This is a genomic window from Pseudomonas sp. (assembly GCF_030150285.1).
Lineage (GTDB): Bacteria > Pseudomonadota > Gammaproteobacteria > Pseudomonadales > Pseudomonadaceae > Aquipseudomonas.
In genome coordinates this window covers 1-56,525 of record NZ_JASLGE010000078.1, presented here as the reverse complement: position 1 = coordinate 56,525, position 56,525 = coordinate 1, and the positions used below count along the sequence as shown (strand labels likewise).

Below are 56,525 nucleotides of genomic sequence, written 5' to 3'. Positions count from 1 at the left end.
GGCTGAGTGTTGCGCTGGGGGTGATTGGCATCTTCCTGCCCGTACTGCCCACCACCCCGTTCCTGCTGTTGGCTGCCACCTGCTTTGCACGCAGTTCGCCGCGCTTCTACCAATGGCTGGTGGGGCACCCTCGGCTAGGCCCCTGGATCCGCGACTATCTGGCGGGTAGCGGCATACCGCTCAAGGCCAAAGTGTATGCCATTGGCTTGATGTGGCTGAGCATCGGGCTGTCCTGCTACCTGGTGCCTTTACCATGGGCACGGGGTTTTATGCTGACCAGCGCGGTCCTGGTCACGGTTTACATCCTGCGCCAGAAAACCCTGAAAAAACCCTGATTGCCCTGAGGCACGCGGGCGTTTTTATGCCATCACCAGTTCTGGATTGACGATTGCCAGGCTACGGCCGATCGACATGATTACGCTGGTAAGTCTCGACTCCCATCGCGTCGATCTGCCCATTAATCAACGCTTCAAACGGGCGCAGAAGTGGCGCATAGCTGCGCGGCGCTTCAAGGATTTCCAGTGCCTGAACAATCGCCTCCAGGGTCGACAATGCACCTGGCCCCGGCGCTTTGCGCAATCGGTACCGCGAGACCGCCCCCTCTGGCAGCGTGATGCGAGACAACTGTGCCAGTAACGGATTAAGGTGCAGCAGCTTGCGCGCCTTGCGCCAAGTACCGTCGGGCACCACCAGCAAAAGGGGGTGAGACTCGCTGTTTGACTCGTTTCGGCTGACAGGTTGCGCATCGTCCCCTGGAAACAGCAGCCGCGCCTGATACCCCGGTTGTTCAAGCCACTCGGCCAGATCTTCAAACACTTCCCCCACACGCAACTCAGCATTGCTCAGCCCCAAAGCGGCCAGCCTAGCGGTGTTCAACGCATGATTGACTTCACTGGGGTGTTGCAACAGAAGCACGCGTGTACGACTGTCCAAGGCGGGGATCAAAGAGCACAAACAGTGCGTTTGCGGGCGCAAGCACCGAGGGCATTGGGCTCGAGGCATAACAGTAGACACTCACGCTCTGGAAAAGAGCGCGCAGGATAAAGCGTGAGCCAACAAAAACCTACCGTGCTCGGCCAAGTGCTTCAGGTCACCTTGGTCGGCGTCCTACGCGCCAGTGACACGACGCCTACTGACACCGACACAGCGCAGTAAGACCCGACGGGCACCTGCACGCCTAGCGGCGACGTTGCGGACGACGACGCGGATCTTCGACAGGGATCGGCACCGGTTGCAGTGGCGGCTCGATCAGGCCAAGGGCCACACCGAGGTCATGAAGCCAGGATTTCAGTTTGTCTTTCATATTTCCCCCTTGGGGTCACTCGGGCGACGGGAGTTCTGTAGTCGCTTCGTACAGATAATAGACCTAAGTCCTACAAGATGCTTGCTTAAGGTCAATGAACTTTAGTCTGCCCGGCAACCTGAAAATGTCTGACAACACATCGCATTACTCGCGCGCACACCCCCAACTGCCGGGCTATCTATACGTTCAGGGCTGATGTGCGCCCTGCCCATGCCGCGCATTGGCCACGTGGTGGCAGCGACAAAAAGGTTGTTGCAAGGGATGTACGCTGACCGTTTCGCACGCTGGCAAGTGGGGGCATTGCAGCCCCCCCTTGCGACGCGGCCTTGTCGACTGCCTGACTACTACCAGCCAACGCATGGCCAGGCCGCTGCCCGGTTCATCAACCCCCCAGCAACGTGCGCAACTTGCGGCGCATCCACTGTTCGGCACTGACAAACGTGATACCCAGCAACACCAGCACCGCGCCCACGACAAAGTTGAAACTCAGCGGTTCTTTGAGTACAAGCACCCCAAACGTCACACCGAACAACGGGGTCATGAACGAGAACACCGCGAGGTTGGAGGCCAGGTAACGCTTGAGCAGCCAGAACCACACCAGATAACTGAAAAACGACACCACCAACGCCTGAAACAGCACGCTGGTCACCGCTGCCGTGGTCAAGTGCACCTGAGTGATCTGGCCACTGATTGCAGCGATAATCAGCAGGCCGACAAAACCGACGAGCAATTGGTAAAACAACGTCAAGGCCGCAGGGGCCTCGGACAACCTCGAGCCACGCACCACCACCGTTGTTGCACCCCAGGCCATGCCGGCCATGACGGCGTAGGCATCCCCCAGCAACATGTCGCGATCCATATCGGCGAAGGAAATGCCGCCGGCAAACGCGCAGGCAATTCCCACAAAAGCCAGCGCGATGCCTACCCATTGCAGCGGCCGCAAACGCTCGCTGGGCAGCAACCAGTTCACCCCCAGGGCCGTAAAGATAGGGGCGGTGTAGAGAAACACCGACATATGCGCCGCACTGGTCAGCTCCAGGCCTTTGGCAATCAACAGGAACTCCAGGCCAAACAGGCTGCCCGCCAGCAGCCCGGCGCGCCAGGTCGTCGGCACCTGGTCCCAGCCGCCCTTCCAGCACACCAGCAGCCCCACCAACAGGGCTGATATGCCAGAGCGCATCGCTGCCTGCATGACGGGTGCAATGTCAGCGGCCACCCATTTGATTGCCACCTGCTGCACGCCCCATATCAGGCAAAGCAGCAGCATGACTTGCAGTGCAAACGCATCCGTTGGTCGCCGCAACACACTCATCTCGTCACCCGAAACAACTCAAGACCCATAAAACCGCACATGCACTGCTCCTTTTCACAACACGTACTTTATAGCCCTTGAGTGCCGGATCAGATCAGTTCGATACGGTCCGCGTGGATGGCAATCTTGCCTTCCTTGTACAGCGCGCCAATGGCTTTTTTAAAGTTACCCTTGCTCACGCCAAACAGGTTGCTGATGGCTTCCGGCGAGCTTTTGTCACTGATCGCCAACACACCGTCATTACCGCGCAGCGCACTGAGAATCTTCGAATTCAAACTGCTGGCCGCTTCCTGACCGACCGGCTGCAGGCTCAGGCTGATCTTGCCATCAGCACGGACTTCCTTGATGAAGCCCTTCTCCTGCTTGCCAGCGCGCATGAACTTGAAGATTTCGTTCTTGTGAATCAAGCCCCAGTGCTTGTTGTTGATCACGGCCTTGAAGCCCATGTCAGTGGCCTCAGCCACCAGCAAGTCAACTTCCTGGCCCACCTGGTAATTGGCCGGGGTTTTGTCCAGGTAGCGGTCCAGACGAGCTGTAGCGGTGATACGACGCGTGTGCTTGTCGAGATAGACGTGCACCACCACGTATTCGCCGGCGGTCATCTGGCGCTTTTCTTCGGAGTAAGGCAGCAGTAAATCTTTGGGCAGCCCCCAGTCGAGGAAGACGCCAATACTATTAACTTCAACCACTTTCAGGCTGGCGAATTCGCCGACCTGAACTTTTGGTTTTTCCGTGGTTGCAATTAACTTGTCATCGCTGTCCAAATAAACAAAGACATTGAGCCAGTCTTCATCTTCGCTCGGAATATCTTTGGGGATATAACGATTGGGCAACAGTATTTCACCGTCAGCCCCGCCATCCAGATACAAACCAAAGTGAGTATGTTTAACCACTTGCAAACTGTTGTAGCGACCAATTAAAGCCATGTTCTATACCCTCATTACGTGGGCGGCATTCTACCCGAGTTTAGGGGGTTGAATTGTGGCCGCGCCAACCGCCAAACAAAAATTCTGCGAAAGGCATGATTTTTCAGGGCTTTGCTCATCGCCCCGCGCACCATTCGTCAGTCAGACACTGCATCGCGACAGGCCCCAAGCGGCCTTAATATCATTGCCGCAGACACAAGGTTTCGAATTAAAACAGCGAGTTAGAAAATAATAACGGTGTTATGGGTATTCACTGTCAATACGCCCTTTAATTTTCCGAAGGATATTTAACAAGCAATTGTCAAGTATTTCAGGTATTATCGCTGGCTCAGTTATTTTCTACAGGTCAATAGCCGCCATGCGTGTAAAAGCATCCGCCAGTAAAGCCAAGCCAGCTCCCGCTGTTGAAACCAGTGACTCAATCAATGCGCAAATCGCCGCGTTCTTGAAGTCTGGTGGCGAGATCCAGCAAATTGATAAAGGCGTCAGCGGCCAGACATTCGGCCCGTCCAAGCAAATCACGCTGGGCAAAAAGTAATTCCCTTCGCAGTACCCGGTCCTGAAGCGCTTTGCATGCCTTACAAAGCGCTAGGGCTCTCGTAAAGCGCCTCGCGCGTTCCTCGCACAAATACGCCCTCCTGCTACACCTTCAAACCCCAGATCAAGCCTTTGCGCCGAGCGGCGCTGACAGGGTGTGCCTGCGTGTCGGCGGGTTGCTGGCAGCGCAACAAGACTAACGGGCCAGACAGCAAAAACCCGGCCTAAGCCGGGTTTCTTTGCCTCACACTCTCGCTTTATTCAGCGTCGGGTGCTTGCGGCTTGCGGCGTTTGAGCGGTGCCATACCGTCTTTGCTGACCAGCGACAGTGCGTCGGTCTTTGGGCGGTTGGCGATTTTGCGCTTTGTCGGGGCCTTGGCACCGGTCTTCTTCTTGGCGCCTTTGGCGTCGGTCTTTTTCTTCTTCACACCCACCGCTTTGCCCGACGCCTTGACGTTTTTAGGGCCGCCGTAGGTGCCTTTGACTTCCTTGATCACGCGGCGCTCAAAGCTCTGCTTCAAGTAACGCTCAATGCTGGACATAAGGTTCCAGTCACCGTGACAGATCAACGAAATCGCCAGGCCTTCATTACCGGCACGGCCAGTACGCCCGATACGGTGAACGTATTCGTCGCCGCTGCGGGGCATGTCGAAGTTGATGACCAGGTCCAGGCCTTCAACATCCAGGCCACGGGCTGCCACGTCAGTGGCGACCAGAATCTTCACTCCGCCCTGCTTCAGGCGGTCGATGGCCAGCTTGCGGTCTTTCTGGTCCTTCTCACCGTGCAAGACAAACGCCTTGTACTCCTGCGCCACCAGACGGCCGTAGATACGGTCGGCCATGGCACGGGTGTTGGTGAAGACAATGGCTTTTTGATACGTCTCGTTGGCCAGCAACCAGTTAACAATCTGCTCTTTGTGCTGATTGTGGTCAGCCGTGATGATCTGCTGGCGCGTGGTGGCGTTCAGTTGGCTGACCTGGTTGAGCTGCAAGTGCTCGGGGTTGGTCAATACCTTGCCGATCATGTCACGCAGGCCGGAACCGCCTGTGGTGGCCGAGAACAGCATGGTTTGTTGGCGGTTCGGGCACTCGTCGACCAACCGCTGGACGTCTTCGGAGAAGCCCATGTCGAGCATGCGGTCGGCTTCGTCGAGCACCAGCACTTCAACTTCTTTCAAGTCGAGGTTGCCGGCATTGAGTTGCTCCAGCAGGCGGCCCGGCGTACCGATGAGGATGTCCGGCACCTTGCGCAGCATGGCAGCCTGCACCTTGAAGTCTTCGCCGCCGGTGATCAGGCCGGACTTGATGAACGTAAACTGCGAGAAGCGCTCGACTTCCTTGAGCGTCTGCTGGGCCAGTTCGCGGGTCGGCAACAGGATCAACGCCTTGATGCTGACGCGGATTTTGGCCGGGCCAATCAGCCGATTGAGGATCGGCAGAACGAAAGCGGCCGTTTTGCCACTCCCGGTTTGAGCAGTAACCCGCAGGTCACGCCCTTCGAGCGCGAGCGGGATGGCCGCTGCTTGCACAGGCGTAGGCTCGACAAATTTAAGCTCGGCCACAGCTTTAAGCAGGCGTTCGTGCAGGGCGAAATCGGAAAACACGGGTGCTACCTCGAAGAAATGCAAAAAATCAGCGGCATAGAGTAACGGTTTCGAGCGCGCAGGCCGAGTGACTTTGCACGAACGGCATGAAACAAATGTTTTTTTAAGGGCTTTAGTCCTACAGCGGCCCATTAAACGCTGGTAAATGCTCTAATCCCTGCACCATTTATTTTTGGGATAACGCTTTCTCTTATGGATATTCAAGAACTCTGGGTGCAACTCCAGACCCTGTGGGCCAACCTTGACGATCATCCTTGGCTGTCTGCCCTGCTCGGCCTGATCGTACTGGTGAGCATCGCGCTGATCGCCGGCCACGTGGCCCGCCTGGTCATTTTGCGCGTGACCAAAATGCTCGGGCGCCAGCCCGCCTTGCACTGGTTCAACGATTTACATGAGCACAAGGTGTTCCACCGTCTGGCGCAGATGGTGCCTTCGCTGACCGTGCAGTTCGGCCGCAACCTGGTGCCAGACCTGAGCGACAACGGTCGTCACTTCCTGGGTAACCTCGCGCTGGCCATCACCATTTTTGTCCTGACTCGCGTCGTCAGCGCGCTGCTGGATGCCTCGCTCGATATCTACTCGCGCACCAATTACGCGAAAACCCGGCCTATCAAGGGCTACATACAGCTCACCAAAATGTTGCTGTATGTGTTTTCGGCCATCATCATCGTGGCCACGCTGATCGACCGCTCGCCCATGCTGCTGCTGTCGGGTCTGGGCGCAATGTCGGCGGTCATTTTGCTGGTTTACAAAGACACGCTGTTGTCTTTTGTGGCCAGCGTGCAGTTGACCAGCAACGACCTGCTGCGCGTCGGCGACTGGATCGAAATGCCTCAGGTGGGGGCCGATGGCGACGTGATTGACATTACCCTGCACACGGTCAAGGTACAAAACTTCGACAAAACCATCGTGTCGATTCCGACCTGGCGGCTGATGTCCGAATCGTTCAAGAACTGGCGCGGCATGCAGCAGTCCGGCGGACGGCGGATCAAGCGCAGCCTGTACATTGATGCAGCCGCCATCGGCTTCCTGACCGACGAGCAGGAACAACGCCTGGAACAGGTGCGCTTGCTGACCGATTACCTGCTACGCAAAAAAGCCGAGCTCAAGAGCTGGAATGAGGCTCAGGGCAACGTTGCGGCACTGTCCGCCAATCGCCGGCGCATGACCAACATTGGCACGTTCCGCGCTTACGCGCTGGCCTACCTCAAGAGCCACCCGGACATTCAACCCAACATGACGTGCATGGTGCGCCAAATGCAAACCACGCCTCAGGGTGTGCCCCTTGAGGTGTATTGCTTTACGCGCACGACGGTGTGGGCCGAATACGAGCAGATTCAGGGCGATATTTTCGATTACCTGCTCTCGGTACTGCCCGAATTCGGGCTCAGCGTTTATCAGCAGCCGAGCGGCAATGACTTGCGCCACGGCCTGCTGAATAACAGCCAATCGCCGCTGATCGTGCATCAGGAATAACCCCGCCCACCAAAACACGAAAGGCCCCCGGTGTCGCACCGGGGGCCTTTTTTATTCACGCAGTGGTGCGCCGTTCAAGCAGATTTGAACTGGGGGTCTCCGGTCAGCTCAAACAGCAGCTCAATCCCTTTGGGCCAAGCGGCCATACCGCTGGAGCCATTGATGTGCCCTGCGTTATCCAGCCAAACCAGTTCACTGCCCCACGCCTGGCTGAACTGGGTGGCACGCGCGACACTGACATAAGGGTCGTTGGTGCTGGCCACGGTGATGGAGTCAAACGGCAACGGCTCGAGCGGCATGGGCGTGAACCCTGACGTTCCCGTGGGGTAGCTGTCAGCTTCGGTATCACTGGGGGCGACCAGTAAAGCGCCCCGAACCTGCCGGGCCTCTTGCGGATACTGCTGGGCCCAACGGGCAATCAGGGTGCAGGCCAGGCTGTGGCCAACCAACACCGTGGGGCGATTGCTTTTGCTGAATGCCTTTTGCAGGTTCTGCACCCAGTCTGCACAGGCGGGGGTTACCCAATCGTCCTGCTTGACCCGTTTGAGCCCGCTATAGCGCTGCTCCCAGTGAGATTGCCAATGCTCAGCCCCTGAATCGGACAAGCCCGGCAAGATCAACACCCTGACTGTCATTCCCGCTCTCCCTTTAGGCGATTGATTGCTGAGGATGACCTTAGACCGTCACAGCCCTGCGGTCTAGCCGGCTGATCCAGACGGCCAGCAGAATCACCAGCCCGCCAAAGAACAAACGCCCCAAGGGTTCATGCTGATTCCAGATCAGCAGGTTGACCAGCAAGCCGAGCGGCACATGCAAATTGTTCATCACTGCCAACGTTCCGCCGTTCACCAGGCATGCGCCCTTGTTCCACCAATACATGCCCAACGCCGTCGAGACCAGGCCCAGAAACAGCAACACCGCCCACTGCACCGGCGCATCCGGCAGAAAGTGAGCTTTGCCAAACAGCAGAAAAGCCGGCAACACCACGACCAGCGCGCCGAGGTAGAAGAACCCGAAACGCCGATAATGCGGCAATGGGCTGGGGTAGCGCGCCACCAGATGCTTGTACAGCACCTGACCGGCGGCATAGGTGAAGTTGGCCAGTTGCAGCAGCAGGAAGCCCTTGAAAAAATCCGGGCTGATGCTGTCGAAACGAATCACCGCCGCACCCGACACCGCCACCAGCGCGGCCACCAGCGCCCAAGGGTTAAAACGCCGGTTAAGCGCATCCTCGATCAACGTCACGTGCAACGGCGTCAGAATGGTAAACAGCAGCACTTCCGGCACGGTGAGCACGCGAAAGCTCAAGTACAGGCACACATAGGTAATGCCGAACTGTAAGGCACCGATCAGCAGCATGCCGCGCATAAACCCGGGTTCGACCTGGCGCCAGCGCGTCAGCGGGATAAACACCAACCCGGCCAGCACCACACGGACCAACACGGCAAAGTAACTGTCGACATGACCGGCCAGGTATTCACCAATCAGGCTGAAAGAAAACGCCTGAATCAGTGTCACAAATAACAAGTAGCCCATAACTGTCTCGCCCGAAAACCGTGACCGCTGACCGGCACAAGGCCCGCCAACACAAGAATGGACGCGACCTTAGCGGTTTTGCATCGGGCTGCGCCATCAACCTGTGCACCCCGGCCAAAAAAAAACCCGATCCAGCGCAAGGGCTGATCGGGCGAGAGCACTCAGAAGGGAGTGCAAAGGGAGGTTCGATGCGCGAACCGCTTGCTTGAAGGAGCAGTGGAACGATTAAGCCATGGGCCGATTATCTGTCGATTAACGTCTCAGGCCACTTCAGTGAGCCGGGCGCTGGCTTGATTAAGGCCCTTTTCCTGGAATTCATCCCCCAGGTTCAGGCCTTCGGCATGAATGAAGGTCACGTCGTGAATGCCGATAAATGCCAAGACCTGGCGCAAATAGGGCTCTTGATGGTCAAGGGTGCTACCCGCGTAGAGCCCCCCTCGTGCCGTCAGCACGTAAGCTTTCTTCTCGGCCAACAGCCCTTGGGGCCCGGTGTCGGTATATTTGAACGTCACCCCGGCCCGTAAAACATGGTCCAGCCACGCTTTGAGGGTGCTGGGAATCGCGAAGTTGTACATCGGCGCGGCCAGCACCAACACATCGGCAGCCAGCAGTTCGTCGGTCAGTTCGTTGGAGCGCTTGAGCGACGCCTGCTCAGCCACGCTGCGTTGCGCTTGCGGTTTCATCCAGCCGCCCAACAAATCAGCGTCAAGGTGCGGTACCGGGTTGACAGCAAGATCTCGAATACTCACTGGGTCGTCAGGGTGAAGGGTCTTCCACTGAGCCATGAATTGGCGGGTCAACTGCCGCGAGAACGAGCCCTGTTGCCGGGCACTGCTTTCAATGATCAGAACGTTGGACATGGAAGGTAATCTCCATCGGTGAAGGCTGTAGGGCAATGCCGACAAGGTTATAGGCCAAGGATTCGATAAAAAAGCGCAAAATATTGCTACAACCTATCGATATAATTGCTATTAATGGTGCCATCATCGCGATGATTGCTGGCCATACGTTGAAACCCCGGAGGAACCCACCGTGAAAGCGCCCCGCGTAACCCTTGATCAATGGCGAACCCTGCAGGCGGTGGTCGACCACGGCGGCTTCGCCCAAGCCGCAGAAATACTGCATCGCTCGCAATCCTCTGTCAGTTACACCGTGGCGCGCATGCAGGACCAATTGGGCGTGCCCTTGCTGCGTATAGATGGGCGTAAAGCCGTGCTGACGGAAGCGGGCGGCGTACTGCTGCGCCGCTCCCGGCAACTGGTCAAACAGGCCAGCCAGCTCGAAGACCTCGCCCATCATATGGAACAGGGCTGGGAAGCCGAAGTGCGCCTGGTGGTGGATGCCGCGTACCCCAATGCGCGGCTGGTGCGCGCCCTGGCGGCCTTTATGCCGCAGAGCCGAGGCTGCCGCGTGCGCCTGCGTGAAGAGGTGTTGTCCGGCGTTGAAGAGGTGTTACTCGAAGGCGTCGCTGACCTGGCCATCAGCAGTTTCAATATCCCCGGGTATTTGGGCACCGAACTGAGCCAGGTGGAATTTGTCGCAGTGGCGCACCCTGACCATGCACTGCACCGTTTACAGCGCGAATTGCACTTTCAGGACCTGGAAAGTCAATTGCAAGTCGTGATTCGCGATTCAGGCCGCCAGCAACCCCGCGACATGGGCTGGCTGGGAGCCGAGCAACGCTGGACCGTCGGCAGCCTGGCCACGGCGGCCGCTTTTGTGGGCAGTGGCCTGGGCTTTGCGTGGCTGCCTCGGCACATGATTGAGCGCGAACTCAAAGAAGGCGTACTTAAAGCCCTGCCACTGGATCAGGGCGGCACCCGTCACCCCCAGTTTTACCTGTACGCCAACAAGGACAAAGCCCTGGGGCCTGCCACGCAAATCCTGACCGAGTTGCTGCGCACCTTTGATACCGCGCCTCTGGATGCGCCTTTTGCGGCCCCTCTGCAAGCGTGAACACAGGGTGGAATAATTACAACAGTGGGCAGGAACACCGATCACTAATATCCTGTCCAAGGTTCACCGTTGGCAAACCTTCGCCAGCCCTACCCCTCATACATCGTGCGCGGGTTCGTCCGCGCAGCGGCCCTCACTTTCCAGGACCCATGACCCATGCTGAAAAAAATCGCTCTCGCTGCCGGTGCCCTGTTCTTCGCTGCCAACCTGATGGCGGCCACGCCTGCCGCCAGCAAGGCTCCACATGTCTTGCTGGACACCAGTTTCGGCAAAATTGAAATTGAACTGGACCCGGTCAAGGCACCGATCAGCAGTAAAAACTTTTTGGATTACGTCGACAGCGGCTTCTACACCAACACCATTTTCCACCGTGTGATCCCGGGCTTTATGGTGCAAGGCGGCGGGTTCACCCCTCAGATGGCGCAAAAGCCTACCCGCGACCCGATCAAGAACGAGGCCAGCAATGGCCTGCACAATGTGCGTGGCACCTTGTCGATGGCCCGCACCTCCAACCCGAACTCAGCCACCAGCCAGTTCTTTATCAACGTGGCTGACAATGCATTCCTGGATCCGGGCCGTGATGCCGGTTATGCCGTGTTCGCCAAAGTGGTCAACGGCATGGACGTGGTCGATCAAATCGTTAACTCGCAAACCACCACCAAACAGGGCATGCAGAATGTGCCGGTGGATCCTGTGATGATCAAGTCTGCCAAACGCCTGGACTGAAGGCCGCGTCATGCAACACACGTTGACCGGCGCAAGCCGGTCACACCCTTAAAGGAGAGCCCGCGCTGCGGGTACCCGTGCCCATGCTTTATCGCCGCTTCGAACAACTGATCGATATTTTTCGCGACCCTCCCAGCGCTTCCCCACCGACTACCGTCTGGGCGTTTTACGCTTACTACCTGCGTCAGGTATGGCCTATTTTTAGCGCGTTGCTGGTGGTCGGCCTAATTGCGGCCCTGATCGAAGTCTCGCTGTTCAGCTACCTGAGCACGCTGATTGACCTGACCCAAGGCACACCCAACAGCGACTTTTTCAAGCTCCACAGCAACGAGCTAATCTGGATGGCGGTGGTCGCACTGATCATCCGGCCCGTGTTCTTTGGCCTGCATGACCTGCTGGTGCACCAGACGCTGAGCCCCGGCATGACCAGCCTGATTCGCTGGCAAAACCACAGCTACGTGCTCAAGCAAAGCCTCAATTTTTTTCAGAACGATTTCGCCGGGCGTATCGCCCAACGCATCATGCAAACCGGCAATTCGTTGCGCGACTCCGCGGTGCAGGCGGTCGATGCCCTGTGGCATGTGATCATCTACGCCATCACCTCGCTGGTGCTGTTTGCCGAGGCGGACTGGCGGCTGATGATCCCGCTGCTGACCTGGATCGTCTTCTACATCGGCGCGCTGTACTACTTCGTTCCCCGAATCAAGGAACGGTCGGTGGTTTCGTCCGACGCGCGCTCCAAACTGATGGGCCGAATCGTCGACGGGTACACCAACATCACCACCCTCAAGCTGTTTGCCCACACGCAGTTTGAGCAGCAGTACGCGCGTGAAGCCATCATCGAACAAACCGAAAAAACCCGGCTGGCCAGCCGCCTCGTCACCAGCATGGATGTGACCATCACCACCCTCAACGGCCTGCTGATTGTGACCACCAGCGGCCTGGCCTTGTGGTTGTGGAGCCAGTCACTGATCACCGTGGGTGCCATTGCCCTGGCCACAGGCCTGGTGATCCGTATCGTCAATATGTCCGGCTGGATCATGTGGGTGGTCAACGGTATTTTCGAGAATATCGGCATGGTTCAGGACGGTTTGCAAACCATCGCCCAACCCTTGTCGGTCACCGACCGCGAGCACGCCAAACGCCTGGACGTGCACCGCGGTGAAGTTCGTTTCGAACACGTTGAGTTTCATTACGGCAAACACAGCGGGATCATCAGCGACCTCAATCTGGTAATCAAACCGGGTGAGAAAATCGGCCTGATCGGGCCTTCCGGCGCGGGCAAATCCACCCTGGTTAACCTGCTGTTACGTCTTTATGACCTGCAAAACGGGAAAATTCTGATAGACGGTCAAAATATTGCCGAGGTGACGCAAGAAAGCCTGCGTGAAAAGATCGGAATGATCACCCAGGACACCTCGCTGCTGCACCGTTCAATCCGCGATAACCTGTTGTACGGCAAACCCGACGCCACCGACGAAGAACTGTGGGAAGCCGTGCGCAAAGCACGTGCCGATGAGTTTATTCCTCGCTTGTCCGACGCCCAAGGGCGCACCGGGTTCGATGCTCACGTGGGCGAGCGCGGCGTCAAGCTGTCTGGCGGGCAGCGCCAGCGCATAGCCATCGCGCGGGTGCTGCTCAAGAACGCGCCCATTTTGATCATGGACGAGGCCACCTCCGCGCTGGACTCGGAAGTGGAGTCAGCCATTCAGGAAAGTCTCGAAACCCTGATGCAAGGCAAAACCGTGATTGCCATCGCTCACCGACTGTCGACCATCGCCCGGATGGACCGTTTGGTCGTCCTCGAAAACGGCCAGGTGGCCGAGACCGGCACCCATGCCGAACTGCTCGCAAAAGGTGGGTTGTATGCGCGGCTCTGGCAGCATCAAACGGGGGGATTTGTCGGGCTGGACTGACTCAAAAAAAGCACCCTTGTAACCCCCCTGAAACACATCGCCAGACCCCGTATTTAAAGGGCTCTGGCGTTTTTTTTGGGCTCTGGAAAAAGCACATTCGCCTGCTGTACTGAAAAAGAATTCGGAGGAATTCCGTCGTCAACTGCAGGATGCATTCGTGTGTTTACTGATCGATAGAGTTATCTATCCAGGACCTTAAATGAACTTGCTCAAACGTTCAGCTACTGAGTTGTTAGGCACTTTTTGGTTGGTACTTGGCGGTTGCGGCAGCGCTGTACTGGCCGCCGCTTTTCCTGACGTTGGCATTGGGCTGCTGGGCGTCGCGCTGGCATTCGGCCTGACCGTTCTTACCATGGCATTCGCCATCGGGCATATCAGCGGTTGCCACCTCAACCCCGCCGTGTCCTTCGGGCTCTGGATGGGCGGGCGATTTCCCGCGAAGGAACTGCCCGCCTACATCGTGGCGCAAGTACTGGGCGGCATCATTGCCGCCACGTTGCTGTACTTCATTGCCAGCGGCAAACCAGGGTTTGACCTGGCCGCGAGCGGTCTTGCTGCCAACGGTTATGGCGAACACTCACCCGGCGGTTACACGATGATCTCGGGGCTGGTGTGTGAAGTGGTGATGACGGCGATGTTTATCCTGATCATCCTGGGGGCTACCGACAAGCGGGCACCCGCCGGGCTGGCCCCCATCGCCATCGGGCTGGCGCTGACGCTGATCCACCTGATCTCAATCCCGGTCACCAACACCTCAGTCAACCCGGCCCGCAGCACCGGGCCGGCGCTGATTGTCGGCGGCTGGGCGATTGAGCAACTGTGGATGTTCTGGTTAGCGCCCTTGGTGGGGGCCGCGATCGGTGGCCTGGCCTATCGATGGCTGGGCAAGGAAGACCACTGACCGACGATTGGGCGAGGCTCAGGCCTGACGGTACGGCAACGCCGACCTCGCCTCTTCGGCATACGCCAACACACCCACGCGCTCGCGTTCGAGAAAATCACTCACCGCCGCCTTCAAGCCCGGATGGCGCAAGTAATGCCAGGAGCGCGTGATCACGGGTTCAAAGCCGCGTATCAACTTATGCTCCCCTTGTGCCCCGGCGTCGAAACGTTGCAAGCCCTGAGCGATAGCCACGTCCATGCCCTGGTAGAAACAGGTTTCGAAATGCAGTTGGTTAAATTCGCCCAAACAGCCCCAATAGCGCCCGTACAGCGTGTCACCGCCCACCAAGCTAAAGGCCATAGCCACGGGGGTTGTGCCTTGCTTGGCCAGGACCACGCGAATGGCCTCAGGCATGCGTTCGGCCAGCAGGCTGAAAAATGCCCGCGTCAGGTAAGGCCGTTGCCGACGTACTGCGTACGTGTTGGCATAGCAGGCGTAAACGAAATCCCATTGCGCCTCGCTGACGGATTGCCCTTCGAGCCATTCAAACTCAAACCCCTGCCCTGCCACCTGCTCACGCTCTTTGCGCATTTGCTTGCGTTTGCGTGAACTCAATGTGTCGAGAAAATCCTGGAAGTCGCGGTAGCCGCGGTTCTGCCAATGAAACTGGCAACCCAGGCGCTGCAACCAGTCGGGCTGCTGCGCCAAGGCCGTATCCGCCAGCGCGTCGGTGAAATTGATGTGCGCGCTGGACAGCCCTTCGACCTCCAGGTAACCGGGCAAGGCCGCCAACAGTTGCAAGCCATCGTCAGCACGGGCGGCCAATAACCGTGGGCCTGCCACGGGGCTGAAAGGCACACCGGTCAGGAGTTTGGGGTAATACTCGATCCCCGCGCGGGCGCAAGCGTTCGCCCATTCGTGATCAAACACGTACTCACCCTGTGAATGCCATTTGCGGTAACTGGGCAAGGCCGCCAGCAGTTGCCCGTTGGCGTAATGCAACAGATGCTCAGGCTGCCACCCGGTGTTGCGCCCCAGGCTGGCACTGTCCTCCAGCGCACTGAGAAAAGCATGCCGCACAAAAGGCTGGGCCACGGGCACCAGCGCATCCCATTGCGGGGCACTGATCGCGGACACACTGTCCAGACGCTGTAATGGCATTGAAAGACCCCGGGCGCAGTATTGAGCCCGCGATGGTAGCAGAGACATCGCCCAAGGCTTGCTGCGGGTCGGCACAGATTTCATGAAACCGCTCTACCCAGCCTTTTTGCGCCCGCTCAGACGACAGCCACACGCCATTTGTTAACTGTCACCATTTTGCTATCACCCTGCCACTTTTCTGTCATATCCAGCCGCGATACTGGCGCCGCTTCTTAGAAGACAGGGTTATGAGTGGTTTGTCTGCCAACACGCGAACGACACACTCAAACCTCCTTATTTGCGAGCCCATTCAAGGGCCGATTGTTCCTGGGGTGGCTAGGGCCATCTCACATTGGGAGATCCATATGCGTCTTGTTTCTACACGGGTTGCGGCGGGACTGTGTGGCGGCCTTGTCTTGGCCATGAGCGTTCCAGCCAGCGCTGCGGTCGATGCCAAACTGCTTGAAATGCTCAAAGCCAACGGCTCCATTTCTCCAGCGCAATACTCCGAGCTGCAAGTCGAGCTCGCCAGCGAGACGCAAGCCAAGCAAGAAGCGGCCGCTGATCAGGTGAAGAAATCTGACTTGAGCGCCTTTGAACAGAAAGTCGCCTGGGCCACCAAAACCGAACTGAAAGGTGACGTGCGGGTTCGTCAGGAAACCGTGAAAATCTCTGGCGAATCCGATGGCAAAAACCGCGATCGCCAGCGTATTCGTGCTCGCCTGGGTGCCTTCACCGAAGTGAACCCGCAAGTCAGCACGGGCATCCGTATCGCCACCGGCGGCAGCGACGACGCGCGCTCCACCAACCAGGACCTGGACAACTACTTCGACAAGAAGCAGCTGTGGCTGGACATGGCCTACCTCGACTACCACCCGACCGCTATCAAGAACCTGCGCCTGGTTGGCGGCAAGATGCCCCAACAGTGGGTCAACATGGGCGACGTGATCTGGGATAGCGATATCAACCCGGAAGGTCTGTCAGCAGGCTACAAAACCAACCTGGGCAACAGCGGCGTCGAAGTGTTCGGTAGCACTGGCTACTACACCCTTAAAGACAACGTGAACGGCGATGGCGTGCAGTTCAAAAATGACCTGAGCATGTTTGCAGGCCAGTTGGGCACGCGCTTTGCGCCGACCGACAGCCTGAAAGTGACCTTGGGCGGTAGCGTTTACAGCTTCCACAACGACGAAGACAGCAAGTGCCCGACAACCGGCACCAAAACCACGCCGTGCGCCCTGGCCGTCAACGGCAACAGCACCAGCGAGTTCCGTCTGTACGAAGGCTTCGGTCAAGTCGACATCGCCAACCTGCCGCTGCCCCTGTCGTTGTACGGTCAATACGTGCACAACGCCGCCACCGACAGCGATCAGGACGACGCCTGGCTGGTGGGTTTCAAGAGCAAGCTCAACGCCTTCAGCCTGGACTACAACTACCGCGACCTTCAGCGTAACGCCGTGGTGGGTGCCTTCACTGACTCTGACTTCGCTAACGGCACTACCGGCTCACGCGGTCACAAGATCAAAGTGGGTTACGAAATCGACAAGAACTTCGGTGTCGGCGTGACGTACTTCCTGACCAAGGCCGACTACTCCACCTCCACGCAGAAAGATGCCAAGACCAACACCCTGCAACTGGACGTAGAAGCCAAGTTCTAATCGCTTCATGCAACACGCAAAACGCTGAAGCCCTTCAGCGTTTTGCCCATCACCCGCAGCGCGTGGGTGTCGGCGGCCCCCCTTCACATCCTCCGACGACAGCCATCGCGTCTGCATCTACTTAAGGCGCGACACCTCGCCCAACATCAACGCCACCGTCGTGTCCAGCTCAACCGGCAGCGGCTCGGCCAACGTATTCAACGCAGCCCCCACTAAACGCAATTGCCGGGTAAAACGCCGGCAGGCGGGACAAACCAGCCAATGATGGCGGGCTTGCAAGCGCTCATTGAACGTGAGCTGTGCATCCACATAATCGCTGGCGCAGGCCACATACTGTTTACAGGTCAGCATTCGCCTGTTTCCTCGAAATGTTCCACCGTCGCAAAAACTTTAAGCCGGGCGCGATGCACCAGCACCCTGGCATTAGAGAGCGATATCTGCAGAACATTACAGATCTCTTCCAGCGCCAGCCCATGACGCTCGCGCAGTAACAGCACACTGCTTTGCAAGGCCGGCAGGCTCACGAGCGTGCGCTCCAGGCAGTCACGCAGTTCTTCTTCAGTGAGCAAGGCTTCGGGCGTGTCGTGGTGCCAGGCAGTGGGGGCCAGCAGCCAGTGGCCATCGGCGGCAAAACGCTGATCGTCAATCGTGCCGTGAGGGGAAGGTAAATCGTCGAGCAACACCTCACGACGGTTGTGTGTGTAACGGCTTTTCGCCGCATTGGCGGTGATCGTCAGCAGCCAGGTCTTGAGGCTTGAGCGGCTTTCAAAACGGTCGAGATTGCGCACCACCGACAGCCAGGCATCCTGCACAGCTTCGTCGGCATGCCGACTGCCGACAATCGCAAAGGCTACCGCGCGCATGGCCCCTTGATAGGTGCTGACCAGTTCCCGAAAAGCCTGCTCATCCCCGGCCAGCAAACGCTTTAACATCTGCTCATCAGCAGCGTTTGCCATAAATCCCCCTCTGCCTGGCTCGGTAAAAGGATCAAAAGATCGCGAGCGAGCTCGCTCCTGCTGGTGGGTAGGAGCCAGCTTGCTGGCGATCTTTTAAAAGGAGGCAAAGAGGGTGAGCCATCGAGCACCGCACGCGCCAACCCTTAGCGTTTACGCAGGATCACGCTACCAATCGAGTAGCCCGCGCCGAACGAGCTGAGTACGGCCAGTGCGCCGCTCGGCAGGTCATCCTGGTAGGTATGGAAGGCAATCACCGAACCCGCCGAGCTGGTGTTGGCGTAGGTGTCCAGAATCACCGGTGCCTCTTCTACCGAGGCTTCGCGGCCCAGCAATTTACGCACGATCAGATGGTTCATGCTGAGGTTGGCCTGGTGCAGCCAGAAGCGTTTCACATCGGCCACGTCAATGCTGTTTTCTTGCAGGTGCTGGCCAATCAACTCCGCCACCATCGGGCACACTTCGCGGAACACTTTGCGGCCTTCCTGTACGAAGAGCTTGTCGGCGCTGTCCGGGTTTTCGTCTGATGCACGATTCAAAAAGCCGAAGTTGTTGCGGATATTGTTCGAGAACGTCGTCAGCAACTTGGTGCTCACCACGTCGAACTGGTGTTCGGACGTCGCCAGGTCAGCCCGCTCAACCACCACCGCCGTGGCGGCATCGCCAAAAATAAAGTGGCTATCACGGTCACGGAAGTTCAGGTGGCCGGTGCACACTTCAGGGCTGATCAACAGCACCGCACGGGCCTGGCCCAACTGCACGCTGTTACTGGCGGTCTGAATGCCAAAGGTGGCCGACGAACAAGCCACGTTCATGTCAAAGCCAAACCCTTGAATGCCCAGCGCCTGTTGCACTTCGATGGCAATGGCCGGGTACGGGCGTTGCAGGTTGGAACACGCCACGATCACGCCATCAATGTCGGCGGCCGTCTTGCCGGCACGCTCCAGCGCCTGCCTGGCCGCGCCCACGGCCATTTCGCAGAGCACCGACGGTTCGTCATTGCTGCGTTCAGGCAAATGCGGGCGCATGCGCTGCGGGTCAAGGATGCCGTCCTTGTCCATCACGAAACGGCTTTTAATGCCCGACGCCTTTTCAATAAAAGCCGCGCTGGATTCAGCCAGTGGCTGCACTTCACCGGCTTCGATCGCCTGGGCGTTGTCCGCGTTGAACTGCTGCACCCAAGTATTGAAAGACTGCACCAGCTCTTCGTTGGAGATGCTGTTGGCCGGGGTATACAGGCCGGTGCCGCTGATGACGACGTTATGCACGGTCGTTCCTCTTGTTCTGTTCAGCAGAAAATAGTCATGTCAGGTCGTTATAGCCGCCAAGTTTGCCATAAACGGCAACATTTGGCGTAATTCAGGTCACACCGTCCGCGGTAGGCGCGCGCTGGCTCGCGATCTTTTGCTCTTTAACCAAGATCAACAGATCGCCAGCCACCGAGCCTCGACGGGCGGCCTCTACAGAACAGCTAAGCGTCTACCGCAGTCCATTGCTTGCTCAGGCGCTTGTCGGAAATCGGTACTTTGGTGCCCAACTGCTGACCGAACAACGACACGCGGTATTCCTCCAGCCACCACCGGTAAAGCTCCAGTTGCGGGTCGCGCTTGCCTTCCTGGGCATGTTTGGCGGCACGGGCCTGGTACTGCGCCCACAGCCCGCTCAGTTCACCACTCCAGACGCGGTCCTTCTGCACCTGACTCGGCAGTTTTTCCAGTCGCAACTCAATCGCCTTCAGGTACCGCGGCACCTCCTTGAGCCACTGGGCCGGGGTTTCGCGAACAAAGCCGGGGTACACCAGGTGGCTGAGTTGCTGCTTGATGTCATTCAGCGCCACGGCCTGGGCCAGATCGATCTTGCCCTTGAAGCGCTTTTGCAAACCGTGCCACAGCTTGAGAATGTCCAGCGTCAGCCTGGCCAGTTTTTCGGCGTGTTCGGTCCAGGCCCCGCGCTTGCGCTGCGCCAACGAGGCCAGCCCGGCCCCGTCACGGGGCAAACTGGCTTCGCCTTCGAGGATGCAACTGTCGAGGCTGGCCAACAAAATATCTTCCACCAGGCTCTCTACCCGACCCAGCTCGCGGTACAACAAGCCCAGTTCAGTCATGCCCGGCAACTTGCCGCGAAGAAACTTGGCCGGCTCGGCCAGTTGTTGCATCAACAAACGCTGCAGCGCCCGGCGATGCTGATACTCCGCTTCGGCAGGCGTCGAGAAGCGCCCTTCCTTGACCGTGTTGCCCTCTTCCACCAGCGCCGGGTACACCGTCATCGACAGCCCGGCGATTTTTTGTTGAGTTTTCTCGGCCACCGGGGCAAACACTTTGGCCTCCACCGGCTGCTGGCTCTTGGCCGTTTGCGGCACGGCCAACGCCGCCTGGCTGGCTTGCGCAAAGCGGGCCGTCAACTCGGCCAGGTCGCGGCCCTCACCCAGGAACTTGCCCTCGGCGTCCACCACCTCCAGGTTCATTTTCAGGTGATTTTCGACCTGCTGTGCGGCGTCCGCCCACGCCTCATCGCTCACCCGCGCTCCGGTCATGCGCAGCAACTCGCGGCCCAACGCCAAGGGCAAGGAGCCCTCAGCGAAGGTCATGCGCTCGAGCGAGGCTTTGACAAAATCCGGTACTGGCACGAAGTTCTTGCGCAACGCTTTGGGCAAACTGCGCACCAGGGCGATGCATTTGGCCTCGATCATGCCGGGCACCAGCCACTCCAGCCGCTCCGGCGGTAAAACCGGCAGCAACGGCGCGGGCACCTTGACCGTCACGCCGTCGCGCGGGTGGTTGGGCTCGAAGTGGTAGCTGAGTTCAAGGGTCAAATCCCCCAGTTGCAAGGTGTCCGGGAAATGCTTGGCGGTGATTTCGGTGGCTTCGCGGGCCAGCACGTCCTCTTCACGCATGATCAACAGTTGCGGGTCTTTCTGGCTGTGGACGCGGTACCAGCTGTCAAACGTCGCGGTCTGATGGATCTCGGCGGGCAAGCGCGCATCGTAGAACGCGTACAGGGTTTCTTCGTCCGCCAGGATGTCACGGCGGCGCGCCTTGGCTTCCAGTTCGTCAAGTTGCTCCAGCAGTTGCGCATTGGCCGTCAGGCACTTGGCCCGCGACTGAATCTCGCCACGCACCAGCCCTTCGCGGATAAACAATTCTCGCGACAGCACCGGGTCAATCGGCCCGTAATGCACGGCCCGACGCCCCACCACAATCAGCCCGAACAGGGTGATTTGCTCGTAAGCCACCACCTGACCGCGCTTTTTCTCCCAGTGCGGCTCGAAGTAATTCTTTTTGACCAGATGCCCCGCCAGCGGCTCGATCCAGTCCGGCTCAATCTTGGCCACCATCCGCGCATACAGTTTGGTGGTTTCCACCAGCTCAGCGGTCATCAGCCATTGCGGGCGTTTCTTGCCCAGGCCAGAGGAAGGGTGAATCCAGAACCGGCGCTGACGTGCGCCCAGGTAATCGCCATCCTCGGTTTTCTGGCCAATCTGGCTGAGCAAACCGGACAACACCGCCTTGTGCAGCTTGGGGTAGTCGGCCGGGTCTTTATTGACGGTCAACTGCAGGTCGCGGCAGATCAGGCTCAACTGCCGATGGGAGTCGCGCCACTCGCGCAGTCGCAGGTAGTTAAGGAAATTCTTGCGGCACCAGTTGCGCAACGGGCTGGCGGTCAACGCCTGGCGCTGCTCTTCAAAGCCGCGCCATACGTTGATTAACCCGGCGAAATCCGAGTCCACATCTTTCCATTGCGCGTGGGCCTGATCCGCCGCTTGCTGACGCTCTGGCGGCCTTTCGCGCGGGTCTTGCACCGACATCGCACTGGCCACGATCAACACTTCCTGCAAGCTGCCCAGTTTGGCCGCCTCCAGCAGCATGCGGCCCATGCGCGGGTCCACCGGCAGGCGCGCCAATTGGCGGCCCAATGGGGTCAACTGGTTTTCGCGGTTAACCGCCGACAGCTCTTGCAGCAGGTTGAAACCGTCTGTAATGGCCTTGCCGTCTGGCGGCTCGATAAACGGAAATGCGGTAATTTCGCCCAGACGCAGGTGCAGCATCTGCAAGATAACCGCAGCCAGGTTGGTGCGAAGAATCTCAGGGTCGGTAAATTCCGGTCGCCCATTGAAATCTTCTTCGCTGTACAAGCGTACGCAAATACCGGGTTCGACCCGCCCGCAACGGCCTTTACGCTGATTGGCGCTGGCTTGGGAAATGGCCTCGATCGGCAGGCGCTGGACCTTGGCCCGGTAGCTGTAGCGGCTGATACGCGCGGTGCCGCTGTCGATCACGTAGCGAATGCCCGGCACGGTGAGCGACGTTTCGGCCACGTTGGTGGCCAGTACCACCCGACGCCCCGGGTGCGACTGAAAAATCCGCTGTTGTTCGGCCGGTGACAGCCGTGCATACAACGGCAAAATTTCAGTGTGCTTGAGTTGGGCTTTGCGCAGCATATCGGCGGCGTCGCGAATTTCCCGCTCGCCGGGCAAAAACACCAGCACATCGCCGGGACTTTTACGCTCACTGCGCTCAAACGCGGCGATCTCATCCAGCGTGGCAATAATTGCCTGATCGACGCTCACGTCTTCTTCGACGCTGTTGCCCTCTTCGTCCTGCTCGGACGTCAGCGGGCGGTACCAGGTTTCCACCGGGAACGTACGCCCCGAGACTTCCACAATCGGCGCATCGTTGAAGTGCTTGGAGAAGCGCTCCAGGTCGATGGTGGCCGAGGTAATAATGACTTTCAGGTCCGGGCGACGCGGCAGCAGGATTTTCAAATAACCCAGCAAAAAGTCGATGTTCAGGCTACGTTCGTGGGCCTCGTCGACGATGATCGTGTCGTAACGTTCGAGGTAGCGATCATGCTGGGTTTCGGCCAGCAGAATGCCGTCTGTCATCAGTTTGATCAGCGTGCTGTCATCGCTTTGATCTTCAAAACGCACCTGATACCCGACCAGCGCGCCCAAGGGCGTGCCCAGCTCTTCGGCCACCCGGCTGGCCACGCTGCGCGCAGCGATCCGGCGCGGCTGGGTATGACCGATCAGTCCGTGTTGGCCGCGGCCGATTTCCAGGCAGATTTTCGGTAACTGCGTGGTTTTACCCGAACCGGTTTCGCCCGCCAGAATCAGCACTTGGTGCTTAAGCAGCGCCGCCTTGATTTCATCGCGCTTGGCAGCAATAGGCAGGTGCTCGTCATAACGAATCAACGGCACACTGGCCGCTCGTGCCGTGACTTGCGCGCATGAGGCCTGCACCCGCTCGGCCCAGGCCGCCAGCTTGGCGTCATCCGGCTTCTTGCGCAGCTCGTGCAACTGCCGACGCAACTTATGGCGGTCAGCAATCAGGGCGTGATCGAGATTTTTCAGCAATTGGTCGATAGCAGGCGATTTTTCAGTCATCAGGTGCGCAAAAGTCTTCAAAAGTGCAGGGGGCGGATTGTCGCAGATTTGGCGGCGGGTGCACGAATCACTTTGTGGGAGGGCCAGCCATTGCCTTGCGTGGCGCATCCCCTACACTGCCTCGCTCAAACCTTGTAAGGACACCTTCGTGAGACTTGTCGATATTGTGCGCATGCTGTCGCTGGCCGGCATTTGGGGCGCCAGTTTTCTGTTTATGCGGATTATCGCGCCAGTACTCGGTTCTATTCCTACTGCCTTTTTCCGCGTGTCCATAGCCGCCGTCGGCTTGCTGGTGCTGCTGGCGCTGATGCGCGTGAAGTGGAACTTTGGCGGCAAGCTCAAGGTGGTGTTGGTGCTGGGGGTTATCAACTCTGGGATCCCGGCCACGTTTTACGCGGTGGCGGCCCAGACCTTACCGGCCGGCTACTCGGCCATTTTCAACGCCACCACGCCACTGATGGGCGTGCTGATTGGTGGGCTGTTTTTCAGTGAAAAGCTGAGCCTGAGCAAAATGGCCGGTGTGTGCCTGGGCCTGTTTGGGGTGGGCATCCTGACCCGTGCGGGGCCGGTGGCCTTTGACATGGATTTGCTCATGGGGGCGCTCGCCTGCCTGCTGGCCACCACCTGTTATGGTTTTGCGGGCTTTTTGGCACGCCGCTGGCTGGATCAGCAAGGCGGCCTCGATCCCCGGCTGTCAGCACTGGGAAGTATGCTGGGGGCCACCTTGTTTCTGTTGCCGTTGTTCGGGCTGAGCCTGGCCCATCAACCGCCCGCCAGTTGGGGCGGCGTCAGTGTATGGCTGTCGCTATTGGGTCTGGGGCTGGTGTGTACGGCGTTTGCCTACATTCTTTACTTCCGTTTACTGACCAGCATAGGCCCGGTCAAATCCATGACCGTGACCTTTATGATTCCGCCCTTTGGCGTGCTGTGGGGAGCGTTACTGCTGGATGAGCCGCTGTCCATGGCCCACCTTTACGGCGGTGTATTGATTGCAGCCGCCTTGTGGCTGGTGCTCAAGCCGGCGACGGCAAAACCGGTGTTACCGTCGAAATGAAGAGGGAGGTGAGTGTTTAAACTTATCGGGCACCGGCGACAACCAGCGCCCGATACAAACTGCAAAAACCTACCCGAACAACCAGCGCCACAGCAGCACCAGCACAACGGCAGCCAAGACCGGACGGGCCACGCGGTACAGTTTGGGGTGGCGGCGTTTCCATTGCTTGACCACACCGCTGAAGCGGTCGCTGAAGGTTTTACTCCAGGCGTAGGCCTTATTGATACCGCCGACGCGTTCGTCGTCCAGGTTCTGGGGCGCGGTGGCCTTGCCCAGTTGCGCACTGACCCAGCGATTAATGCGGGTCATCAGGCGGCTGGTCAGCGGGCGCTCAACGTCACAGAACAAAATCACGCGGGTCACGTCCGTTTCGTTTTTGACCCAATGCACGTAGGTCTCGTCGAACATCACGTCTTCACCATCGCGCCAGGCGTACTCCTCGCCATCCACAAAAATGCGGCAGGCGTCGGAGTTCGGCGTCGAGAGCCCGAGGTGATAGCGCAGCGAGCCGGCAAACGGATCGCGGTGCGGGTTCAGATGGCTCCCCCCCGGCAACAGGGCAAACATTGCGCCTTTGACGTTGGGAATGCTGTTCACCAGTTCAACGGTTTTGGGGCACAGCAGTTCGGCCGATGGCAGCGGTTTGTCGTACCACTTGAGGTAAAAACGCTTCCAGCCCTTTTTGAAGAATGAACCAAAGCCGGCATCGTTATTTTTTTCGGCCGCGCGGATGTAGCCCTCATCGAACAAGTGCATGGCTTCTTCGCGAATCACGTGCCAGTTGTTCTTGAGCACATCGAGCTCGGGGAATTTGCTGCGGTCCAGGTAAGGTTTTGACGGCACGCCGGAGAACAGGTACATCAATGCATTGTACGGCGCAAAAAAGGCGGAGTGGTTGACGAACTGGCGCAGCACCGGCAACCGCGCCTTGCCGCGCAAGTGCACGTAAAGAATGCTGCCAACAAACAGCAGTATCAGCCCGGCCTTGATGGCGAAGGATAAGGTCATGCAACAACTCCTCGAAAATACCGTGCGGCACCAATAGCCCGCCGTGGCAGCCGGCCATGATAAACACTACCGGCGCAGGACAAAACCCGCGTCTTCCAACATTCAGCTTTAAGGGCTGCGTAACAATGCGGCCATTATGCCCACACACGGGCTGTCAACGGTTGACAGGGGTCAGTGCTGGCCTGTTTGAAGCCCCCTGAGCTTAGGCGAAAATAAGCCCGCGAACGCCCGTGCATTGGACGGTCGCGAGCAATCAGCCATCGTGCTCTGTGTTGCGGCTTACTGCGCCAGTTCCTGCTCGCTGAACATATCGCTGAACAGGAAGCTCGACAGGTAACGTTCGCCTGAGTCCGGCAGGATCACGACAATGGTTTTGCCTTGCATCTCCGGGTTTTCTGCCAGGCGCACGGCAACAGCCATGGCTGCGCCGCAGGAAATGCCGCACAGAATGCCTTCCTCGTGCATCAGGCGCTGGGCCATGGCTTTCGATTCGTCATCGCTGACCAGCTCCACCTTGTCGACAATCGACAGATCAAGGTTTTTCGGCACAAAACCGGCCCCAATGCCTTGAATCTTGTGCGGCGAGGGCTTGTTTTCCTCGCCCGCCAACGCCTGGGTAATCACCGGCGACGAAAGCGGCTCGACCGCCACGGACAAAAGCGGCTGCCCCAGGGTGTGCTTGATATAGCGAGAAATCCCGGTAATGGTGCCGCCCGTGCCCACGCCGGCCACCAGTACGTCGACTCGCCCGTCGGTGTCGTTCCAGATCTCCGGGCCGGTGGTTTTTTCATGAATCGCCGGGTTGGCCGGGTTCTCGAACTGTTGCGGCATAAAGTACAGGGCCGGGTCGCTGGCCTGGATTTCAGCGGCTTTGTCGATCGCACCTTTCATGCCTTTGGCCGGTTCGGTGAGCACCAGTTCTGCGCCCAGTGCCTTGAGCACCTTGCGACGCTCCAGGCTCATGGACGACGGCATGGTCAGCATCAATTTGTAACCGCGTGCCGCCGCCACAAAGGCCAGGCCGATGCCGGTGTTGCCCGAGGTCGGTTCGATAATGGTCATGCCCGGTTTGAGTACGCCGCGGCTCTCGGCGTCCCAGATCATATTGGCACCAATGCGGCACTTGACCGAATAGCCCGGATTACGCCCTTCGATCTTGGCCAGGATGGTCACGCCACGGGGCGCGATACGGTTGATCTGTACCAGTGGCGTGTTACCGATGGACTGGGCGTTATCTGCAAAAATGCGGCTCATGGCGGGGTCCTTATGCACTTTTTGGGAAGGCCACAAGGTTAGGCTTCGGGCCGGCGTGCGTCCAGTCATGGCGTGACGCCCCCGTCAGAGACTGAATAACGCGTCTGCGTTCACCTCTGGCAGGTGCCGCGTTATAGTCAGACATACTTTTTTCAGTCGACCGCCCTGCCCCGCGCAGGCCGACATCATGCTTTGAGGATTTGCAGATGAAGTTTGAAGGTACCCGCGCCTATGTGGCCACCGATGACCTGAAGCTGGCGGTCAATGCGGCCATCACCCTGGAGCGCCCGCTTTTGGTCAAGGGCGAGCCCGGCACCGGCAAAACCATGCTGGCCGAGCAACTGGCCGAATCCTTTGGCTGCAAGCTGATTACCTGGCACATCAAGTCCACCACCAAGGCTCACCAGGGCCTGTACGAGTACGACGCCGTCAGCCGCCTGCGCGATTCGCAACTGGGCGTCGACAAAGTGCACGATGTGCGCAATTACCTGAAAAAAGGCAAGTTGTGGGAAGCCTTTGAAGCCCAAGAACGGGTGATCCTGTTGATTGATGAAATCGACAAGGCCGACATCGAGTTCCCCAACGACTTGCTGCAAGAGCTCGACAAGATGGAGTTCTACGTTTACGAGACCGACGAAACCATCAAGGCCAAGGTCCGCCCGATCATCATCATTACCTCCAACAACGAAAAAGAACTGCCGGATGCGTTCCTGCGGCGCTGCTTCTTCCATTACATCAACTTCCCGGACCGCGCGACGCTGCAAAAAATCGTCGACGTGCACTTCCCGAACATCAAGAAAGAGCTGGTCAGTGAAGCGCTGGACGTGTTTTTCGATATCCGCAAAGTCCCCGGCCTGAAGAAGAAACCCTCCACGTCCGAACTCGTGGACTGGCTCAAACTGCTGATGGCCGATCACATCGGTGAGGCGGTATTGCGTGAGCGCGACCCGACCAAAGCGATCCCGCCACTGGCCGGTGCGCTGGTTAAAAACGAGCAGGACGTACAGTTGCTTGAACGCCTGGCGTTTATGAGCCGTCGCGCCAATCGCTGATTCTTCCCGAGGCGATAAGCATGTTGCTGAATTTATTCAATGAAATGCGGGCGGCCAAGGTGCCGGTGTCAGTGCGCGAACTGCTGGACCTGATCAACGCGCTCAAGCACCGCGTAACCTTCGCCGACATGGATGAGTTTTACTTTCTGGCGCGCACGATTCTGGTGAAGGACGAGTGCCATTACGACAAGTTCGACCGGGCGTTCGGCGCGTACTTCAATGGCCTGCAAAACCTCGACGAACACCTTGAAGCCCTGATCCCCGAAGACTGGTTGCGCAAGGAGTTCGAGCGCTCGCTGAGCGACGAAGACCGCGCACAATTGCAGTCGCTGGGCGGCCTCGACAAATTGATCGAAGCCTTCAAGCAGCGCCTGGAAGAACAAAAGGAACGCCACGCCGGTGGCAACAAATGGATCGGCACCGGCGGCACCAGCCCGTTTGGCTCGGGCGGTTATCACCCCGAAGGCATTCGTGTGGGTGATGCAGGCGCGCGCCAGGGCAAAGCGGCCAAAGTGTGGGAACAGCGCGAGTACAAAAACCTGGATGACCAGGTTGAATTGGGCACGCGCACTATCAAGGTGGCCTTGCGGCGTTTGCGCAAATTTGCCCGCCAGGGGGCCGCCGACGAGCTGGACATCGACGGCACCATTGACCACACCGCTCGCGATGCCGGCTTGCTGAACATCCAGATGCGCCCCGAACGCCGCAACACCATCAAGTTGCTGCTGTTGTTCGACATTGGCGGCTCGATGGATTCACACATCAAAATCTGCGAAGAGCTGTTTTCCGCGTGCCGCACCGAGTTCAAACACCTGGAGTACTACTACTTCCATAACTTCATTTATGAGTCGGTATGGAAAAACAACCAGCGCCGCCAGGTCGAGCGGATTGCCACCCAGGACGTGCTGAACAAATACGGTGCCGATTACAAAGTGATCTTTATCGGCGACGCCTCGATGGGTCCCTATGAAATTACCCACGCGGGAGGCAGCGTCGAACACTGGAACGAAGAGCCGGGCTACAAATGGATGCAGCGGTTTCGGGAGAAGTACAAAAAGCTCATCTGGATCAACCCGTACCCCAAGGACACGTGGCACTACACCGCATCGACCGGCATCGTGCGCGACCTGATCGATGACCACATGTACCCGTTGACGCTGGACGGGCTGGAAGAAGGGATGCGCTATTTAGCTAAATAGCATTCAAGTGGCTGAGGTCAACAGACCGCGAGCACGCTCGCGCCTACCCATTGTTGTATGAGCTTCAGGTGCTGGCGCTGCGCCGCTTCTTGTGTGGTGGGCCGCAGGTACACGCGGTCTCCCGGCAAACACTGCGCCAGCCGCGCTTGCGCCCATGGCGTCAGCGCGCCCAGCCGAGGGTAGCCACCGATGGTCTGACGGTCATTGAGCAAGATGATCGGCTGGCCATCCGGTGGAACTTGAATGGCCCCCAGCGGGATCCCTTCGGAAATCATCGGCGCGCCCTGATACACCAAGGTAGGCCCCAACAAGCGTATGCCCATTCGGTCGGCACGGCTGTCGAGGGTCCACGGGGCGTTGAAGGCATCAAAGGTACTTTGCCCGCTGAACGCGCCCATTTGCGCCCCCACCACCACGTCCAGAAACGGCTCAGGGCTGAACACCGGTTGCTGCGCAGGGGCCAGTTCGCGCAATGAAGGCGCGGTGCCCGCGTAGCTCAACTCATCCCCCGCGCTCAACGCACGGCCAAAGCCATCCGGCCCGCCGAGGTGTTCACGCACCACCGTGGCACAACTGCCCAAGACCTGCGGGGCGATAAAGCCGCCGGGGGCGGCCAGGTAAGCCCGGGCACCGCTCAACGGCTGGGTGAAGCTCATGGCCTGGCCCTGGCTGAGGGTAAAACTGCGCCACGGTTTAATCGGCCGCCCATCGAGGGTGGCGGCCAGGTCCGCGCCGGCCAGCGCCAGCGTGCAATCGCGCTGGGCAACCAGGGCCAAGCCGCCCAGGGTGATTTCGATCACCGCCGCGCCGGGCACATTACCCAGCAGCGCATTGGCCCACGCCATCGACACCCCGTCCGCCGCACCGCCCTGGGTCACGCCCAGGTGGCGCACGCCAAAGCGCCCGACATCTTGCAACTGGCACAGCGGGTTGCTGGCCAGTACCCGTAAATGGCTCATACCGGAGGCTCCTGCGGGGTGTCGTCGCCGCCCAGGCGAATGAACTCAGCATGGGAAATGGGCGCGAACCGCACGGTGTCGCCCGGCTGCATCAGGCTGTAACCCTCGCGGTCGCGGTCAAACAACACCGTGGGCGTACGCCCGATCAGGTTCCAGCCACCGGGGGAATGGGCCGGGTAAGCGGCTGTCTGGCGCTCGGCAATACCCACGCTGCCACAGGCAACCCGTTTACGCGGGGTGTTCAGCCGCGGTGCCGCCAAGGCTTCGTCGACCAGCCCCATAAAGGCAAACCCCGGCGCGAAGCCCAGCGCAAACACCTGGTATGGGTGTTCACTGTGGCGGCGAATGACCTCGCTGTGCGTCCAACCGGTGCGGCTGGCCAACAGCGCCAGTTCCGGCCCTACACTAGGGTCGTACCACACCGGCAACACATGGCAGTGCCCACGGGTGCGGGTTTCTGGCTGTAGGTCGAGCAGCGCCTGGGCGATGCGCTCACGCGCGTCAGCCGGGGTCAGCGTCAAGCCGTCGTAATGCACCATCAACGTCGTGTAGGACGGCACCAGATCAATCAGGTCGGCACCAAAGCACGCCCGCAGCCGCTCACTGGCGGCCAGTATCCAGGGCATGTTGGACTCCGCAATGCCCTCGAACAAACGCAGCATCAAGCAGTCGATGGCCACCACTTCCAGGCGCGGTTTCATGACCGGGGCTGCGCGTTCAAGGCTTCACGAATACGCTGCACGGCGGCGACTGAGCTGGCGTTGTCGCCATGGACACACAGGGTGTGGGCGTGCAGGCGCAGGGCACTGCCATCATTGGCCACCAACGGTTCACCCGCTGCAATCGCCAGCGCCTGTTGCACGATACGCTCGGGATCGTGATGCACGGCCCCCGGCAATTGCCGCGACAACAGATGCCCGGCGTTGTCGTAGGCGCGGTCCGCGAAGGCTTCAAACCAGAGGGTGACACCGAACTCATCGCCGAGCGCCTGGGCGGCGGCGTTGTTGCGGGTGGCCATCAGCATCAACGGCAAGCCCGGATCATAAGCCGCCACGGCCTGAATCACCGCCCGCAGTTGCGCCGGGTTGGCCATCATGTCGTTGTACAACGCGCCGTGGGGTTTGACGTAGCTGACGCGGGTGCCCTGAGCGCGGCATACACCCTCCAGTGCGCCGATTTGATAATGCAGCACGTCTTGCAGTTCTTGGGCCGAGTAGGCCATTGAGCGGCGGCCAAAGCCGGCCAGGTCCTGGTACGCGGGGTGCGCGCCGATCTGTACGCCCTGCGCCACGGCCAACGCGACCGTTTTGCGCATGGTGCCCGGGTCTCCGGCGTGAAAGCCGCAGGCAATGTTGGCGCAATCAATAAACGGCATGACCTCGGCATCCAGCCCCAGCGTCCACTGGCCAAAACTCTCACCTATGTCGCAATTGAGTAGCAGGCGGCTCACGGCGGCGCTCCTGTGGTCTTTTTATGGGCTGAAAACGGCCGCTCTGGAGCGCGACCTAACGGCTGCGCTCACGCCGGGCAAGGCGTTCGCGCTGGCGCTTACCGCCCAGCACAACCCAGTCCACCAGCCGGAAGAAGCCTTCGATAATAAAGGAAAACAGCAAGGCACCCGCCATTGCCCAGCCGATCGCACCAGGTGACAGCAACACTTGGTAGGTGTAGGCGTTGAAGGTCTCGTCGCGAATGGCCGGATCGGCCGCATAGGCCACGTGCAAGGCGCGCCGGTACCACGGGCCTTGCATGGCCTGGAATTGGTCATCCAGCAGGCGCTGGCGCTGGAGCAGAGTGCCCAGGCTGCCGGCGTCACTGTTGAACACCGGGTCATCGCTGGCCTGGTAATGCGCCACCAAGGCCTGCAAATCACCCTTGAAGAACTGGTTGGCGGTGTTCTGGAACCCGGCCAGGCCGGTTTGAGCTTCGATCAGATGAGCTTCGACCCGGTTGGCGTAGTCATTGATAAACCCCGGCACTTGCACACCGATCAACAGGCCCAGCGTGAACAGCACCAACCGCAGGTAGCTCAGCAACATACACACCCATCCTTATTCGGTTGTGCCTTGGCTCACGCATTCGCCGCGCCGCCACAGGCTCCACTGGCCGGGCTCGTAGCGCGTCCAGGTTTCATTTTCGGTCAGTGGCTCGGTGGCAATAACCGTCACAACATCGTTGGGTGTGGTTTCAGACTGAAAGTCCACGATCACGTCGACATCTTTGAGGCGGGCCGGGCCAAAAGGCGCGCGACGGGTGATCTGAGCGAGCTTGGTGGAGCAATAGCAAAACAGCCAGTCGCCGTCGCTGAGCATGCAATTGAACACGCCCTTGCTGCGATACTCGGCGCAGGCCTCCACCAGCACCGGCAGAATGCGCTCCACGTCGACCGGTTCGGGAAAGGCTTCACGCACGCGATTGAGCAGGTCGCAGAACGCGGCCTCGCTGTCGGTATCGCCCACGGGCCGATAAAACGTGGTGCTCGGTGCGAAATCCGCCAATTGGCCGTTGTGCGCAAAACACCAGTTACGGCCCCAAAGCTCACGCACAAAAGGGTGCGTATTGGACAGGCACACCTTGCCGACATTGGCCTGGCGAATATGACCGATGACCACTTCACTTTTGATCGGGTAACGCTGCACCAGCAACGCGACTTCAGAGTCGCAACTGGCGGCCGGGTCCTGGAACAGACGCAGGCCGCGCCCTTCGTAAAAGGCAATGCCCCAGCCATCACGGTGCGGGCCGGTGCGCCCGCCACGCTGCATCAGGCCGGTAAAACTGAACACAATATCGGTTGGGACGTTGGCGCTCATGCCCAATAATTCACACACGCTCGCACTCTCGCATTCAAGCTCAACAAAAAAGGATTACACCCGCGGTTCAACCCGCGTCGGCGCTGCCGGGCGCGGCGCGCTCGCACGAACCAGGCGCTCATCACCCGCCGAGCCAAATGGCTGGTCGTCTTCAGGGTCGTCGGCCTGCGCCTGCTGATTAGCAGCGGCCTGCGCCAGGCGGGCCTTGCGAGCACGCTCAATAGGCCAGCGAATCAACACGAACACGCCATACACACACAGCGCCAGGATGCTGTACATCAATAACTCAGACACCGCACGCCAGGCGTTGTTGTCCACTTTAAAGGCCAGGTCCAGCGCGGTGATCGCAATGGCAGGCGCGAACGTATTCTGAACCGGGTCAACGATGGTCGGGCTGAACAACAGCACCGCCATCAACACCCGCAGTGGCTCGCGCAACCAGCGCCACATGAAGCGCGTCAGGCGAAACCAGACGAGCAGGCAGCCCGCGGCAGCAAAGGCGTAAAGGCCCCAGGCGATCAGATAGTCGTTCTCGTTCATGGTATTCATGGTCGGCAGGCAATGAGGCACTATGATAACGGCTTTTAGACAGTGCGGCTGCACTGCCGTCAGCCTCATCTCTTTTCACGCAGGTTTCAGGAAACACCCAATGACCGAATCAGCCTACGCAAACAGCCCCCCAATCGCACGCAAAGCCAAGGGGGCTGACCCGTATTCATGGTTACAAAATCGCGACAGCGAAGAGGTTCTGGACTACCTGAAAGCGGAAAACAGCTACCAACAAGCGCAACTGGCCGATCAGGCCGAATTGCGTGAGACGCTGTTTGAAGAGATCAAAGGCCGCATACGCGAGACCGACCTGTCGCTGCCCTCCCCGTGGGGGCCGTTTTTGTATTACACACGCACCCACGCTGGCGACGAATACCCACGTCACTATCGCTGCCCACGCCCGGCCGACGACAGCCAAACCGTGGACGAAAGTGCCGAGCAGTTATTGCTGGACCCCAATGCCCTGGCCGATGGTGGTTTTATCGCGCTGGGGGCTTTCAGCATCAGCCCCGACCACCAGCGCCTGGCCTACAGCCTGGACACCAGCGGCGAAGAAACCTACCGCCTGTTCGTCAAGACGTTGAGCAGCGGCGACGTCACCGAGCTGCCCTTCGAGGACGCCGACGGCAGCATGACGTGGGCCAATGACAGCAATACGTTGTTTTTCGCAACGCTGGACGACACCCATCGCCCGCACAAACTGCTGCGTCATACCTTGGGCGAACCCCTGGCCCATGAAGTGTTTCATGAGCCCGACGGGCGTTTTTTCCTGCATTGCTACCGCGCCAGTTCCGAGCGCCAACTCATCCTGCTGCTTAACAGTAAAACCACCAGTGAGAGCTGGGTTGTAGACGCCGATCAGCCGCAGCACCCCTTCCAGTGCCTGGCACCCCGGGTTGAGGACCACGATTACAGCGTTGACCACGGCCTGTATCAGGGCCAATGGGCCTGGTTTATCCGCACCAATCAGGACGGCATCAACTTTGCCCTGTATGTCGCCACCGCACAGGTGCCCCAGCGCAGTGACTGGCAGCGCCTGGTCGCCCACAGCGATGCCGTGATGCTCGAAGGCCTGACCCTGAATGCCAACGCGCTGTGCTTGAGCCTGCGTGAAGGCGGCCTGCCGATAATCGAGATACGCCCCAATGGCTTGCCGTCGTATCGCGTGCAGCTACCGGACGCGGCCTACAGCCTATACGTGCAAGACAGCCTTGAGTTCGACAACCCCTTTATACGCTTGCGCTACGAGGCGTTGAATCGACCGGCGCAAGTGCGGCAACTGACGCTGGCAACAGGCGAGCAAACCGTACTGAAAGAAACACCGGTGCTGGGCCCTTTCAATGCCGATGACTACGTCAGCCAGCGGCTCTGGGCGACCGCCGCAGACGGCACACACGTGCCCATCAGCCTGGTGGTCAGGCGCGATGCCGTAGGCCAACCTGCGCCGTTGTACCTGTATGGCTACGGAGCCTATGGCGAAAGCCTGGACCCATGGTTCTCCCATGCGCGCTTGAGCCTGCTCGACCGAGGTGTTGCGTTCGCGATCGCCCACGTGCGCGGCGGTGGAGAACTGGGTGAAGCCTGGTATCGCGCGGGCAAACAGGCGAACAAGCCCAACACCTTCAGCGACTTTATCGCCTGCGCCGAACACCTGATCGACCAGGGCCTGACCCGAGCCGATCAACTGGTCATCAGTGGCGGCAGCGCGGGGGGATTGTTGATTGGGGCGGTGCTCAACCAGCGCCCTGAACTGTTCAAGGCCGCCATTGCCGAAGTGCCGTTTGTGGATGTGCTCAACACCATGCTCGACCCGGAACTGCCGCTGACCGTCACCGAGTACGACGAATGGGGCAACCCGCAAGACCCCGAGGTGTACGCCCGCATAAAAGCTTACGCACCGTATGAAAATGTAGTGGCCCAAGCGTACCCGGCGATGCTGGTGATTGCCGGGTACAACGACAGCCGCGTGCAGTACTGGGAGGCCGCCAAGTGGGTGGCCAAATTACGCGCCACGAAAACCGACGACCACCTGCTGCTGCTCAAAACCGAGCTGGACGCCGGGCACGGCGGTATGAGCGGCCGTTACCAGGGGCTGCGTGACGTGGCACTGGAATATGCATTTGTGTTCAAAGTGCTGGGGATTTAACGGCGAAGCGTGTTGGCGGGATCGAAGTTGCTCGCGATCTTTTGATTGTTGAACATATCGCGAACAGGCTAGCGCCTGTAGTCGCTGCCGAAGGCTGCGATGCGGGCCACAGGACCGCCGTTCAGGGGCGCTTCGGCAGCGGCTACAGAATCCGTGGTTCGTAGCAGTTGCCGAAGGAACGAGGCTACGTCCGGTTGCGCAGCAATCGTAAATCCTTAGTCCCGGATCAAACAGGAACACCGCGCGGCCTGGTTTCACGACGGCTTCGCCGCCGGACGTAGCCTCGTAAAACTCAGCCCTGCTACGGTGCCAGGTGCAGCAGCTGGCATCAGTCAGCGGGCAATTTCCCCTTGGCTTCCTTGGCGTCTACACCCGGTAACGGCTGGTCTTTGGGCGGCTGCGGCAGGTCAATCGGGGGCAATGGCATCTGGCTGCCATTGCCCGCTGCAGGCTTGGCCACGGCACGCGGGGTGATTTGCGGATAAGGGGTTGGTGCGGCCGTGCCCGGAGCCCCCGGTGCCGGCGTCAGGGCCACCGGTAAGGCCGGGGTCGGTGCCAGATCCGCAGCCTGCACTGCACTTATCAAGAGCGCTGCCCATGCAATGGCCGTTAGAATAGTGCGTTTCATCAATCACTCCGTTACCAGACCGGGTTGTCTACCTTCAGGCTACTCGTAACCAATTGTTTTTGCCCCCTCTTCGACGAGATTTCCATGAAACGTTTTGTTTTGCTCGACACCACCCCGATCCCTGAAAATGGCGGTGCCTTGTGCCTGTTCGAGTATGGCGAAGACTTCGTGATCAAAATTCAGGGCGGCGACGGTGGCCAGTTGATGAACACCCGCATGCACGGCTCCGAGGACGCACTGGCCGAGATTCCGTGCCGCAAGGTGGCCGGACGCCCCGGGTCACGGGTGCTGATCGGCGGCCTGGGCATGGGCTTTACCCTGGCCTCGGCTCTCAAACACCTGGGTAAAACCGCCGAGGTGGTGGTGGCCGAACTGGTACCGGGGGTTGTGGCGTGGAACCGTGGCCCGCTGGGCGAAAAAGCCGGTAACCCGCTGCAAGACCCGCGTACCGTGATCCGCCTGGAAGACGTGGCCAAGGTGCTGCAGGCTGAACCCGATGGCTTTGACGCCATCATGCTGGATGTCGACAATGGCCCCGAAGGCCTGACGCAAAAAGCCAACAGTTGGCTGTATTCAGCCGGCGGCCTCAGCGCCTGCGCCAAGGCGTTGCGCTCCAAGGGCGTGTTGGCCGTGTGGTCTGCCAGTGCCGACAAGCAGTTCTCGGACAAACTGCGCAAGGCCGGCTTCAAGGCCGAAGAAGTGCAGGTGTTCGCCCACGGCAACAAAGGCACACGTCACACCATCTGGATTGCTGAAAAAATCAAAGGCTGATCAACAGCTAAACTTCACGACCTAACCGTCATTCGTCTTAAAAGGTGAACCCATGAGTTCGGCCAACCCACCGTCACACACCGCCAAACTGGACCGCATCCTGGCGGATGCCCAGCGTGACCGCGAAATGGGCTATCGCGATAAAGCCTTGAAAATGTACCCCCACGTGTGCGGTCGTTGCGCCCGTGAGTTTGCGGGTAAGCGCCTGAGTGAACTGACGGTTCACCACCGCGACCACAATCACGACAACAACCCCCAGGACGGCTCAAACTGGGAGCTGCTGTGCCTGTACTGCCACGACAACGAACACTCGCGCTACACCGACCAACAGTACTTTTCGGACAACTCCATCAGCAGCCCGAAAGTCGCCAAGGCCACCCACAACCCGTTCGCCGCACTGGCCGGGTTGATGAAAAAAGACGAGTAACCCGCCGGTAGAAGCGGGCCCACACGCCCGCTGTCGAGCGCCGCTCACCCTGGCGCTCCCGGGTCGGCGGCGCTCGCTCACGCCTAGCGAGGCGCGTCATTGCCGGTATACTCGCGTCTTTTTTCTGAAGGGCGACGGCACGTGGCAAACAAACGGTACAGCTGCATTGGTTTGTATAACCCCAAATCACCGGAAAACGTAGGCTCGGTGATGCGTGCGGCTGGTTGCTACAGCGTGGCGTCGGTGTTTTACACCGGCAAACGCTATGAGCGTGCCCGCGACTTCATCACGGACACCAAAAAGATCCATCAGGATATTCCGCTGATCGGCATCGACGACCTGAAAAAAATCATCCCATTGGGCTGCATTCCGGTCGCGGTGGAAATGGTTGAAGGGGCTCGCCCCCTGCCCGAGTACACGCATCCGGACCGGGCGATTTATATCTTCGGCCCCGAGGACGGGTCGCTGGGCAAGGACGTGCTGGACTGGTGCGAAGACGTGATTTACATCCCGACCCAGGGCTGCATGAACCTCGCCGCCACCGTTAATGTGGTGCTGTACGATCGCTTGGCCAAGGGTAAGAACACACGCTCAGGGCCAAAATTCGGCTAAGTCCTGTCCTTGCTCTGCTGGCTGGCACTCCAGTCCAGCAGCAGGCTGTAGGCAATCGCCAGCAAAGTCGGGCCGATAAACAGCCCGATAAACCCGAACGCGATCAAGCCGCCAAACACCCCCAGCAACACGATCACCAATGGCAGATTTCCGCCCCGGCTGATGAGGTAAGGCTTGAGCACGTTATCGACACCGCTGATGACCAACGTGCCCCAAATGCCAAGGAAGATCGCCATGCCGTACTCCCCCTTCCAGGCCAGCCAGGCCGTGGCCGGGATCCATATCAGCGGCGGCCCCATCGGTATCAGGCTGAGCAGAAAGGTGCCAAGGCCCAGTACCAGTGCGCCGGGCACCCCGGCGATCAAGAAGCCAATCAGCGCCAGCAGCCCTTGGGCCGCCGCCGTGCCGATCACCCCGTTCACCACACGCTGCACGGTGCCCGCCACCAGTTCCTGATAGTAATGCGCGCGCTCGCCGATCAGCCGTTCAAGCAGCCCGTGCACAAAGCTCGCCAGCCGAGGGCCGTCGCGGTAGAAAAAGAACACGAACACAATGCTCAGTGTCATTTCAAGAATACCGCCGCCGATTTGCGCGCTTCGGGCGAGTAACCAGTTGCCTACTTGCCCCAGGTAAGGCTTGAGTGCCCCCAACAATGCGGCCCCCTGCTCGTCGAGGGTATTCCAGAGGCCATCCAGCCGCTCACCAACGAAGGGTATCCCTACCAGCCAGGTGGGCGCTTCGGGCAGGCCCTCCAGCTGGACATCCTTGATAAAGGTCGTGGCGTCTCGTACATGGTCGGCCAGGTTAAAACCCAGCCATACCAGCGGCCCGGCCACCAGCAACATCCAGCCCAGGGTTAGAATGCTCGCCGCCAGTGTTTCCCGACCGTTCAACACACGGGTCAGCAAACGCATCAAAGGCCAACTGGAAAATGCCAGCACCGCCCCCCAAAACAAGGCAGACCAGAAAGGGGCCATCACCCACAGACTGGCACCGAACAACACCAGTAGCAGGATCTGCACCAGCAGGCGATCGTTATTAAGCATGTGTGTCCTGCAGAGCGTTACAGAATCAGAAAGAAACAACGGCTACGGGGAGTGTAGCCGTCGCAGAGAAATGTTTAGCGAAGCAATTCGATGCGCAAGCCCTGAACCTGAGCATCGCCCAGTTCGAGACGGCCCGCACGAACCCCTTTGGCGATCAGCGCGTCACGCCACGCGCCCGCGTGAGCGCCCGTCAAAGTGACTCTTGAAGTGGCATCCAGGTTCAATCCGCGGCTGATCAGGTTCAGCCACTGGGCATCAGGTTCGCCCGTAAGTGCGGGGAAGTTGAGTTCGCCTGTGCTTTTCAACTGGCGCTGCAAGGTGGCCGAGGTGGGCAGCAATTGGCCCAAGTCAGCATTGGCCTGCATCTGTTCGACGTGCAAATACGCTTTTCGATTGCCGCGGGTAATGCCGTACAGCGCGACCAACTGGTTGTGCTCGGGAGCGGCTTTGCGCAGTAACAGGTAGGACTGCTGATCGTCGGCCCCCACCAGCTTGGAGTTGCCAAAAATTTCGTTGGCCCAAAGGCTGCTTTCACCGCAATCACGCGCCTGGCACCAGAACAACAACTCGGCACCCTTGGCCTGCAAGGCTTCGCGGGCAGCCGTAAACGCTTCGCTGGACGAACGCTCGGCCGGCAACTCATAGGTAATGGCGGTCGTCTGGCCACGCGTATTGACCTGCGACTCGTAACGAAGGCGCCCGCTGATTTTACGGATAGAGCCCATCGGGTAGATGCGTTCGACTTCAGGGTGTTCGGTGTAATCAATGATTTGCGCGTCGGCCAGCCTTGGCACGTCCCGTAAATCCTGGCTGCCGGGTACATCGGCGGCCCATACCAACGGGCTTAAGCTGCTCAAGCCCAACACGCAGATAAAACGTCTGGATAGTTTCATCGGCGGGGCTCACCTGCAGAAGGCGTGTCATTGAGCGTGCTCACGATAGAGACCGGGTGGCCATTCGGGGTCGCAGCGGTGTAGAGATCTATCATGGTTGTCTCCCATTTCAAGCCTCCAAGCCTCGGCAGTTGGCCACCGCAAGTCAAGAAGCGCTGAAGAAGCGTTTGAAACAGTCTGCAACAAGGATCGCGCCCGCCTCATCATTCAGGTGCACATGATGGCCACCTGGCACACGCACCTGCGAGAAAGGCAGGCGCTCCAACAGGTCGGTATAACTGGCCAACATGCCCTCCTCGGCTACCACCAGCGTTGTCGGGCACGTCACGCGTCGAACAAACGACATGCCCTGTTCAGCGCTAAGCCGTAGCGGCGAAGGCAGCGTCAGACGGCTGTCGCTTCGCCAGCTATACCCGCCCGGCACCGGCATCAAGCCGCGCTGAGCCAGTAGCTCGGCCGCCTCTTGGCTGACGGCGACCATGCCTTTCATCCGGGCCGCCACGGCCCTGTCTAGTGTGGGGTGAACCGATTTGCGTTTGTGTTGATGGTGCAGTTGCGCCTGCAACGCGTTGCCCATGTGTTCGGCCGTATCGGCTCCCGGCCCGGACTTCGGCACAATGCCATCAATCAAGGCCAGCCGGGTGACGCGGTCGGGAAATGAGCCCGCAATCATCACCGCCACAATCGCCCCCAGGGAGTGCCCCATGAGGGCAAACCGCTCCCAGCCCAATTGCTCAGCCACACATAACACATCAAACGCGTAATCGGCCAAGGCGTACCCGGCCCCACGGGGGCGGTGATCCGAGTGGCCATGCCCGGCAAAATCCAGCGCCACGATGCGCAACCCTGGCAATTTGGGGGCCAGCCGGGCGAAGCTGTTAGCGTTATCCAGCCAACCATGCAAGGCAATCACGGGCACGCCGTCTTCGGGGCCTGACACGTGGGCCGCCAATTCGATATGCGGCAAGCTCAGACGAATTTCTTCCATCACAGGGCTCATGCTTGATGCTCTTCAGAGGCTGGGCTGACGAAGCCCCCAGCGGGCAACGATATGTTTGAGCAAATGGGCTGTTTCATGCGGCTGCTCCAGAGGAAACATATGCCCACCCGGCACGCTCAGCGCCTCGCCATTGGGCATGCGCGCAACCGCATTGGCATGATGGCGCATGACCACACGGCTGTCGCGTCCACGCACAATGGTCAACGGAACCCTTAATTGAAATACACGACCGGGGGCTGTGTGCGGCACGCTGCGGTAGATGTCGATCTCAGTGGCAGGGTTGAAACGTAACCGCAAACGCTCGTCAACGACCTGCAACCCGTGCTCCAAATAGGCGTCGAAGCAATCGGGATCAAAGCTGCGGAACAGCGTCTTGCCCGCAAAGTAGGCCCGCGCGCTTTCACGGTCTGCGAACTCCTCGCGCCGCCCGAGCGTGCGGCCTGCGGGGGTCAGGCGGTCGATCAGGCCAAAGCGCTTGGCCGCGCGAATCACCCACTGATCGGTTCGCGTGAGCACGGGTGAATCAAGCATCACCAGGCCCTGGTACAGATGCGGGCAGCGGATGGCCGCATGCAAGTGCAACATCCCGCCCAATGAATGCCCGACACCGATTACCGCTTCACCGCGCTGCTCCAGGTGAAAGATCAATTCGTCGACCAGGTTGTGCCAATTGTTGTCCACTGGGAAACGCGGATCATGCCCATGTTGCGGCAGGTGCGCGATTTCAAAGTCCGGCGCAAGGGCATCGAACAATTTGCCATAAGTGGCCGAGGGGAAGCCGTTGGCATGGGCGAAGAAAATCTGCCGAGACATACAAGGCGTCCACAGGTAGGAAACGACCTCTATTGTCTGTAGGAAATTTCTCCATATCAATGACCGTATACGCCAGGAGTGACGCCACTACGGCCATTGTCGCCCGCGAATCAGCGAGCGGGGGGTGCTTCACCCAACGGCACCACCGCCATGGTCAGCCGGGAAATACAATTGAGTTTGCCGTTATCGTCGGTCAGGCGGATGTCCCACACATGGGTGGTGCGCCCGATATGAACCGGCCGCGCCACGGCACTCACGCGGCCACTGCGCACACCGCGCAAGTGGTTGGCATTGACCTCCAGGCCCACGCAATAGAACTGCTGGGTATCGATGCACATGTAACTGGCCATCGAGCCCAAGGTTTCGGCCAGTACCACCGAAGCGCCGCCGTGCAGCATGCCAAACGGCTGATGCGTGCGATGATCCACCACCATGCTGGCGGTGATCGACTGGTCATCGAAGGCATCGAAGGTAATGTCCAGCACATCGCAGATAGTGTTTTTGCGCAGGCCGTTGAGGTATGCCAAGTCGGGCGGCGTGGTCCACAAGCTCATCAGTCGTTCCTTGCTCGGTGAATGTTGGGCGGCGTTTATGTCGTAGGATTTTTCAACAAACATTGCCCAACTATCGGCCACACTCGCCCGACTCTGCAACCCTTCAGGGTTGACGCACACCCACTAACGTCATGCTGCCTGCCAGCGCCCACTCACCCTCCAGCTCCGCCAGGCTCGCGGTTTGCATGGGCTGCGGCTGGCGATAATGCCCATGCTGCAACAGGCTGATCAAATCACCGACGAAGGGCTGATGACTGACCAACAGCGTGTTGCCAGCCTCCGGGAGCTCGCGCAGCGCAACGCCCGGGTCGCTGTCGGGCGTCAGCCACGGCACGGTGACCAGCGCGGGTTTAAACCCTAGGGCGTCGCGTACAAGCTTGGCCGTTTGCTGGGCCCGCACGTAAGGGCTGACCAAAATGGCGTCCAGCGGCTGCCCCTTCAAGAAGGCAGCGCTGCGCAGAACCTGCTCCCGGCCGTGGGCCGTCAGCTCGCGCTGAGCGTCGGTGGCCGCCCGTGGCTCAGCCTCGCCATGGCGCATGACCCAAAGCTTCATGGCCGAGGCTCGGGCGTCTTGGTGGGGGTCACGTAAGGGGCCTCGCCTTCAGGTGCACTTGAGGCGGGCCAATCGGCAAAAGGCCAAGGCTTTTGCTCAGTGTGAAAACTGCCAAAGCGCCCGATTTGTGCGAGGTAAAGGCTCAAGCTGTCGCCGAAACTCATCAGGCCGCCGTGCGGGGCCCCATACACCAGGCGGTAAACCAACTGCACCAGCACCACGGCACCGAGCAACAATTGCGCCACTTGCCATACCAGCAGAAAAATCAGCATCCACACCACGCGTAAAATAATGGACTCGTACTGGGAAGTTTTTTTGGCGTCGTTCATGTACGGCTCCTTCAGGATCAGTTGAAACCACTGGTGGATATAAAATCGACATCGGTTTTGGGCTCTGCGCGCATCAATAGCTCGATGACCTGATTGAGGGTGCGCCCTTCAAACAGAATCGCGTGTAAACCTGCCACCAACGGCATGTAGACATTCAATTCCTGCGCCTTGGCCTTTAGAACTTTAAGGGTGTTCACGCCTTCCGCCACCTCTCCCAAGCGGCCGACGGCCTCTTCCAGGCTAAGCCCCTCTCCCAGTGCAAAGCCGACCTGGTAGTTACGGCTTTTCGGCGATGAACAAGTAACAATCAAATCGCCCACACCTGCCAGCCCCAGAAACGTCATGGGATTGGCACCCTGGCTGACGGCGAACCGGGTCATCTCGGCCAGGGCACGGGTGATCAGCATGCTTTTGGTGTTTTCGCCCATGCCCAGCGCAACGGCCATGCCGGCAATGATCGCGTAAACGTTTTTCAACGCTCCACCCAGTTCCACGCCGAAGCGATCGGCACTGGCATACACACGAAATGTACGGCCATGCAACGCCGCCTGCACCGCCACACACAAGGCCTCGTCTGAACTGGCGACCACTGTAGCGGTCAGTGCATGCTCGGCCACTTCTCGGGCCAGGTTAGGGCCGGATAACACGCCGATTCGGGCTTGCGGGGCAATTTCTTCAAGGATCTCGCTCATCAGCTTAAAACTATGAGCTTCAATGCCCTTGGTCAGGCTCACCAGCATTTTGCCGGTCAAGCGCTGTGCATGGGCGGCCAGCACACTGCGCAAGGCACTGGAGGGCAACGCCACAAAGCACAGATCACACGCGTCGAGCGTGGCATCCAGATCAGTCACCGGGTCAACGCCCGGGTGAATTTTGATACCTTTGAGGTAACGCGGGTTTTCTCGATGCAGACGGATGGCCTCGGCCTGCTCCGGGTCGCGCATCCACTGGCGCACAGCGTGGCCGTTTTCAGCCAGCAAGTTGGCCACGGCGGTGCCAAAACTTCCGCCTCCCAAGACCGCGATAGCGCGCTGTTCAGTCATATGCAATCCCGTTGTCTTATAGAGTTGTGGCGATGGCCGCATTATACGGCGCACATTTCGCGCGACCAGCCCTAACACGGCTGCAGGGGCGATTGATTTCAGGCAAGAAATAGCCTCAACTGAAAAACTCATGCGGCTCAGCTACCATGCCACCCAACATCTTTTTTCAGTAAGCAGCACGGCTGAGCCAGCCAAAGAGGAGCGTATCGATGGGGTACTCAACCGCCGCTATCAGGCTCAGGCCCAACGGAACTCATCATCCATGACCGCCCCTGGCCGGTGGGACCTGTATACCCGAACCCAACTGGTGAGTCTGGTCCCTGCGTTGCTGTTAACCCTGCTGCTCATCAGCTTTTTTACCTTTGTGCGAATCCAGGATTTACGTCAGGAACTGGATGTCTCAGGCCAACTGATTGCCAACCAGTTGGCTCCCGCCGCGGAGTACGCCTTACTGTCAGGCGACACCGCGCTACTGGAAACCCTGACACAGGCCTCACTGCGCAATGCGCATGTACAATTCGCGCAAATCGAGGACCGCGCGAACACCGTCCTGGCTACTGCCGGGCATGCCCCCCAAACATTGCCTGTTGACGTGTTCCAAGCCCCAATCCGCACGCAAGGAGTACCCGCTGCCGATGGCAGCGCACCGGGCAATTCGCCAGCGTCTCGCGCATCAGACGCTTATTTGGGCCGTGTGTTGGTCGGCATGTCCAATGAGGCCTTCAACCAACGCCAGCAAGCCTTACTCCTTAAAGCCCTGCTGCTCGCCTTGTTTGCCCTGGCGTGCACTTACCTGCTGGCCAGACGCCTGGCATCAAACCTGTCCAAACCCATCAGCGACATGAGCCAAGCCGTTAAAGCCATTCAACAAGGCGACTACAAGGCCCCTTTGCCCATTGTCGACGACGGCGAACTGGGCAGCCTGGCACAACACATCAATAACTTGGCCGAAGGGTTGGAGCAGGCCAGCCGTAAGCAACAGGCCACCATCGCCCAACTGATTGAAACGCGCGAAGAAGCCGAACGGGCCAACGGTGCCAAAACCGATTTTCTGGCCATGATGAGTCACGAACTGCGCACCCCGATGAATGGTGTACTGGGGATGTTACAACTGATGGAAACCACCGAAATGACCGACGAGCAGGCGGAGTACACCGCGCTGGCATCAGAGTCCACCGAGCATTTGCTCAAGGTTATCAACGACATCCTCGACTTCTCCAGAATCGAGCGTTCCGCGCTGGAACTGGAACGTATCCCCTTCAACCTCGTTGAACTGCTCAGCAACTGCACCCAAACCTTCCAGCGCACCGCAGGCCAGCGCGACTTGCAATTGCACCTGACGATTGCGCAGGGGCTGGGCGAACTGAGCGTACAAGGCGACCCCAATCGGATTAGGCAAATACTCGTCAACTTGATCGACAACGCCTTGAAATTCACTGAACGCGGGCAGATCAGTATCGAACCGCAGTGGCAGCCACTGGACCCGGCGTTAATCTGGTTTACCTGCACCGTGCGTGACAGTGGTATCGGGATCAGCACCGCGAAACTGGAGTCGATGTTTAACGCCTTCGAACAGGCAGACAGCTCAATTTCACGGCGTTATGGCGGTACAGGCCTGGGCTTGCCCATTGCGCGCGCACTGGCTGAACGCATGGGCGGCACCGTGCACGCCAAGAGTGAACAAGCCCAAGGGTCAGCGTTCACGCTTGAAATTCCACTGGCACTGCACCAACCGATAACGCCCGCACCGAAGGCGACACATCTGCCTTGAATACCCTGTGCTTGAGCACGAGAGCCTGTAAGGGCAAGGCTCCGGGAGCTTATGGTAACCCTGACCAATAAGGTGGCACTGGCCGCGGGCAGCGCTGAAATCATTCGAAACGCCCAGCCACTGCCGGGTTACAGCAGGGCTCCCATCATTGCCCCGGTCGCCGGCACATGACAGTAAAGACAGGAAAAACGCTCGAAGGCCGGTACGAATGATTCCCTTACCAAGTCATCCAAAGTAGCTGATCAGGGTCAGGCACTGTAACGCCGAGTCCAGTAACTTATGGCTAAAAAGCCACCTGCGACTGGCGTTAAACGCAAAAGTGCGGCAGTCTTAGGCACCCAAATGGGCCCTTGAACGGACCCGATTTAAATTTTCAGTGCACAAGTGTACATTCCTGTCCTTTGCGCTGTGACTTTCACTACAACGCAATAGTCTATGTGTAGGCTGGCGAACTGAGCTGAGAGGGTTCAGTTGGTCGGGAAGATTTGCCCCACCCCGCCGCATGGGATTATTGAGGAGCTCGCATGACCAAACAAAACGCCTTTACTCGGGAAGATTTGCTGCGCTGTAGCCGCGGCGAGCTGTTCGGCCCAGGTAACGCGCAACTGCCCGCCCCTAACATGCTGATGGTGGATCGCATCACCCATATCAGTGACGAGGGTGGCAAGTACGGCAAAGGTGAGTTGGTCGCCGAGCTGGATATCACTCCAGACCTGTGGTTCTTTGCCTGCCACTTTGAGGGTGACCCGGTGATGCCAGGTTGCCTGGGCCTTGACGCCATGTGGCAACTGGTGGGCTTCTACCTCGGCTGGCAAGGTTTGCCGGGCCGTGGCCGGGCCCTGGGTTCGGGCGAAGTGAAGTTCTTCGGCCAGGTCTTGCCGACCGCCAAGAAAGTCACTTACAACATTCATATCAAACGTGTCCTGAAGGGCAAGCTGAACCTGGCCATTGCCGACGGTTCGGTCACTGTCGACGGTCGCGAGATTTACACCGCCGAAGGCCTTCGGGTCGGCGTCTTTACCTCAACTGACAACTTCTAAGGGTTATCCGAATGCGCCGCGTCGTTATCACTGGTCTGGGCATTGTTTCGTGCCTGGGCAATGACAAAGAGACCGTCTCCGCTAACCTGCGTGCAAGTCGCCCCGGTATCCGGTTCAACCCGGAATATGCCGAAATGGGTCTGCGTAGCCAGGTTTCCGGCTCCATTGACCTGAACCTCGAAGAACTGATTGATCGCAAGATTTATCGTTTCGTTGGCCACGCCGCGGCTTACGCTTATCTGGCGATGAAAGACGCCATCGCTGATTCCGGCCTGGCCGATGATCAGGTATCGAACGTGCGCACCGGCCTGATCGCAGGTTCTGGCGGTGCCTCGACCCTGAATCAGATGGAAGCGCTGGACATCCTGCGCGAAAAAGGCGTGAAGCGTGTAGGCCCGTACCGGGTTACCCGAACCATGGGCAGCACCGTATCGGCCTGCCTGGCGACACCCTTCAAGATCAAGGGCGTTAACTACTCGATCTCTTCGGCTTGCGCCACCAGTGCTCACTGCATCGGTACTGCGGTTGAACAGATCCAGTTGGGCAAGCAGGACATCGTGTTTGCAGGCGGCGGCGAAGAAGAACACTGGAGCCAGTCGTTCCTGTTCGACGCAATGGGTGCCCTGTCTACCCAGTACAACGACACGCCAGAAAAAGCGTCCCGTGCCTACGATGCCAAGCGTGACGGTTTCGTCATCGCCGGCGGTGGCGGTATGGTCGTGGTTGAAGAGCTGGAACACGCTCTGGCCCGCGGCGCGAAAATCTATGCTGAAATCGTTGGTTACGGTGCCACATCCGACGGCTATGACATGGTTGCCCCTAGCGGCGAAGGTGCCATCCGTTGCATGAAAATGGCCATGTCCACTGTTGACGCTCCGATCGACTACCTCAACACCCACGGCACTTCTACCCCAGTAGGCGATGTCAAGGAAATGGAAGGCGTTCGCGAAGTCTTTGGCGACAAAGCCCCTGCCATCAGCTCCACCAAAAGCCTGTCGGGCCACTCCCTGGGCGCTGCCGGCGTTCATGAAGCGATTTACTGCTTGCTGATGATGGAAGGCAACTTCATTGCTGGCTCGGCCAACATTGATGAAATCGACCCTGCCGTTGCTGACATGCCGATCCTCACCAAAACCCGCGAAAACGTCACGCTCAACACCGTGATGAGCAACAGCTTCGGCTTCGGTGGCACCAACGCCACGCTGGTTCTGAAGCGCTGGGAAGGCAAGTAAGCCTACCCCGGCCCCATAAGGATGCCCCGACTGGTTCGGGGCATTTTTTTGCCTGATGGAACGCATAACCCCCAGCGTGCTCTATAAAGATCAAGACCTTTATTACTGCCACTGCGAGGTTTGCCATGACTGTTACCGTAAATACCGTGTCCCACGATAGTTTTCGTCACAGCATCGATATCGACGGGCACCCAATTTATACCGATTTACCCTCCTCAATGGGCGGCGAAGACTCTGCCCCCACGCCCCATGATTATTTCGACGCCGCCCTCGGTGCCTGCAAGGCATTGACGGTGAAGCTGTACGCGCAAAAGAAAAACATCCCGCTCACCGGCGTTACGGTTGAAGTCAAACACTATGCCAAACATGAACAACAAGGCGAATATGCTTTGCACGTCAAGCTGACGCTCAAAGGCGTCCTGACTGACGCTCAACGCCAGGAGTTGCACCGTGTGGCAGACAAGTGCCCGGTGCACAAGCTCATGACAACGGCAGAAGTCACCATCGAGACGCATTTGTCTGAAGGTGCATTTAGCCAGTAAGCACCCGGCTCAAGGTGAGCGTTGAGGTATGCTCAACGCTCACCTTGCCAGGACCGAAACATGCACCCACTGACCCTGATCCGGCCACGCCTTGAACAGGTCGAAGGCCAGCCGATTTTGCGCCCACTGCCCTCCGCCAAGTGCCGCAGTGTCGGACCATTCGTGTTTTTTGATCATATGCTCCAGACAGAGTACCCTCCTGGACGCGGCATCAATATCCGTCAACACCCGCACATTGGCCTGTCAACGCTGACCTACTTGTATGAAGGCCAGTTGCAGCACAAGGACAGCCTGGGTTCTGATCAACAGATCGGGCCCGGTGACGTCAGCTGGATGACCGCCGGGGCCGCCATTGCTCACATTGAACGCACACCCGCCGCACTTATGGCTCAGGGCTCTACCGTTCACGGGCTACAGGTATGGCTGGCATCGCCCAAGGCGCATGAAAGCGGTGAAGGGCACTATAGCTATCACTCGGCCAACACTTTGCCTGTCAGCGATAACCTGGGCGTTAGGATCTGCCTGATTGCAGGAACCGGGTTTTGCCTGACCTCCCCTGTTCCCGTGCTCTCACCGACGGTGTACGCCGATATTCAGATGCAAACAGCAACAACCTTGCTGATCCCGGCGGAACACCCGGAGCGGGCGCTGTATGTGTTGGCAGGCGAAGCACAATTGGATGGCCAGGCCCTGACACAGCAGGAAATGGTGGTGCTGCCCGAGGGCGAAGAACTGACCCTGTGCGCACACACTGACTGCCACGTTGTGCTGATTGGCGGCGCACCACTGGATGGTCCCAGAAGAATGAACTGGAATTTTGTTGCCAGCGACCCGGCACTGATACAGAACGCCAGAGCACGCTGGGCCGCTGGAGACTGGCCAACCGTTGCAGGAGAAGTCGGCCGCATTGAACTGCCTTAAGGCCTGCGCACCTATGCCGCCGAAGCATCCGGCGGCAATTTCCAAAAGGCCTTACAACACCATGGCCGCTACCCAGCCAAAGGCTAGCAGCGGCAAGTTGTAATGCAGGAAGGTAGGCACGACGGTGTCCCAGATATGGTGATGCTGGCCATCAACGTTCAAACCCGAAGTAGGCCCCAGGGTTGAGTCAGAAGCAGGTGAGCCGGCATCGCCCAAGGCTCCGGCGGTTCCCACGATGCAGACAATGGCCATTGGGCTAAAGCCCAGTTGCACGCACAACGGCACGAAAATAGCGGCCAAGATCGGGACCGTTGAAAACGATGAGCCGATGCCCATCGTTACCAGCAGCCCCACCAGCAGCATCAGCAACGCACCCATGCCCTTGCTGTGATTGATCAAGCCCGCTGACGCTTCTACCAGTGACTTGACCTCACCTGTCGCCTTCATCACTTCAGCAAACCCCGACGCGGCGATCATGATAAAGCCAATCATGGCCATCATTTTCATACCTTCCGTGAAGAGGTCGTCGGTTTCACGCCAGCGCACAATGCCCGATGCCGAAAAGATCAGAAAACCGGCCAGTGCACCGATAATCATGGAGCCCAACCACAGCTGAATAATGAACGCGGCAGCAATGGCAACACCGGCTACCAACAGCGTCAGCGGGTTGTAATTGACCGCCACTTGCTCGACCTGTTCAATTCTGGCCAGGTCATATTCACGCTTTTTCCGGTAACTGATAAACACCGCCACCAACAGCCCTACCAGCATCCCCAACGCAGGAATGGCCATGGCATGAGTCACATTGACCTGGCTGATGTCGACGCCACTCTTGCTGACGTTGGCGAGCAATATCTGATTGAGAAAGATATTGCCGAAGCCCACAGGCAAAAACATGTACGGCGTAATCAGACCAAATGTCATGACACACGCGATCAACCGCCGATCAATCTTTAACTTGGTCAAAACGTACAGCAAAGGAGGTACCAGTAGCGGAATAAACGCGATGTGAATCGGCAAGATATTCTGCGATGAGACCGCCACCACCAGCAGCAACCCAACCAACAACCACTTGACCCGGTTACCCCCTACCGTTTGTTGTCGGTTTACCATGATCAGTGCTTTGTCAGCCAATGCATGCGCCAGGCCGGATTTGGCAATCGCTACTGCAAATGCACCCAGCATTGCGTAGGACAGCGCCACTTGCGCCCCTCCGCCCAAACCACTGTTGAAAGCCTCGAGCGTGGCCTCGATACCCAGCCCACCCACGAGTCCGCCGGCCAGGGCACCGACGATCAGCGCAATCACAACATGCACGCGAGACAGACTGAGCACCAACATGATGCCGACCGCGGCAATTACTGCATTTATCATTACAACCTCATAGCGCGCACCACGATAAAACACCGTAAAGCGGAAAATTCCGGGTAAAAGACTGCAGCTCCAGTCGCCGGATTGGAAGGGAGGAGTTATTTGAGGGCGCACACTTTGCAGCAGCATCGCCACCTTGTCAAAGTGCCACTCTGCGCACACTGAAATAGCGTGGCACCGCAGCATTAACCCTAGCAATTACAAGGCCTAACCGGTGGTTTAGGCCGAATAAGTTCCACCCTAACGGTAAAGAATCACGTAAAGCGGCCGCTAACAGACAAAGCCTCTTAAAAGGATGTCGCCATGTCACCCACACAGCTTTCCATTCAGTGGAAAATCACCCTGCTCGCCGGGCTTTGCCTATTGAGCATCGTGGCCTTGCTGGTGGGCCTTTCGCTCTATCGCATGGACCGCACCACTGACCTGGTGGAGGCTTCAAGTACAAAGATGCTCAATGAATCGGCACTGGGCCGCATCGAAGCTCAGGGCGAAGCGCAAGCCTTGGCCATCAGCCGTCAATTCATGGACGCTTATCAATACGGCAGCGGCTTTGCCCGCCAGGTTCTGTTCTTACGCGAACAATCCGAAAAGCGCTTTCTCGACGCGTTCGACCTGCGTGAAGACTTGACCCGCCAAGTAAAAGCCGCCTTGCAGGCCAACCCTGATTTATTGGGCTTGTCGCTGGTGTTTGAAGCCGACGCGCTGGACGGTAAAGATTCACTCTTTGACCGACAAGCGGAGCTGGGCAGCAATGACAAGGGACGCTTTGCGTTGTATTGGTCACAGCCAACACCTGGGCACCTGACGTCAATGGCGCTGCCAGAAACCGACTTGAGCGACACCAGTACCGGCCCCAGCGGCCAGGCCAATAATTCATGGTTCACCTGCCCTCGCGAGACGCTGATGCCCTGCATCATCGAACCTTACTTTTACGCGATCGACGGGCAAAACGTGTTGATGACCAGCATCGTTTTCCCCTTGATCGTTAACGGCAAAGTCATTGCATCCCTTTCGGTCGACATCAACCTCAACAGCTTGCAGGCTATGAGCCAGCAAGCCAGCCAGAAGCTGTATGACGGCCAAACCCGCGTCAGCATTATCAGTGCAGCGGGCATCCTGGCAGGTTTTAGCAGCGATGCTGGAAAACTGGCTCAGCGCCTGGACCAGGTCGACACCCACGATGGTGCCCAACTGGTCAGGCTCGTGGCCAGTGGGGGCCAAGCCCACAGCATTCACAGCGCACAGCGCTTGAAAGTGCTGACGCCATTTCATCCAATTCCCGGCAGTAAACCGTGGGGTGTTTTACTCGACGTACCTGAAAAAGTACTGATAGGACCTGCCCAGGCCCTGCAAGCCGAACTGGATGAGCGTAACCGCAATGGAGCCCTGATTGAGCTGGCCCTGGGCTCGCTCGCAGCAGCCCTAGGGTTGCTGCTGGTCTGGTTGATGGCACGCAGCGTGACGCGCCCCATCCTCAATGTCGCGCATAGACTGGAAGACATTGCCAGCGGTGAAGGCGACCTGACGCGTCGTCTGACCTATGACAAGAAAGACGAACTGGGCCAGTTGGCCGGTGGATTCAACCGTTTTCTGGATAAGCTACAACCGGTCATCGCCGAGGTTAAACGCTCAGTGCAGGATGCCCGCAGTACGGCCGACCAGTCGTCGGCCATTGCGGCCCAAACCAGCGCGGGCATGGAGCAGCAATACCGCCAGGTCGATCAGGCCGCAACGGCATCCCATGAGATGAGCGCGACGGCCCAAGATGTGGCCCGCAGCGCGGCTCAAGCCGCTCAGGCTGCACGTGAGGCTGATCAGGCAACCCGCGAAGGGCTGACGGTCATTGATCGAACAACCCGCAGCATCGACGATTTGGCTGCCAACATGAGTATCGCCATGACACAAGTCGAGGGGTTAGCGGCCAACAGCGAGAAAATTGGCTCCGTTTTGGAAGTCATCCGCGCGATTGCCGAGCAAACCAACTTGCTCGCCCTGAATGCCGCCATCGAAGCCGCTCGTGCAGGCGAAGCCGGGCGTGGCTTTGCGGTGGTAGCGGATGAGGTGCGAAACCTGGCACGGCGCACGCAAGAATCGGTTGAAGAAACCCGTCAGGTCATCGAACAACTGCAGAACGGGACCCAGAGCGTGGTCAACGCAATGAGCCACAGTCATCAACAAGCGACAGGCAGCGTCGACCAGGTTGGGCAAGCCGTCACGGCGTTGCAGCAAATCGGTAATGCCGTGACCGTGATTACGGACATGAACTTGCAAATTGCCAGCGCGGCGGAAGAGCAAAGCGCCGTGGCAGAGGAAATCAACAACAACATAGCGACCATTCGTGATGTCACCGAGTCGTTGTCCGGCCAGGCCAATGAATCGGCACGGGTCAGCCAGTCGCTTAACTCTCTGGCCAATCAACAACAAACGTTGATGGATCAGTTCCGCGTCTAAGCGAATGCAACCGGTGACGGCTGGCATTAATTAGCTGTCACCTTGACGCACGCGCCCCGGCAACTGAATCACCACCTGCAGTCCGCCAAGCGTTCCTGTGCCAAGCTGCATGTGCCCGCCCCATACGTCAACGATATCTCGCACAATTCCCAAGCCCAGGCCGTGACCCGCGATTTGCTCATCCAGCCGCGTGCCTCGGCTGAGTACCTGAGCCCGCTCGGCTTGCGGAATGCCCGGGCCATCATCCTGAACCTCAATCACAAACCCCGTCAGGGTTTGATGGATGTTCAGCTCAACCTGGGCGTCGGCCCACTTGCAGGCGTTATCCAGGAGATTACCCAGCAATTCCAGCATATCTTCACGGTCCCAGGGCATGTGCAGCCCTGGCGAGGCATTGAGCTTCAACTCAAGATGCTGACCGTGGATCATGCCCAAGGTGGCCAGTAACCCCGTCAATTCAGTATCGGCATCGAATTGAGCACCCGGCAAGGCATCACCCGCCAGACGTGCACGATTAAGCTCGCGGCTCATACGTTGCTGTATTTGCTCCAGTTGCTCACGCAGGGTGCGCTGCAGCTCGGGATCATTATCAAGCCGAGCATCACTGGCCAGGCTGATCAACACCGCCAGAGGTGTTTTCAACGCATGACCAAGGTTACCGAGCGCGTTTCGAGAACGTTTGAGGGTGCCTTCTGTGTGGGCGAGAAGATCGTTGATCTGCGTCACCAGTGGCTCCAGTTCAAGCGGCACATTGGCATCCAGCTGGGATCGCTGGCCTTGTTGCAACTGTGCGATCTGTTCGCGTGCTGCCTCCAGCGGGCGCAATGCCCGGTGTACCGTCATCCGCTGCAACAGCAAAACCACAATCAGTGCTAACAATCCGATGAGCAGGCCAATACGCTGAACTTGCTTAAAACTTTCGCGTATTGGGGTGTAGTCCTGAGCCACTGTGATGGTCACCGCCTGACCAAATCGCTTGTAATCAGTACGCAGGACCAACAGCATTTGCCCTTCAGGGCCAGGTTGTAAAGCACTGGCCAATCCTGGCCGATCAGGCTCGGGAAACGGACTGTCCCATAGAGAGCGTGAGCGCCAATGGCTATCGGCAAAGGCGATACTGAAATAGTGCCCGGAAAAAGGCCGCTGGTAAGCCGGGGACAAACGACGCTCATCCAATTGCAAACCTTGAGGCCCACGGCTCAAAGCAATCAACAGGTTTTCACTGTCATTTTGCAAGCCGGACTCTAGATAACGCTCAAGCCCTTTTTCGAACAACCAGAGTGAAACTTGTCCGACAACAAGACCGGCAACCAGCAGCACACTGATCAGTCCCAGACTCAAGCGCTGTTGAATGGACCTCACGGCCCTGCGCCCCCGAAGACGTAACCTTGACCGCGTCGGGTTTCAACCACGTCGCGCCCAAGCTTGCGGCGCAAATGGTTGACATAAACCTCAAGCACGTTGGAATCACGTTCGGTTTCACCGTCGTAAAGATGTTCGCTCAAGTGGCTTTTAGACAGAATTTGCTGAGGGTGTAGCATGAAGTAACGCAGCAAGCGAAACTCAGCGGAAGTGAGCTGTATGTCGCTCCCATCACGGGTAACACACTGACGCGCCTCATCCAGTTGCAGCCCTGCAGACTTCAGCAAAGGCTGATTCGCCTGCCCGTGCGAACGACGTAAAAGTGCCTGCACGCGCAAGTGCAACTCTTCGGGGTGAAAAGGCTTGGTCAGGTAGTCATCGGCTCCCGCTTTAAGGCCGTCTATGCGTTCAGACCACGAACTGCGAGCGGTAAGAATCAACACAGGGGTCAAGAGCCCTTGTGTGCGCCAGTGCTTAAGCACGTCGAGCCCCGAAAGCCCGGGCAAGCCAAGGTCAAGAATAATCAAATCATAGGGCTCAACCTGACCTTGATACAGGGCGTCACGGCCATCGGCCAACCAGTCAACGGCGTACCCCTGACGATCCAACCCGGCCATCAGCTCATCTGCCAAAGGCACATGATCTTCCACCAGTAGCAAACGCATTAATCATCCACCTCATCTTCCAACACTTCACCGTTTGCTGCATTGACCTTAACTTCACGCACAACGCCTTCAACGGTCAAAAGCTCAATTTCATAAATATAGAGACCGTCATCTTCCTCCAGTTCGACTTCCAGCAACTTGGCACCTGCGTGAAGGCCAAGGGCTTTTTGCACAAGCTGCTCAAGCGGCAGAATTACGCCTTGTTGTCGTAAGCGTAGCGCCTCGTCCTGACCCAAGTCACGGCCAAGGGCCAATGCACAGAAAGCCAGTAGGCCTATCGCCCAGAACCGCTTGATTATCCTCATCATTAACCTCAATACACCTCACATCGCCCCCGTATCGACGACATGAAAATTATGGACTCTATCCTAAGTACCTTAATTGAAACTGAACCAGCAGAACACTTCATCGCCAACCCAGCCCGAACCTGAGCGCATTCGCCGCTCCAAAGGCGTTAGCTGTTAAACTGTGCGCCTGCATTCATCGCCTTGGCGATAGCCACCTTTTCAAGAGCTATAAACACTGTGGAAATTTTCAAAGAATTCACCTTCGAATCCGCGCATCGCCTGCCTTACGTCCCTCAAGGCCATAAATGCGGTCGCTTGCATGGCCACTCGTTTAAGGTTGCAATTCATCTGAGTGGTGATATCGATCCGGCTACGGGCTGGATCCGGGACTTTTCCGAAATAAAGGCCATTTTCAAGCCACTCTATGAGCAACTTGACCATAACTATTTGAACGATATTCCAGGCTTGGAGAACCCAACCAGCGAAGTGTTGGCAAAATGGATCTGGCAACAACTCAAACCCTTACTGCCCGAGTTGTCCGCAATACGCATTCATGAAACCTGCACAAGCGGATGTATTTATTACGGCGACTGATGTTGCGGGTTTAAAAAAACCACTTCGCGGTGGTTTTTTTATGCGCGGAATAAAGGGGTCAACGGGCACGGAAGATTGGCGCACTGCAAGGTGGGCCTGAACGCAGAGAACGATTCAAAGCAACGGCTGTGCTTCGAGCGCCACTTTTTCGAGCGCAAAAACAAACCCCCTGTCTGCGTGAGCAGACAGGGGGTTTGGAATTTAATCTTGACGATGACCTACTCTCACATGGGGAAACCCCACACTACCATCGGCGATGCATCGTTTCACTACTGAGTTC

At 58.6% G+C, this 56,525-nt stretch carries 56 protein-coding genes (1 of these 56 running past the window's edge); 22 read left to right on the top strand and 34 right to left on the bottom strand.

The window, feature by feature from the left end; genetic code table 11:
• Positions 1-335 carry the 3' portion of a YbaN family protein gene (locus Q1W15_RS18220; protein WP_300730786.1) on the top strand. It extends 64 nt beyond the left edge of the window, so the window shows 335 of its 399 coding nt (coding positions 65-399); its start codon lies beyond the left edge, outside the window; it ends in the stop codon at positions 333-335.
• A gap of 61 nt (positions 336-396) precedes the next feature.
• Here the strand turns inward: Q1W15_RS18220 and Q1W15_RS18215 are convergent, their stop codons facing one another.
• The 4 genes from Q1W15_RS18215 to Q1W15_RS18200 form a co-directional block, all read right to left on the bottom strand.
• Complete coding sequence (locus Q1W15_RS18215; RefSeq protein ID WP_300730785.1) at positions 397-1,002, bottom strand: tRNA-uridine aminocarboxypropyltransferase; 606 nt, start codon at positions 1,000-1,002, stop codon at positions 397-399.
• Between the two features lie 175 nt (positions 1,003-1,177).
• Positions 1,178-1,303 (bottom strand): PA1414 family protein, encoded by a 126-nt coding sequence (locus tag Q1W15_RS18210; protein WP_300730784.1) that lies wholly within the window; start codon positions 1,301-1,303, stop codon positions 1,178-1,180.
• A gap of 382 nt (positions 1,304-1,685) precedes the next feature.
• Positions 1,686-2,615 (bottom strand): DMT family transporter, encoded by a 930-nt coding sequence (locus Q1W15_RS18205; RefSeq protein WP_300730783.1) that lies wholly within the window; start codon positions 2,613-2,615, stop codon positions 1,686-1,688.
• 89 nt (positions 2,616-2,704) lie between these two features.
• Complete coding sequence (locus Q1W15_RS18200) at positions 2,705-3,541, bottom strand: S1-like domain-containing RNA-binding protein (protein WP_300730782.1); 837 nt, start codon at positions 3,539-3,541, stop codon at positions 2,705-2,707.
• 358 nt (positions 3,542-3,899) lie between these two features.
• Between Q1W15_RS18200 and Q1W15_RS18195 the strand changes: the two genes are divergently transcribed.
• Positions 3,900-4,079: a hypothetical protein gene (locus Q1W15_RS18195; RefSeq protein ID WP_019410559.1), complete on the top strand. Its 180-nt coding sequence runs from the start codon at positions 3,900-3,902 to the stop codon at positions 4,077-4,079.
• Between the two features lie 256 nt (positions 4,080-4,335).
• Here Q1W15_RS18195 and Q1W15_RS18190 read toward each other — a convergent pair whose 3' ends face one another.
• Entirely contained in the window at positions 4,336-5,682 is a 1,347-nt protein-coding gene (locus tag Q1W15_RS18190) for a DEAD/DEAH box helicase (RefSeq protein WP_300730781.1), read from the bottom strand.
• 192 nt (positions 5,683-5,874) lie between these two features.
• Here Q1W15_RS18190 and Q1W15_RS18185 point away from each other — a divergent pair, with 192 nt between their 5' ends.
• On the top strand, positions 5,875-7,158 hold the full coding sequence (locus tag Q1W15_RS18185) for a mechanosensitive ion channel family protein (RefSeq protein WP_300730780.1): 1,284 nt from the start codon (positions 5,875-5,877) through the stop codon (positions 7,156-7,158).
• 74 nt (positions 7,159-7,232) lie between these two features.
• On the opposite strand, the gene Q1W15_RS18180 is transcribed toward Q1W15_RS18185, so the two are convergent.
• The 3 genes from Q1W15_RS18180 to Q1W15_RS18170 form a co-directional block, all read right to left on the bottom strand.
• Complete coding sequence (locus Q1W15_RS18180; protein ID WP_300730779.1) at positions 7,233-7,793, bottom strand: alpha/beta hydrolase; 561 nt, start codon at positions 7,791-7,793, stop codon at positions 7,233-7,235.
• Positions 7,794-7,833: 40 nt separating this feature from the next.
• A complete protein-coding gene (locus tag Q1W15_RS18175; protein WP_300730778.1) occupies positions 7,834-8,694 on the bottom strand; it encodes a carboxylate/amino acid/amine transporter in 861 nt (286 codons plus the stop codon).
• Between the two features lie 260 nt (positions 8,695-8,954).
• Positions 8,955-9,554 carry an FMN-dependent NADH-azoreductase gene (locus tag Q1W15_RS18170; protein ID WP_300730777.1) on the bottom strand — a complete coding sequence of 200 codons (600 nt, stop codon included), beginning with the start codon at positions 9,552-9,554 and terminating at the stop codon, positions 8,955-8,957.
• Between the two features lie 172 nt (positions 9,555-9,726).
• Between Q1W15_RS18170 and Q1W15_RS18165 the strand changes: the two genes are divergently transcribed.
• From Q1W15_RS18165 to aqpZ, 4 genes are all read left to right on the top strand, one after another.
• A complete protein-coding gene (locus tag Q1W15_RS18165) occupies positions 9,727-10,650 on the top strand; it encodes a LysR family transcriptional regulator (protein ID WP_300730776.1) in 924 nt (307 codons plus the stop codon).
• A 156-nt stretch (positions 10,651-10,806) separates the two neighbouring features.
• A complete protein-coding gene (locus Q1W15_RS18160) occupies positions 10,807-11,376 on the top strand; it encodes a peptidylprolyl isomerase (protein WP_300730775.1) in 570 nt (189 codons plus the stop codon).
• A gap of 83 nt (positions 11,377-11,459) precedes the next feature.
• Complete coding sequence (locus tag Q1W15_RS18155) at positions 11,460-13,292, top strand: ABC transporter ATP-binding protein (protein WP_300730774.1); 1,833 nt, start codon at positions 11,460-11,462, stop codon at positions 13,290-13,292.
• Between the two features lie 199 nt (positions 13,293-13,491).
• Positions 13,492-14,193, top strand: a complete 702-nt coding sequence (gene aqpZ / locus Q1W15_RS18150) for an aquaporin Z (RefSeq protein ID WP_300730773.1) — start codon at positions 13,492-13,494, stop codon at positions 14,191-14,193.
• Positions 14,194-14,211: 18 nt separating this feature from the next.
• Here the strand turns inward: aqpZ and Q1W15_RS18145 are convergent, their stop codons facing one another.
• Entirely contained in the window at positions 14,212-15,336 is a 1,125-nt protein-coding gene (locus Q1W15_RS18145) for a GNAT family N-acetyltransferase (RefSeq protein ID WP_300730772.1), read from the bottom strand.
• A gap of 344 nt (positions 15,337-15,680) precedes the next feature.
• Here Q1W15_RS18145 and Q1W15_RS18140 point away from each other — a divergent pair, with 344 nt between their 5' ends.
• The gene (locus Q1W15_RS18140; RefSeq protein ID WP_300730771.1) at positions 15,681-16,973 is read left to right on the top strand and encodes a putative porin; all 1,293 of its coding nucleotides are present in this window, start codon (positions 15,681-15,683) and stop codon (positions 16,971-16,973) included.
• 117 nt (positions 16,974-17,090) lie between these two features.
• On the opposite strand, the gene Q1W15_RS18135 is transcribed toward Q1W15_RS18140, so the two are convergent.
• The 4 genes from Q1W15_RS18135 to hrpA all read right to left on the bottom strand — a co-directional run bounded on the left by Q1W15_RS18135 (position 17,091) and on the right by hrpA (position 23,309).
• Positions 17,091-17,324, bottom strand: coding sequence for a zf-HC2 domain-containing protein (locus tag Q1W15_RS18135; protein WP_300730770.1), 234 nt, complete (start codon positions 17,322-17,324; stop codon positions 17,091-17,093).
• Positions 17,318-17,929 carry an RNA polymerase sigma factor gene (locus Q1W15_RS18130; protein ID WP_300730769.1) on the bottom strand — a complete coding sequence of 204 codons (612 nt, stop codon included), beginning with the start codon at positions 17,927-17,929 and terminating at the stop codon, positions 17,318-17,320. Before Q1W15_RS18130 ends, Q1W15_RS18135 begins: the two co-directional genes overlap by 7 nt.
• Before the next feature lie 143 nt (positions 17,930-18,072).
• Positions 18,073-19,194 (bottom strand): beta-ketoacyl-ACP synthase III, encoded by a 1,122-nt coding sequence (locus Q1W15_RS18125; RefSeq protein ID WP_300730768.1) that lies wholly within the window; start codon positions 19,192-19,194, stop codon positions 18,073-18,075.
• A gap of 203 nt (positions 19,195-19,397) precedes the next feature.
• Positions 19,398-23,309, bottom strand: a complete 3,912-nt coding sequence (gene hrpA, locus Q1W15_RS18120) for an ATP-dependent RNA helicase HrpA (protein ID WP_300730767.1) — start codon at positions 23,307-23,309, stop codon at positions 19,398-19,400.
• Positions 23,310-23,457: 148 nt separating this feature from the next.
• On the opposite strand from hrpA, the gene Q1W15_RS18115 reads away from it, so the two are divergent.
• Positions 23,458-24,363, top strand: a complete 906-nt coding sequence (locus Q1W15_RS18115) for a DMT family transporter (RefSeq protein WP_300730766.1) — start codon at positions 23,458-23,460, stop codon at positions 24,361-24,363.
• Positions 24,364-24,432: 69 nt separating this feature from the next.
• Here Q1W15_RS18115 and Q1W15_RS18110 read toward each other — a convergent pair whose 3' ends face one another.
• Positions 24,433-25,371 (bottom strand): aspartyl/asparaginyl beta-hydroxylase domain-containing protein, encoded by a 939-nt coding sequence (locus Q1W15_RS18110; RefSeq protein WP_300730765.1) that lies wholly within the window; start codon positions 25,369-25,371, stop codon positions 24,433-24,435.
• Between the two features lie 279 nt (positions 25,372-25,650).
• A complete protein-coding gene (gene cysK / locus Q1W15_RS18105; RefSeq protein WP_300730764.1) occupies positions 25,651-26,625 on the bottom strand; it encodes a cysteine synthase A in 975 nt (324 codons plus the stop codon).
• Between the two features lie 206 nt (positions 26,626-26,831).
• On the opposite strand from cysK, the gene Q1W15_RS18100 reads away from it, so the two are divergent.
• Together Q1W15_RS18100 and Q1W15_RS18095 are read left to right on the top strand one after the other, a co-directional pair.
• Positions 26,832-27,677, top strand: coding sequence for a MoxR family ATPase (locus Q1W15_RS18100; protein ID WP_300730763.1), 846 nt, complete (start codon positions 26,832-26,834; stop codon positions 27,675-27,677).
• Positions 27,678-27,697: 20 nt separating this feature from the next.
• Positions 27,698-28,876: a VWA domain-containing protein gene (locus Q1W15_RS18095; protein WP_300730762.1), complete on the top strand. Its 1,179-nt coding sequence runs from the start codon at positions 27,698-27,700 to the stop codon at positions 28,874-28,876.
• Positions 28,877-28,893: 17 nt separating this feature from the next.
• Here Q1W15_RS18095 and Q1W15_RS18090 read toward each other — a convergent pair whose 3' ends face one another.
• From Q1W15_RS18090 to Q1W15_RS18065, 6 genes are read right to left on the bottom strand one after another with little or no spacing between them, the layout of a single operon-like run.
• Positions 28,894-29,835 carry a biotin-dependent carboxyltransferase family protein gene (locus tag Q1W15_RS18090; protein ID WP_300730761.1) on the bottom strand — a complete coding sequence of 314 codons (942 nt, stop codon included), beginning with the start codon at positions 29,833-29,835 and terminating at the stop codon, positions 28,894-28,896.
• Complete coding sequence (locus Q1W15_RS18085) at positions 29,832-30,536, bottom strand: allophanate hydrolase subunit 1 (RefSeq protein ID WP_300730760.1); 705 nt, start codon at positions 30,534-30,536, stop codon at positions 29,832-29,834. The genes Q1W15_RS18090 and Q1W15_RS18085 overlap by 4 nt, the downstream gene beginning before the upstream one ends.
• Positions 30,533-31,285 carry a 5-oxoprolinase subunit PxpA gene (locus Q1W15_RS18080; protein WP_300730759.1) on the bottom strand — a complete coding sequence of 251 codons (753 nt, stop codon included), beginning with the start codon at positions 31,283-31,285 and terminating at the stop codon, positions 30,533-30,535. The genes Q1W15_RS18085 and Q1W15_RS18080 overlap by 4 nt, the downstream gene beginning before the upstream one ends.
• A gap of 55 nt (positions 31,286-31,340) precedes the next feature.
• Entirely contained in the window at positions 31,341-31,874 is a 534-nt protein-coding gene (locus Q1W15_RS18075) for a DUF2937 family protein (RefSeq protein ID WP_300730758.1), read from the bottom strand.
• 12 nt (positions 31,875-31,886) lie between these two features.
• Positions 31,887-32,663: a class II glutamine amidotransferase gene (locus Q1W15_RS18070; RefSeq protein ID WP_300730757.1), complete on the bottom strand. Its 777-nt coding sequence runs from the start codon at positions 32,661-32,663 to the stop codon at positions 31,887-31,889.
• Positions 32,664-32,699: 36 nt separating this feature from the next.
• Complete coding sequence (locus Q1W15_RS18065) at positions 32,700-33,194, bottom strand: MFS transporter (protein ID WP_300730756.1); 495 nt, start codon at positions 33,192-33,194, stop codon at positions 32,700-32,702.
• 100 nt (positions 33,195-33,294) lie between these two features.
• Here Q1W15_RS18065 and Q1W15_RS18060 point away from each other — a divergent pair, with 100 nt between their 5' ends.
• Complete coding sequence (locus Q1W15_RS18060; protein ID WP_300730755.1) at positions 33,295-35,340, top strand: S9 family peptidase; 2,046 nt, start codon at positions 33,295-33,297, stop codon at positions 35,338-35,340.
• A 328-nt stretch (positions 35,341-35,668) separates the two neighbouring features.
• On the opposite strand, the gene Q1W15_RS18055 is transcribed toward Q1W15_RS18060, so the two are convergent.
• Complete coding sequence (locus tag Q1W15_RS18055; RefSeq protein ID WP_300730754.1) at positions 35,669-35,968, bottom strand: hypothetical protein; 300 nt, start codon at positions 35,966-35,968, stop codon at positions 35,669-35,671.
• A gap of 84 nt (positions 35,969-36,052) precedes the next feature.
• Between Q1W15_RS18055 and Q1W15_RS18050 the strand changes: the two genes are divergently transcribed.
• The 3 genes from Q1W15_RS18050 (at position 36,053) to Q1W15_RS18040 (ending at position 37,778) form a co-directional block, all read left to right on the top strand.
• Positions 36,053-36,739, top strand: coding sequence for a hypothetical protein (locus Q1W15_RS18050; protein ID WP_300730753.1), 687 nt, complete (start codon positions 36,053-36,055; stop codon positions 36,737-36,739).
• Between the two features lie 52 nt (positions 36,740-36,791).
• Positions 36,792-37,166 (top strand): YajD family HNH nuclease, encoded by a 375-nt coding sequence (locus Q1W15_RS18045; RefSeq protein WP_300730752.1) that lies wholly within the window; start codon positions 36,792-36,794, stop codon positions 37,164-37,166.
• A 141-nt stretch (positions 37,167-37,307) separates the two neighbouring features.
• Positions 37,308-37,778 carry an RNA methyltransferase gene (locus Q1W15_RS18040; protein WP_300730751.1) on the top strand — a complete coding sequence of 157 codons (471 nt, stop codon included), beginning with the start codon at positions 37,308-37,310 and terminating at the stop codon, positions 37,776-37,778.
• Here Q1W15_RS18040 and Q1W15_RS18035 read toward each other — a convergent pair.
• From Q1W15_RS18035 to Q1W15_RS18000, 8 genes are all read right to left on the bottom strand, one after another.
• Complete coding sequence (locus tag Q1W15_RS18035; protein WP_300730750.1) at positions 37,775-38,824, bottom strand: AI-2E family transporter; 1,050 nt, start codon at positions 38,822-38,824, stop codon at positions 37,775-37,777. The two genes, Q1W15_RS18040 and Q1W15_RS18035, sit on opposite strands and share 4 nt — an antisense overlap.
• 74 nt (positions 38,825-38,898) lie before the next feature.
• Positions 38,899-39,717 (bottom strand): DUF4892 domain-containing protein, encoded by an 819-nt coding sequence (locus tag Q1W15_RS18030; protein WP_300730749.1) that lies wholly within the window; start codon positions 39,715-39,717, stop codon positions 38,899-38,901.
• 145 nt (positions 39,718-39,862) lie between these two features.
• Complete coding sequence (locus Q1W15_RS18025; protein ID WP_300730748.1) at positions 39,863-40,717, bottom strand: alpha/beta fold hydrolase; 855 nt, start codon at positions 40,715-40,717, stop codon at positions 39,863-39,865.
• Positions 40,718-40,729: 12 nt separating this feature from the next.
• A complete protein-coding gene (locus Q1W15_RS18020) occupies positions 40,730-41,530 on the bottom strand; it encodes an alpha/beta hydrolase (protein WP_300730747.1) in 801 nt (266 codons plus the stop codon).
• 110 nt (positions 41,531-41,640) lie between these two features.
• Positions 41,641-42,084 carry a hotdog fold thioesterase gene (locus Q1W15_RS18015; protein ID WP_300730746.1) on the bottom strand — a complete coding sequence of 148 codons (444 nt, stop codon included), beginning with the start codon at positions 42,082-42,084 and terminating at the stop codon, positions 41,641-41,643.
• A gap of 103 nt (positions 42,085-42,187) precedes the next feature.
• Positions 42,188-42,637, bottom strand: coding sequence for a phosphohistidine phosphatase SixA (sixA, locus tag Q1W15_RS18010; RefSeq protein ID WP_300730745.1), 450 nt, complete (start codon positions 42,635-42,637; stop codon positions 42,188-42,190).
• On the bottom strand, positions 42,634-42,966 hold the full coding sequence (locus Q1W15_RS18005) for a DUF4389 domain-containing protein (protein WP_300730744.1): 333 nt from the start codon (positions 42,964-42,966) through the stop codon (positions 42,634-42,636). The genes sixA and Q1W15_RS18005 overlap by 4 nt, the downstream gene beginning before the upstream one ends.
• A 17-nt stretch (positions 42,967-42,983) precedes the next feature.
• Entirely contained in the window at positions 42,984-44,009 is a 1,026-nt protein-coding gene (locus tag Q1W15_RS18000; RefSeq protein WP_300730743.1) for an NAD(P)H-dependent glycerol-3-phosphate dehydrogenase, read from the bottom strand.
• A gap of 262 nt (positions 44,010-44,271) precedes the next feature.
• On the opposite strand from Q1W15_RS18000, the gene Q1W15_RS17995 reads away from it, so the two are divergent.
• From Q1W15_RS17995 to Q1W15_RS17975, 5 genes are all read left to right on the top strand, one after another.
• Positions 44,272-45,780: an ATP-binding protein gene (locus tag Q1W15_RS17995; RefSeq protein ID WP_300730742.1), complete on the top strand. Its 1,509-nt coding sequence runs from the start codon at positions 44,272-44,274 to the stop codon at positions 45,778-45,780.
• A gap of 524 nt (positions 45,781-46,304) precedes the next feature.
• On the top strand, positions 46,305-46,820 hold the full coding sequence (gene fabA / locus Q1W15_RS17990) for a 3-hydroxyacyl-[acyl-carrier-protein] dehydratase FabA (RefSeq protein WP_300730741.1): 516 nt from the start codon (positions 46,305-46,307) through the stop codon (positions 46,818-46,820).
• Between the two features lie 11 nt (positions 46,821-46,831).
• Positions 46,832-48,052, top strand: a complete 1,221-nt coding sequence (gene fabB, locus Q1W15_RS17985) for a beta-ketoacyl-ACP synthase I (protein ID WP_300730740.1) — start codon at positions 46,832-46,834, stop codon at positions 48,050-48,052.
• Positions 48,053-48,177: 125 nt separating this feature from the next.
• Positions 48,178-48,594, top strand: a complete 417-nt coding sequence (locus Q1W15_RS17980) for an OsmC family protein (RefSeq protein WP_300730739.1) — start codon at positions 48,178-48,180, stop codon at positions 48,592-48,594.
• 60 nt (positions 48,595-48,654) lie between these two features.
• A complete protein-coding gene (locus tag Q1W15_RS17975) occupies positions 48,655-49,515 on the top strand; it encodes a pirin family protein (RefSeq protein ID WP_300730738.1) in 861 nt (286 codons plus the stop codon).
• 51 nt (positions 49,516-49,566) lie between these two features.
• Here the strand turns inward: Q1W15_RS17975 and Q1W15_RS17970 are convergent, their stop codons facing one another.
• Positions 49,567-50,886, bottom strand: a complete 1,320-nt coding sequence (locus Q1W15_RS17970) for a Na+/H+ antiporter NhaC family protein (protein ID WP_300730806.1) — start codon at positions 50,884-50,886, stop codon at positions 49,567-49,569.
• Between the two features lie 303 nt (positions 50,887-51,189).
• Between Q1W15_RS17970 and Q1W15_RS17965 the strand changes: the two genes are divergently transcribed.
• A complete protein-coding gene (locus tag Q1W15_RS17965) occupies positions 51,190-53,337 on the top strand; it encodes a methyl-accepting chemotaxis protein (protein ID WP_300730737.1) in 2,148 nt (715 codons plus the stop codon).
• A 30-nt stretch (positions 53,338-53,367) separates the two neighbouring features.
• Here the strand turns inward: Q1W15_RS17965 and Q1W15_RS17960 are convergent, their stop codons facing one another.
• From Q1W15_RS17960 to Q1W15_RS17950, 3 genes are read right to left on the bottom strand one after another with little or no spacing between them, the layout of a single operon-like run.
• A complete protein-coding gene (locus Q1W15_RS17960) occupies positions 53,368-54,699 on the bottom strand; it encodes a sensor histidine kinase (protein WP_300730736.1) in 1,332 nt (443 codons plus the stop codon).
• Positions 54,696-55,364, bottom strand: a complete 669-nt coding sequence (locus Q1W15_RS17955; RefSeq protein WP_300730735.1) for a response regulator transcription factor — start codon at positions 55,362-55,364, stop codon at positions 54,696-54,698. The genes Q1W15_RS17960 and Q1W15_RS17955 overlap by 4 nt, the downstream gene beginning before the upstream one ends.
• Positions 55,364-55,672 (bottom strand): PepSY domain-containing protein, encoded by a 309-nt coding sequence (locus Q1W15_RS17950; RefSeq protein ID WP_300730734.1) that lies wholly within the window; start codon positions 55,670-55,672, stop codon positions 55,364-55,366. The genes Q1W15_RS17955 and Q1W15_RS17950 overlap by 1 nt, the downstream gene beginning before the upstream one ends.
• 216 nt (positions 55,673-55,888) lie before the next feature.
• Between Q1W15_RS17950 and queD the strand changes: the two genes are divergently transcribed.
• The gene (gene queD, locus Q1W15_RS17945) at positions 55,889-56,245 is read left to right on the top strand and encodes a 6-carboxytetrahydropterin synthase QueD (RefSeq protein ID WP_048382918.1); all 357 of its coding nucleotides are present in this window, start codon (positions 55,889-55,891) and stop codon (positions 56,243-56,245) included.
• Positions 56,246-56,525: the final 280 nt, after the last annotated feature.

Coding starts and splice junctions, on each gene's coding strand:
- Q1W15_RS18215 (WP_300730785.1), bottom strand. CDS start 1,002: ATGCCTCGAGCCCAATGCCCTCGGTGCTTGCGCCCGCAAACGCACTGT.
- Q1W15_RS18210 (WP_300730784.1), bottom strand. CDS start 1,303: ATGAAAGACAAACTGAAATCCTGGCTTCATGACCTCGGTGTGGCCCTT.
- Q1W15_RS18205 (WP_300730783.1), bottom strand. CDS start 2,615: ATGAGTGTGTTGCGGCGACCAACGGATGCGTTTGCACTGCAAGTCATG.
- Q1W15_RS18200 (WP_300730782.1), bottom strand. CDS start 3,541: ATGGCTTTAATTGGTCGCTACAACAGTTTGCAAGTGGTTAAACATACT.
- Q1W15_RS18195 (WP_019410559.1), top strand. CDS start 3,900: ATGCGTGTAAAAGCATCCGCCAGTAAAGCCAAGCCAGCTCCCGCTGTT.
- Q1W15_RS18185 (WP_300730780.1), top strand. CDS start 5,875: ATGGATATTCAAGAACTCTGGGTGCAACTCCAGACCCTGTGGGCCAAC.
- Q1W15_RS18180 (WP_300730779.1), bottom strand. CDS start 7,793: ATGACAGTCAGGGTGTTGATCTTGCCGGGCTTGTCCGATTCAGGGGCT.
- Q1W15_RS18175 (WP_300730778.1), bottom strand. CDS start 8,694: ATGGGCTACTTGTTATTTGTGACACTGATTCAGGCGTTTTCTTTCAGC.
- Q1W15_RS18170 (WP_300730777.1), bottom strand. CDS start 9,554: ATGTCCAACGTTCTGATCATTGAAAGCAGTGCCCGGCAACAGGGCTCG.
- Q1W15_RS18160 (WP_300730775.1), top strand. CDS start 10,807: ATGCTGAAAAAAATCGCTCTCGCTGCCGGTGCCCTGTTCTTCGCTGCC.
- Q1W15_RS18155 (WP_300730774.1), top strand. CDS start 11,460: ATGCTTTATCGCCGCTTCGAACAACTGATCGATATTTTTCGCGACCCT.
- aqpZ (WP_300730773.1), top strand. CDS start 13,492: ATGAACTTGCTCAAACGTTCAGCTACTGAGTTGTTAGGCACTTTTTGG.
- Q1W15_RS18145 (WP_300730772.1), bottom strand. CDS start 15,336: ATGCCATTACAGCGTCTGGACAGTGTGTCCGCGATCAGTGCCCCGCAA.
- Q1W15_RS18140 (WP_300730771.1), top strand. CDS start 15,681: ATGCGTCTTGTTTCTACACGGGTTGCGGCGGGACTGTGTGGCGGCCTT.
- Q1W15_RS18135 (WP_300730770.1), bottom strand. CDS start 17,324: ATGCTGACCTGTAAACAGTATGTGGCCTGCGCCAGCGATTATGTGGAT.
- Q1W15_RS18130 (WP_300730769.1), bottom strand. CDS start 17,929: ATGGCAAACGCTGCTGATGAGCAGATGTTAAAGCGTTTGCTGGCCGGG.
- hrpA (WP_300730767.1), bottom strand. CDS start 23,309: ATGACTGAAAAATCGCCTGCTATCGACCAATTGCTGAAAAATCTCGAT.
- Q1W15_RS18110 (WP_300730765.1), bottom strand. CDS start 25,371: ATGACCTTATCCTTCGCCATCAAGGCCGGGCTGATACTGCTGTTTGTT.
- cysK (WP_300730764.1), bottom strand. CDS start 26,625: ATGAGCCGCATTTTTGCAGATAACGCCCAGTCCATCGGTAACACGCCA.
- Q1W15_RS18100 (WP_300730763.1), top strand. CDS start 26,832: ATGAAGTTTGAAGGTACCCGCGCCTATGTGGCCACCGATGACCTGAAG.
- Q1W15_RS18095 (WP_300730762.1), top strand. CDS start 27,698: ATGTTGCTGAATTTATTCAATGAAATGCGGGCGGCCAAGGTGCCGGTG.
- Q1W15_RS18090 (WP_300730761.1), bottom strand. CDS start 29,835: ATGAGCCATTTACGGGTACTGGCCAGCAACCCGCTGTGCCAGTTGCAA.
- Q1W15_RS18085 (WP_300730760.1), bottom strand. CDS start 30,536: ATGAAACCGCGCCTGGAAGTGGTGGCCATCGACTGCTTGATGCTGCGT.
- Q1W15_RS18075 (WP_300730758.1), bottom strand. CDS start 31,874: ATGTTGCTGAGCTACCTGCGGTTGGTGCTGTTCACGCTGGGCCTGTTG.
- Q1W15_RS18065 (WP_300730756.1), bottom strand. CDS start 33,194: ATGAATACCATGAACGAGAACGACTATCTGATCGCCTGGGGCCTTTAC.
- Q1W15_RS18060 (WP_300730755.1), top strand. CDS start 33,295: ATGACCGAATCAGCCTACGCAAACAGCCCCCCAATCGCACGCAAAGCC.
- Q1W15_RS18055 (WP_300730754.1), bottom strand. CDS start 35,968: ATGAAACGCACTATTCTAACGGCCATTGCATGGGCAGCGCTCTTGATA.
- Q1W15_RS18050 (WP_300730753.1), top strand. CDS start 36,053: ATGAAACGTTTTGTTTTGCTCGACACCACCCCGATCCCTGAAAATGGC.
- Q1W15_RS18045 (WP_300730752.1), top strand. CDS start 36,792: ATGAGTTCGGCCAACCCACCGTCACACACCGCCAAACTGGACCGCATC.
- Q1W15_RS18035 (WP_300730750.1), bottom strand. CDS start 38,824: ATGCTTAATAACGATCGCCTGCTGGTGCAGATCCTGCTACTGGTGTTG.
- Q1W15_RS18030 (WP_300730749.1), bottom strand. CDS start 39,717: ATGAAACTATCCAGACGTTTTATCTGCGTGTTGGGCTTGAGCAGCTTA.
- Q1W15_RS18025 (WP_300730748.1), bottom strand. CDS start 40,717: ATGAGCCCTGTGATGGAAGAAATTCGTCTGAGCTTGCCGCATATCGAA.
- Q1W15_RS18020 (WP_300730747.1), bottom strand. CDS start 41,530: ATGTCTCGGCAGATTTTCTTCGCCCATGCCAACGGCTTCCCCTCGGCC.
- Q1W15_RS18015 (WP_300730746.1), bottom strand. CDS start 42,084: ATGAGCTTGTGGACCACGCCGCCCGACTTGGCATACCTCAACGGCCTG.
- sixA (WP_300730745.1), bottom strand. CDS start 42,637: ATGAAGCTTTGGGTCATGCGCCATGGCGAGGCTGAGCCACGGGCGGCC.
- Q1W15_RS18005 (WP_300730744.1), bottom strand. CDS start 42,966: ATGAACGACGCCAAAAAAACTTCCCAGTACGAGTCCATTATTTTACGC.
- Q1W15_RS18000 (WP_300730743.1), bottom strand. CDS start 44,009: ATGACTGAACAGCGCGCTATCGCGGTCTTGGGAGGCGGAAGTTTTGGC.
- Q1W15_RS17995 (WP_300730742.1), top strand. CDS start 44,272: ATGACCGCCCCTGGCCGGTGGGACCTGTATACCCGAACCCAACTGGTG.
- fabA (WP_300730741.1), top strand. CDS start 46,305: ATGACCAAACAAAACGCCTTTACTCGGGAAGATTTGCTGCGCTGTAGC.
- fabB (WP_300730740.1), top strand. CDS start 46,832: ATGCGCCGCGTCGTTATCACTGGTCTGGGCATTGTTTCGTGCCTGGGC.
- Q1W15_RS17980 (WP_300730739.1), top strand. CDS start 48,178: ATGACTGTTACCGTAAATACCGTGTCCCACGATAGTTTTCGTCACAGC.
- Q1W15_RS17975 (WP_300730738.1), top strand. CDS start 48,655: ATGCACCCACTGACCCTGATCCGGCCACGCCTTGAACAGGTCGAAGGC.
- Q1W15_RS17965 (WP_300730737.1), top strand. CDS start 51,190: ATGTCACCCACACAGCTTTCCATTCAGTGGAAAATCACCCTGCTCGCC.
- Q1W15_RS17955 (WP_300730735.1), bottom strand. CDS start 55,364: ATGCGTTTGCTACTGGTGGAAGATCATGTGCCTTTGGCAGATGAGCTG.
- Q1W15_RS17950 (WP_300730734.1), bottom strand. CDS start 55,672: ATGATGAGGATAATCAAGCGGTTCTGGGCGATAGGCCTACTGGCTTTC.